General features: G+C 28.9%; 54 protein-coding genes (1 of these 54 running past the window's edge). 46 read left to right on the top strand and 8 right to left on the bottom strand.

The genetic code is table 11. From position 1 onward, the window contains the following. The 12 genes in view from XO08_RS00275 to XO08_RS00220 are tightly spaced (at most 15 nt apart) and all read left to right on the top strand, a layout consistent with a single transcriptional unit that may run on beyond the window. Positions 1 to 917 carry the 3' portion of an adenosylhomocysteinase gene (locus tag XO08_RS00275; protein ID WP_077286928.1) on the top strand. It extends 283 nt beyond the left edge of the window, so 917 of the gene's 1,200 nt are visible here — the last part of the coding sequence; its start codon lies off the left edge, out of view; it ends in the stop codon at positions 915 to 917. Positions 918 to 921: 4 nt separating this feature from the next. After that, the gene (locus XO08_RS00270; protein ID WP_077286925.1) at positions 922 to 2,319 is read left to right on the top strand and encodes an Rne/Rng family ribonuclease; all 1,398 of its coding nucleotides are present in this window, start codon (positions 922 to 924) and stop codon (positions 2,317 to 2,319) included. A gap of 12 nt (positions 2,320 to 2,331) precedes the next feature. Then, positions 2,332 to 4,008 (top strand): nucleoside kinase, encoded by a 1,677-nt coding sequence (locus tag XO08_RS00265; RefSeq protein WP_075665089.1) that lies wholly within the window; start codon positions 2,332 to 2,334, stop codon positions 4,006 to 4,008. Continuing rightward, positions 4,005 to 4,901, top strand: coding sequence for a DUF4941 domain-containing protein (locus XO08_RS00260; RefSeq protein WP_075665088.1), 897 nt, complete (start codon positions 4,005 to 4,007; stop codon positions 4,899 to 4,901). Before XO08_RS00265 ends, XO08_RS00260 begins: the two co-directional genes overlap by 4 nt. Next, the gene (locus tag XO08_RS00255; RefSeq protein WP_075665087.1) at positions 4,898 to 5,332 is read left to right on the top strand and encodes a GerMN domain-containing protein; all 435 of its coding nucleotides are present in this window, start codon (positions 4,898 to 4,900) and stop codon (positions 5,330 to 5,332) included. Before XO08_RS00260 ends, XO08_RS00255 begins: the two co-directional genes overlap by 4 nt. A gap of 2 nt (positions 5,333 to 5,334) precedes the next feature. Beyond that, positions 5,335 to 5,610, top strand: a complete 276-nt coding sequence (gene hfq / locus XO08_RS00250; protein WP_075665086.1) for an RNA chaperone Hfq — start codon at positions 5,335 to 5,337, stop codon at positions 5,608 to 5,610. Then, positions 5,582 to 6,667, top strand: coding sequence for a GTPase HflX (gene hflX / locus XO08_RS00245; RefSeq protein ID WP_233120215.1), 1,086 nt, complete (start codon positions 5,582 to 5,584; stop codon positions 6,665 to 6,667). Before hfq ends, hflX begins: the two co-directional genes overlap by 29 nt. A gap of 8 nt (positions 6,668 to 6,675) precedes the next feature. Continuing rightward, complete coding sequence (locus XO08_RS00240) at positions 6,676 to 7,641, top strand: M23 family metallopeptidase (protein ID WP_077286931.1); 966 nt, start codon at positions 6,676 to 6,678, stop codon at positions 7,639 to 7,641. Between the two features lie 2 nt (positions 7,642 to 7,643). Next, positions 7,644 to 7,958 carry a hypothetical protein gene (locus XO08_RS00235; protein ID WP_075665085.1) on the top strand — a complete coding sequence of 105 codons (315 nt, stop codon included), beginning with the start codon at positions 7,644 to 7,646 and terminating at the stop codon, positions 7,956 to 7,958. Beyond that, positions 7,955 to 9,142, top strand: coding sequence for a methionine adenosyltransferase (metK, locus tag XO08_RS00230; protein WP_075665084.1), 1,188 nt, complete (start codon positions 7,955 to 7,957; stop codon positions 9,140 to 9,142). The genes XO08_RS00235 and metK overlap by 4 nt, the downstream gene beginning before the upstream one ends. 15 nt (positions 9,143 to 9,157) lie before the next feature. After that, entirely contained in the window at positions 9,158 to 9,436 is a 279-nt protein-coding gene (gene rpsT, locus XO08_RS00225) for a 30S ribosomal protein S20 (protein WP_075665083.1), read from the top strand. 12 nt (positions 9,437 to 9,448) lie between these two features. Beyond that, positions 9,449 to 9,850, top strand: coding sequence for a hypothetical protein (locus XO08_RS00220; RefSeq protein ID WP_075665082.1), 402 nt, complete (start codon positions 9,449 to 9,451; stop codon positions 9,848 to 9,850). 33 nt (positions 9,851 to 9,883) lie between these two features. Here the strand turns inward: XO08_RS00220 and XO08_RS00215 are convergent, their stop codons facing one another. Beyond that, a complete protein-coding gene (locus tag XO08_RS00215; RefSeq protein WP_075665081.1) occupies positions 9,884 to 11,740 on the bottom strand; it encodes a transketolase in 1,857 nt (618 codons plus the stop codon). A 137-nt stretch (positions 11,741 to 11,877) separates the two neighbouring features. On the opposite strand from XO08_RS00215, the gene XO08_RS00210 reads away from it, so the two are divergent. From XO08_RS00210 to XO08_RS00155, 12 genes are read left to right on the top strand one after another with little or no spacing between them, the layout of a single operon-like run. Beyond that, positions 11,878 to 12,336, top strand: a complete 459-nt coding sequence (locus tag XO08_RS00210; RefSeq protein WP_075665080.1) for a flavin reductase family protein — start codon at positions 11,878 to 11,880, stop codon at positions 12,334 to 12,336. Beyond that, complete coding sequence (locus tag XO08_RS00205) at positions 12,336 to 12,944, top strand: class I SAM-dependent methyltransferase (protein ID WP_075665079.1); 609 nt, start codon at positions 12,336 to 12,338, stop codon at positions 12,942 to 12,944. The genes XO08_RS00210 and XO08_RS00205 overlap by 1 nt, the downstream gene beginning before the upstream one ends. After that, on the top strand, positions 12,874 to 13,602 hold the full coding sequence (locus XO08_RS00200) for an ATP-binding cassette domain-containing protein (RefSeq protein ID WP_232218234.1): 729 nt from the start codon (positions 12,874 to 12,876) through the stop codon (positions 13,600 to 13,602). Before XO08_RS00205 ends, XO08_RS00200 begins: the two co-directional genes overlap by 71 nt. Further along, on the top strand, positions 13,599 to 14,792 hold the full coding sequence (locus tag XO08_RS00195; RefSeq protein ID WP_088368808.1) for a type II secretion system F family protein: 1,194 nt from the start codon (positions 13,599 to 13,601) through the stop codon (positions 14,790 to 14,792). The genes XO08_RS00200 and XO08_RS00195 overlap by 4 nt, the downstream gene beginning before the upstream one ends. A gap of 1 nt (position 14,793) precedes the next feature. Then, the gene (locus XO08_RS00190) at positions 14,794 to 15,150 is read left to right on the top strand and encodes a hypothetical protein (protein ID WP_075665077.1); all 357 of its coding nucleotides are present in this window, start codon (positions 14,794 to 14,796) and stop codon (positions 15,148 to 15,150) included. 10 nt (positions 15,151 to 15,160) lie between these two features. Beyond that, entirely contained in the window at positions 15,161 to 16,105 is a 945-nt protein-coding gene (locus XO08_RS00185; protein WP_143609902.1) for a hypothetical protein, read from the top strand. Next, a complete protein-coding gene (locus tag XO08_RS00180) occupies positions 16,083 to 16,640 on the top strand; it encodes a hypothetical protein (RefSeq protein ID WP_075665075.1) in 558 nt (185 codons plus the stop codon). The genes XO08_RS00185 and XO08_RS00180 overlap by 23 nt, the downstream gene beginning before the upstream one ends. Then, positions 16,637 to 17,059, top strand: a complete 423-nt coding sequence (locus XO08_RS00175; protein WP_075665074.1) for a hypothetical protein — start codon at positions 16,637 to 16,639, stop codon at positions 17,057 to 17,059. The genes XO08_RS00180 and XO08_RS00175 overlap by 4 nt, the downstream gene beginning before the upstream one ends. Next, the gene (locus tag XO08_RS00170) at positions 17,052 to 17,495 is read left to right on the top strand and encodes a hypothetical protein (RefSeq protein WP_077286920.1); all 444 of its coding nucleotides are present in this window, start codon (positions 17,052 to 17,054) and stop codon (positions 17,493 to 17,495) included. The genes XO08_RS00175 and XO08_RS00170 overlap by 8 nt, the downstream gene beginning before the upstream one ends. Then, positions 17,495 to 21,412: a type II secretion system protein GspD gene (locus XO08_RS00165; RefSeq protein ID WP_075665073.1), complete on the top strand. Its 3,918-nt coding sequence runs from the start codon at positions 17,495 to 17,497 to the stop codon at positions 21,410 to 21,412. The genes XO08_RS00170 and XO08_RS00165 overlap by 1 nt, the downstream gene beginning before the upstream one ends. Further along, positions 21,409 to 22,200 (top strand): AmmeMemoRadiSam system protein B, encoded by a 792-nt coding sequence (gene amrB / locus XO08_RS00160; protein ID WP_232218194.1) that lies wholly within the window; start codon positions 21,409 to 21,411, stop codon positions 22,198 to 22,200. Before XO08_RS00165 ends, amrB begins: the two co-directional genes overlap by 4 nt. Beyond that, a complete protein-coding gene (locus XO08_RS00155) occupies positions 22,194 to 22,733 on the top strand; it encodes a ComEA family DNA-binding protein (RefSeq protein WP_077286917.1) in 540 nt (179 codons plus the stop codon). Before amrB ends, XO08_RS00155 begins: the two co-directional genes overlap by 7 nt. Here XO08_RS00155 and XO08_RS09290 read toward each other — a convergent pair. Further along, the gene (locus XO08_RS09290; RefSeq protein ID WP_075665071.1) at positions 22,730 to 23,098 is read right to left on the bottom strand and encodes a hypothetical protein; all 369 of its coding nucleotides are present in this window, start codon (positions 23,096 to 23,098) and stop codon (positions 22,730 to 22,732) included. The genes XO08_RS00155 and XO08_RS09290 overlap by 4 nt on opposite strands. Before the next feature lie 691 nt (positions 23,099 to 23,789). On the opposite strand from XO08_RS09290, the gene XO08_RS00140 reads away from it, so the two are divergent. The 16 genes from XO08_RS00140 to XO08_RS00065 all read left to right on the top strand — a co-directional run bounded on the left by XO08_RS00140 (position 23,790) and on the right by XO08_RS00065 (position 43,114). Then, positions 23,790 to 24,218, top strand: coding sequence for a FeoA family protein (locus XO08_RS00140; RefSeq protein ID WP_075665069.1), 429 nt, complete (start codon positions 23,790 to 23,792; stop codon positions 24,216 to 24,218). Between the two features lies 1 nt (position 24,219). Further along, a complete protein-coding gene (gene feoB / locus XO08_RS00135) occupies positions 24,220 to 26,163 on the top strand; it encodes a ferrous iron transport protein B (protein ID WP_075665068.1) in 1,944 nt (647 codons plus the stop codon). A gap of 113 nt (positions 26,164 to 26,276) precedes the next feature. Then, positions 26,277 to 26,645 carry a glycine cleavage system protein GcvH gene (gene gcvH / locus XO08_RS00130; protein ID WP_075665067.1) on the top strand — a complete coding sequence of 123 codons (369 nt, stop codon included), beginning with the start codon at positions 26,277 to 26,279 and terminating at the stop codon, positions 26,643 to 26,645. Beyond that, positions 26,645 to 27,085, top strand: coding sequence for a hypothetical protein (locus tag XO08_RS00125; RefSeq protein ID WP_075665066.1), 441 nt, complete (start codon positions 26,645 to 26,647; stop codon positions 27,083 to 27,085). The genes gcvH and XO08_RS00125 overlap by 1 nt, the downstream gene beginning before the upstream one ends. A 62-nt stretch (positions 27,086 to 27,147) precedes the next feature. Beyond that, positions 27,148 to 28,800, top strand: a complete 1,653-nt coding sequence (uvrC, locus tag XO08_RS00120) for an excinuclease ABC subunit UvrC (RefSeq protein WP_075665065.1) — start codon at positions 27,148 to 27,150, stop codon at positions 28,798 to 28,800. A gap of 121 nt (positions 28,801 to 28,921) precedes the next feature. Then, a complete protein-coding gene (locus XO08_RS00115; RefSeq protein ID WP_075665064.1) occupies positions 28,922 to 29,959 on the top strand; it encodes an ABC transporter permease in 1,038 nt (345 codons plus the stop codon). A gap of 14 nt (positions 29,960 to 29,973) precedes the next feature. Beyond that, positions 29,974 to 30,888 carry an ABC transporter permease gene (locus XO08_RS00110; protein ID WP_075665063.1) on the top strand — a complete coding sequence of 305 codons (915 nt, stop codon included), beginning with the start codon at positions 29,974 to 29,976 and terminating at the stop codon, positions 30,886 to 30,888. A gap of 13 nt (positions 30,889 to 30,901) precedes the next feature. Then, on the top strand, positions 30,902 to 31,918 hold the full coding sequence (locus tag XO08_RS00105) for an ABC transporter ATP-binding protein (RefSeq protein WP_077286914.1): 1,017 nt from the start codon (positions 30,902 to 30,904) through the stop codon (positions 31,916 to 31,918). Then, positions 31,915 to 33,054, top strand: coding sequence for an ABC transporter ATP-binding protein (locus tag XO08_RS00100; RefSeq protein WP_075665061.1), 1,140 nt, complete (start codon positions 31,915 to 31,917; stop codon positions 33,052 to 33,054). The genes XO08_RS00105 and XO08_RS00100 overlap by 4 nt, the downstream gene beginning before the upstream one ends. A gap of 231 nt (positions 33,055 to 33,285) precedes the next feature. Continuing rightward, positions 33,286 to 35,010, top strand: a complete 1,725-nt coding sequence (gene ade / locus XO08_RS00095) for an adenine deaminase (protein WP_075665060.1) — start codon at positions 33,286 to 33,288, stop codon at positions 35,008 to 35,010. 3 nt (positions 35,011 to 35,013) lie between these two features. Further along, positions 35,014 to 37,272, top strand: a complete 2,259-nt coding sequence (locus tag XO08_RS00090; RefSeq protein WP_075665059.1) for a xanthine dehydrogenase family protein molybdopterin-binding subunit — start codon at positions 35,014 to 35,016, stop codon at positions 37,270 to 37,272. A 5-nt stretch (positions 37,273 to 37,277) separates the two neighbouring features. Next, positions 37,278 to 38,693, top strand: coding sequence for a PLP-dependent cysteine synthase family protein (locus XO08_RS00085; RefSeq protein ID WP_075665058.1), 1,416 nt, complete (start codon positions 37,278 to 37,280; stop codon positions 38,691 to 38,693). A gap of 10 nt (positions 38,694 to 38,703) precedes the next feature. Next, the gene (locus tag XO08_RS00080; protein ID WP_075665057.1) at positions 38,704 to 40,062 is read left to right on the top strand and encodes an 8-oxoguanine deaminase; all 1,359 of its coding nucleotides are present in this window, start codon (positions 38,704 to 38,706) and stop codon (positions 40,060 to 40,062) included. Positions 40,063 to 40,235: 173 nt separating this feature from the next. Next, positions 40,236 to 41,111: a 16S rRNA (cytosine(1402)-N(4))-methyltransferase RsmH gene (gene rsmH, locus XO08_RS00075; RefSeq protein ID WP_075665056.1), complete on the top strand. Its 876-nt coding sequence runs from the start codon at positions 40,236 to 40,238 to the stop codon at positions 41,109 to 41,111. A 12-nt stretch (positions 41,112 to 41,123) separates the two neighbouring features. Next, the gene (locus tag XO08_RS00070; RefSeq protein WP_075665055.1) at positions 41,124 to 41,387 is read left to right on the top strand and encodes a hypothetical protein; all 264 of its coding nucleotides are present in this window, start codon (positions 41,124 to 41,126) and stop codon (positions 41,385 to 41,387) included. After that, positions 41,384 to 43,114, top strand: a complete 1,731-nt coding sequence (locus XO08_RS00065) for a penicillin-binding transpeptidase domain-containing protein (protein WP_232218193.1) — start codon at positions 41,384 to 41,386, stop codon at positions 43,112 to 43,114. Before XO08_RS00070 ends, XO08_RS00065 begins: the two co-directional genes overlap by 4 nt. Positions 43,115 to 43,125: 11 nt before the next feature. Here XO08_RS00065 and XO08_RS00060 read toward each other — a convergent pair whose 3' ends face one another. Next, entirely contained in the window at positions 43,126 to 43,974 is an 849-nt protein-coding gene (locus tag XO08_RS00060) for a DMT family transporter (RefSeq protein WP_255362938.1), read from the bottom strand. A 112-nt stretch (positions 43,975 to 44,086) separates the two neighbouring features. On the opposite strand from XO08_RS00060, the gene rmuC reads away from it, so the two are divergent. After that, entirely contained in the window at positions 44,087 to 45,214 is a 1,128-nt protein-coding gene (gene rmuC, locus XO08_RS00055) for a DNA recombination protein RmuC (RefSeq protein ID WP_075665053.1), read from the top strand. 90 nt (positions 45,215 to 45,304) lie between these two features. Here the strand turns inward: rmuC and XO08_RS00050 are convergent, their stop codons facing one another. Continuing rightward, a complete protein-coding gene (locus XO08_RS00050) occupies positions 45,305 to 45,922 on the bottom strand; it encodes a hypothetical protein (RefSeq protein ID WP_075665052.1) in 618 nt (205 codons plus the stop codon). Between the two features lie 194 nt (positions 45,923 to 46,116). Between XO08_RS00050 and XO08_RS00045 the strand changes: the two genes are divergently transcribed. Then, complete coding sequence (locus XO08_RS00045; RefSeq protein ID WP_075665051.1) at positions 46,117 to 47,187, top strand: SpoIIE family protein phosphatase; 1,071 nt, start codon at positions 46,117 to 46,119, stop codon at positions 47,185 to 47,187. A gap of 97 nt (positions 47,188 to 47,284) precedes the next feature. Here XO08_RS00045 and XO08_RS00040 read toward each other — a convergent pair whose 3' ends face one another. The 4 genes from XO08_RS00040 to XO08_RS00025 all read right to left on the bottom strand — a co-directional run bounded on the left by XO08_RS00040 (position 47,285) and on the right by XO08_RS00025 (position 49,996). Further along, complete coding sequence (locus XO08_RS00040) at positions 47,285 to 47,743, bottom strand: hypothetical protein (protein ID WP_077286911.1); 459 nt, start codon at positions 47,741 to 47,743, stop codon at positions 47,285 to 47,287. Further along, entirely contained in the window at positions 47,676 to 47,981 is a 306-nt protein-coding gene (locus XO08_RS00035; protein ID WP_077286908.1) for a hypothetical protein, read from the bottom strand. Before XO08_RS00035 ends, XO08_RS00040 begins: the two co-directional genes overlap by 68 nt. Then, entirely contained in the window at positions 47,978 to 48,799 is an 822-nt protein-coding gene (locus XO08_RS00030) for a patatin-like phospholipase family protein (RefSeq protein WP_075665049.1), read from the bottom strand. Before XO08_RS00030 ends, XO08_RS00035 begins: the two co-directional genes overlap by 4 nt. 147 nt (positions 48,800 to 48,946) lie before the next feature. Then, positions 48,947 to 49,996: a DNA-processing protein DprA gene (locus XO08_RS00025; protein ID WP_075665048.1), complete on the bottom strand. Its 1,050-nt coding sequence runs from the start codon at positions 49,994 to 49,996 to the stop codon at positions 48,947 to 48,949. 100 nt (positions 49,997 to 50,096) lie between these two features. Between XO08_RS00025 and XO08_RS00020 the strand changes: the two genes are divergently transcribed. From XO08_RS00020 to XO08_RS00005, 4 genes are all read left to right on the top strand, one after another. Further along, complete coding sequence (locus XO08_RS00020; RefSeq protein ID WP_075665047.1) at positions 50,097 to 54,056, top strand: RecQ family ATP-dependent DNA helicase; 3,960 nt, start codon at positions 50,097 to 50,099, stop codon at positions 54,054 to 54,056. Beyond that, positions 54,049 to 54,660 (top strand): hypothetical protein, encoded by a 612-nt coding sequence (locus XO08_RS00015; RefSeq protein ID WP_075665046.1) that lies wholly within the window; start codon positions 54,049 to 54,051, stop codon positions 54,658 to 54,660. The genes XO08_RS00020 and XO08_RS00015 overlap by 8 nt, the downstream gene beginning before the upstream one ends. Before the next feature lie 49 nt (positions 54,661 to 54,709). After that, positions 54,710 to 55,588: a DMT family transporter gene (locus XO08_RS00010; RefSeq protein WP_075665045.1), complete on the top strand. Its 879-nt coding sequence runs from the start codon at positions 54,710 to 54,712 to the stop codon at positions 55,586 to 55,588. A 127-nt stretch (positions 55,589 to 55,715) separates the two neighbouring features. After that, the gene (locus tag XO08_RS00005) at positions 55,716 to 57,581 is read left to right on the top strand and encodes an NAD(P)/FAD-dependent oxidoreductase (protein ID WP_075665044.1); all 1,866 of its coding nucleotides are present in this window, start codon (positions 55,716 to 55,718) and stop codon (positions 57,579 to 57,581) included. The last annotated feature ends 90 nt before the right edge of the window (positions 57,582 to 57,671 follow it).

Raw genomic sequence — 57,671 nt, 5'->3', positions numbered from 1 at the left:
AAAATCTTAATAAAGTACTTGATTACAATCCTGATCTAATTCTTGATGATGGGGCGGATTTGAGTGTTATTGTACATACTGAAAGAAAAGAATTATTAAAAAATCTTAAGGGAATTTCCGAAGAAACAACTACAGGTGTACGAAGAATTAAAAACTTGGAAAAGAGTGGTATACTATCGGTTCCGGTAATTGCAGTTAACAATGCTCGTATGAAGTATTTATTTGATAATAGATATGGGACAGGTCAGTCGACATGGGATTCAATTATGAGAAACACAAATACACTAATTGCAGGTAAAAATGTTGTTGTTGCTGGGTATGGATGGTGTGGCCGTGGAATAGCAATGAGGGCCAAAGCATTAGGTGCAAATGTTATTATAACAGAAGTTGATCCAGTTAAAGCTTTAGAAGCACTAATGGATGGTTATAGAGTCATGAAAATGTCAGAAACTTCAAAAATTGCAGATATAGTTGTTACTTCAACTGGAATGAAAGATGTGGTAAAATACGAAGATATTGTTAATATGAAAGATGGTGTTATACTAGCAAATGCAGGGCATTTTAATGTTGAAATTCCGGTTGATGAACTTGAAAAAAACGCAGAATTTGTATTTGAAGCAAGACCAAATGTTAAAGGATATAAAATTAACGGGAAAAAGATTTTTCTAATTGGTGAAGGAAGATTGGTAAATTTGGCAGCGGCTGATGGTCATCCAATAGAAATAATGGACATATCTTTTGCCCTTCAAACTTTGTCGTTAATTTATTTAAAAAAGAATCATGGTAAGTTAGAGAACAAAGTATACGGTTATCCTGAGGAATTGGATATAGAAGTTGCTGATTTAAAGTTAAAATCTTTGGGAATAGAGATTGACGTTTTAAATGAAAACCAAAGGGAGTATATGAAAGGATTTTGAAAGCATGGAAAAAGTGTTAGTTTTAAATTCGGTTGAAGATAACTTACATTATGCAGTTATTGAAAATAATAGATTAGTTGAAATTGTGTCTGATGAAGAAGAAAAGCTTACTGGTAACATTTATCTTGGACGTGTAGAAAAGGTAGTAAATGCATTAGACGCAATATTCGTAAATATCGGAAATAAAAAAAATGGTTTTTTAAGATTGAAAGATATCCCAGAAGAATATTACAATTATTTCTCATTGAAAAAGATAGATAAAGGAACTAAACTATTAGTACAAGTAAAAAAGGATCCAGTTGGAGATAAAGGGCCACAGTTAACTGCAAATATTAGTATTGCGGGAAGGTATATGGTTTTATTTCCTTTTTCTAAAGTTATAGGGGTGTCAAAAAAAATTGAAGATGAAAATGAGAGGGCAAGATTGCATGATATTGCAAAATATATTTCTGAAAATTCTAATTTAGGTGTTATAATTAGAACTGCTGCAGAAGGATTGGATGAATCATATATTCAATCTGAAATGGATTTGCTGGCAAATAGAGCTTTTGAAGTTTTAGAGATATTTAAACGTAAAAGGAAAGCTCAAATTTTGTATAAAGAAGAGAATCTGCTCGATTATGTTTTAAGAGAAAAGTTAACAAAAGATGTAAGGTTGATTATTACTAACAACTTAAAACATTTAGAAACAATAAAGAAATATTTAAAAATTTTCATTAAAAGGCCAAAAATTGAAATAATAGATGGTGATACTTTTGATTACATGAATATTTACAAATACTTTAGGGAATTGTTTAGTAGAAAGGTTTCATTGCCTTCGGGTGGAGAAATAATAATTGATAAAACTGAAGCATTAACTATAATAGATGTCAATTCAAAGCATTTTGTAAAAGGAAAAAGTCAACAAGAAACTGCATTTCAAACAAACAAAGAGGCAGTTTCGGAAATTTTCAGGCAATTACGTTTAAGGAATATTGGTGGAATTGTTTTGGTTGATTTTATTGATATGGATTCAAATGATATGAAAAACATGTTATTAGAACAGATAAACGAAGAAATAAAAAAAGATAAAAGTAAAATTGAAATATTTGGCTTTACAAAACTAGGGCTTTTGGAAATGTCAAGAAAAAGAACTGTAAGGTCTTTTTTTGAGAATTATATTTCACCATGTCCTGTATGTGGTGGGGCTGGTTTTATTGTTTCTCCAAAGATAACAATTAAAAATTTATATCAAAAAATAGAAGAGGCGCCAAAGGAAGCAAAAGAAGTAATTATTAAGTTACATCCTCATTTTAAGAATCTTATTGAGAAGTCAAAGTTAAAAAAGGTAAAAGATTTAGTGTATCATATACATTTTACTTACCATGATCCAAAATCATTCGAAATAACGTGGAAAATTTAAAGGAGGGGAAATATGGAAAAGATAAAACTGGAATTTTTGGATGATGGTAAAGTTGTAGAAGTTGAAAAAGGTGAAACTCTAAAAAAGTTTGTAGATAATTATTCAAAATATTATGATTCACCTATAATAGCGGCGAAGATAGATAATACAATTATTGAATTGTTTAGGCCTTTACATTATTCTGGTAAGGTTTTGTTTTTAGATGTTAATTCTGTTGACGGATTTAGAATATATCAAAGAGGTTTGCTTTTTATATTAAAATCTGTTTTGAAAAAAATGTATCCGCAATACTTTTTAAAAGTTTCTCACAGTGTAGGTAAGTCTATTTATTGCGAATTAAAGGATGCGAATAACAGAGTAAAAGTTTTAGCTGACGATGAAATTTTGGTTGTGAAAGAAAAAATGCTTGAAATAATTGAAAAAGATGAAAGATTTTTGAAATTTGAGTTTATGAAAAGTGAAGCGTTAAAATTGTTTGAGAAGTTTGGATATTACGATAAAATAAATTTGTTGAGATATCGTAAGAAAAAAACTGTGAAAGTTTATAAACTTGGAGATAGTTTTGATTATTTTTATGGGTATATGCCCTATTCTACAGGAGTTTTAAAATATTTTGATTTGTTAAAGTATGAGAATGGTTTTGTGTTAGTCTTGCCTGTTTTTAAGAATGGAAAACCCGTACTGGAATTTAAGCCCCTTCCTAAATTGAGCCAAGTTTTCATTGAATACAAAAAATGGTTAGAGATAATGAATATTGATAGCGTGGGGGATTTAAATAATTTAATTGCAAAGGGTGAGAGAAGCGTTACTGATTTGATAATAATGTCAGAAGCACTTCATGAAAAAAAAATTGCGTTTATAGCAGAAGAAATAAAGAAAAAGAAGAATGTAAGGCTTATTTTGATTGCTGGGCCTTCATCTAGCGGAAAAACAACTTTTTCAAAAAGATTGATGGTGCAATTAAGGGCAAGTGGGCTAAGACCTGTTGCTATTTCCTTGGATGATTATTTTGTAGATAGGGAAAGAACTCCAGTTGATGAAAATGGAAAACCAGATTTTGAAGCTCTTGAGGCAATTGATATTGATTTGTTTAATAAAAATTTATTGGATTTGTTTGAGGGTAAAGAGGTTGAAATACCAAAATTTGATTTTACTTTGGGAAAAAGAAAAAAAGGTAAAATATTGAAAATTGAAAAAGATCAACCTATTATAGTAGAAGGTATACATGGGTTGAACACAAGATTAACAGAACAAATACCCGAGGAGTTAAAGTATAAAATTTATGCTAGTGCATTGACACAGTTGAATTTGGATAATACAAATAGATTGCATACAACAGATACAAGACTTTTAAGAAGAGTAGTTAGAGATAGTAAATTCAGAAATCATGATGCTTTAGCAACGTTGAAGATGTGGCCAAGTGTGAGAAGAGGGGAAGATAAAAATATCTTTCCCTACCAAGAAAATGCCGATATAATGTTTAACAGTGCGCTTGTATACGAGATTTCAGTATTAAAGATTTTTGCTGAGCAGCTTTTAATAGTTGTTCCAGACAATGTTCCAGAGTATTCTGAAGTAACAAGGTTATTGAAAATTTTGGAATATTTCCTCCCAATTACAAATATTGAAGATATTCCTAGAACATCTTTAATAAGAGAATTTATCGGAAGGAGTGTTTTTAAATATTGAGAAGACTTTCTGTATTGCTTGTTTTTGTTGCTATAATCTCCTTTGCGTTTAATATAAGCTATGGTGGAAGATCTATAAAAATAGAAGAAATTGATTTTGATTCTACTTATGCCTTGTTAAACGATTATTCAAATTTTTTAAGGGTGGAATCTCCATCTACAGGGGCCATTTCTTCGTTTAAATATATTGAATGGAAAGGAAAATTCGTTTCTTTTTCAAGAAATGTATTAGTTTTGGATGAAAAACCAGTAGAAGAGGTTTCAATTGAAGATATATTTAAGTTTTTTGATATACCTTTTAGAAAATATGAAAAAAGTTATCGTTTACCGGATATGATAATATCTAAAGTTGTTGATTTTAGAAGCTATATACAGTTTGATTATAATGGAGAATATAAGTTAGAGATCTCGAAGAATGGAGATTTATTGAAGGTTTACTCACAAGGGTTAATTTACTATGATGATGTATTATTTGAAAAAGGGGCTATAATTTTCTCAAAAAAGATAGATTTAAACTTTGAAATGGAGATTAACAAGCTCCCTGGAAGAGTAATTATTCAGTTTTTTAGAGAATACAATATTGACAATTTAATAGTTAAAGTTTTTGGAGAAAAGATAGATTCATATGATTCAAAGAGTTTTGCGTTGGTGTTTAAAAATTCTAATTTAAATATAATTTTTGTTCCAAACTATTCTCCAGATTTTGATGGTAAAGATTGGAAGATATTTTCTATATCAGAAAAAATAGGAAAAGTGACTTCAAAAAGATTTAAACTTAAGATATACTATTTACCTTTTGTACAATTACCAAAGGATTTGCCTGGAATAATAATATTTGCACCCAAAGAAACGTGGAATGATATAAAAAAGTTCGTTGAGGAGGAAATTATGTGAAAAAATTGATTTTATTGTTTTTGTTTTTTTCATTGTTTTTATTTTCTTCTGAGATTGCTTTTGTGAAAAATGATGATATAATTTTCCTAGATGTTGGGAAAATTAATTCTGTACAAGAAATTTTTGAGAAACTTTCTACATACAAACTTAGTGATGGTATCGAAACATTTGTACCAAAAGGTATTTTGAATGCATATTATTTTGTAGATACGGCATTGATTATAGATTTGTCCTCTAAAAGTATACAAAACTATTCAATTGATAGAGAAGTAATGTTAGTTTTACAGATTTTATATTCGTTATTTGAGAACATAAATGGTATAGATAGAATTTATATTTTAGTTGATGGAGAACAAACGGATATTTTTATTAAGAGTGTTAATGTTTATTTTTCTTTTCCAAAGGAACTATACGTTAAAAAGGGGGAATAGGTATGGCGGAGAAATTTAATTTACAGGATAGGTTTTTGAACATTTTAAGAACTAGCAAAATTCCTGTAAAAGTTTATTTAGTAAACGGTTTTCAAACTAAGGGTATTATACGATCATTTGATAATTTTACCATGCTTTTGGAAAATGGTAGTCAGCAAAATTTAATTTACAAACATGCTGTAAGTACTATTATGCCTGAGGCGTTTGTTAGATTAACGAGTAAACAGTCGCAAGATGAAAGTGAAAATAATGAAAAGGAAAGTAATGGAGAAGAATAATGTTATTATAGCTGGTATTTATAGTGAATTTATTGACGAATCGTTTTATGAATTAGAATCGTTGTGTAAAACTTTAAGTTGGAACGTAATAGATAGGGTGTTTCAAAAAAGAAAAAAACCTGATGCAAGGTTTTATTTTGGTAGGGGTTTTTTGGAAAAATTTAATTTGTTATTTGAAAGTGGGAATATAGATTATTTAATTATAAATGATGATTTAACTATTATTCAAAGAAGAAACATCGAAAGGACAATTGAAAACAAGGTTTATGACAGAACGGAACTGATATTGGAAATATTTGCAAAACACGCTAAAACAAAGGAAGGAAAATTACAAGTTGAAATTGCCAGGTTGAAATATCTTATGTCGTATCTAGTTGGAAAAGGAAAGGAACTTTCAAGACTTGGTGGCGGTATTGGAACACGAGGACCTGGTGAGACAAAGTTGGAGTATACAAAAAGGTATTTAAAGAAGAGAGTTTCTTTTTTAGAGAAAGAATTGTATGAAATAAGAAAAAATAGGGATGTTCAAAGAAAAAAAAGGATAAAGTCAAACTTAATTAAGATTTCAATTGTTGGGTATACTAATGCTGGAAAAACTACTTTGCTTTCTGCTTTATCAAAGGAATTACTTTACTCTAAAAATGAGATGTTTTCAACGGTGTCTCCTATCACAAGAAGGGTAAGGCTACCATCTGGAGCTTATGTGTTATTTTCAGATACCGTGGGATTTATAAAGAAATTGCATCCATTAATTGTTGAAGCATTCCATTCAACTTTAGAGGAGATTGTTTATTCGGATTTAATTTTAATTCTTGTTGATGCATCAGATATTAACTTTAAAGATAAAATAAAGGTGATTTTTGAAACATTAGAAGAGCTCGGAATAAAAGATAAGAAAATGATTCTTGTATTTAATAAAATTGATCTTTGTAATTTGGATTATTTGAAAAAATTAAAGGGTGAATATAAAAAAGCTATATTTATATCAGCTAGAAAAAAGATAAATTTGGATTTGTTATTGTATGAGATTGATAGAATAACTTTTAAGGAGGTTTGACAATAGATATGAAAAAAATTTTATTTTTACTAATAGTTTTTATTTCTGTACTGTCTTTTTCGGGATTTATTCCACCAGTTGATGATAGTTATTTAACTTCTTCATTTGCAGAGTTTAGAAGCACTGGGAATTCTCCTCATTTTCACGGAGGAATTGATTTTAGTACATTTTCTAAAGAAGGAATTCCCATTAGAGCAATTTATGAGGGGTACGTAGTTCGGTTAGAGTTAAACGATCCAATTTATGGTAACATTATTGTTTTGCAACATCCCAATGGTTATCGCTCATTGTATGCACATTTGAGAAGCTTTAATTATGTATTACAACCAATTGTAGATGACGTGGTTAAGGAGTTTCAAAATGAAAAAGTGGTTATAGAATTTTCCGATAATGAAATTAGTTTTTCTAAAGGAGATGTTATTGCTTATTCAGGAAAAACGGGGGAAGCAGTCAAACCACATTGTCATATTGAAATAAGGAACCATGATGAATCTATTTTAGTGGATCCTTTGGAATTTTTTGAAATTGCTCCACCTGAAGGTGATATTATCTTGAAAGAATTGATTATAGATGGTAAGAAAGTAGAATATAATAGAGGTTCTGTTTATACTTTTACGGGAGATTATCCAAAAATTGAAATGAATGCTTTTCTAAAAATTAACAATAATATGCTTGGTCTTAAAGAAATAAAGCTTTACTTTGCAAACAAATTAATGTATGATATATTACTTGATGAGATACCTATGGAAGAATTTTATAAACCATATTCAGTGTACTCGAAAGATTCAATTGCAGCAGGTTATATATATAAGACGTATTATAGGTTATATCCTGAAGTTTTGGGGATACCTATAAAAATCAATAATTTTCCAACTTTGAATACAAATTTAGACTTTTTTCAGGTGAGAATTGAGGTTTTTGATTTTTGGAATAGAAAGAAAGAATTTAGTTTTAATCTGAAACGGGAGAGATAGGCATGTTTTTTAAAAGAAAGAAGAATTTATCAAAAAACCCATTTTACAAAGATAAAGATTCATTGGTTATATATATAAAATGTGATAAATGTGGAGAGATGTTTAGAAGTCATTTGAGAAAAGGATACGATTTTTTGATAGAGTATGATAATAAAAATATAGCGTATAAAATAGAGAAGGTATATGTTGGTTCAAAATGCCCTAATAAGATTGAAGTGAAAGCACAATTTACTGGTGCATATAAACCAGTAAGTTTTGATATATTTGGAGGAAAGTTTATCTCCAAAGAAGATTATGAAAAGGAGGTTGAGCGATGAGAAAACTTTTTACGAGTGAAAGCGTTACAGAAGGTCATCCAGATAAGGTAGCAGATCAAATCAGTGATGCTATCTTGGACGCGATGTTAGAACAAGACCCAAAGTCAAGAGTTGCAGTGGAAACGTTAGTTACAACAGGTATTGCTATTGTTTCGGGTGAGGTAACTACCAGAGCATACGTGGATATTCAAGATATAGTAAGAAAGACTATTTTGGATATTGGTTATACAAGGGCTAAGTACGGATTTGATGGTGAGACTTGTGCTGTACTTTCGTCTATTCATAGTCAATCACCGGATATAGCTCTTGGGGTTGATAAAGCACTTGAGGTCAAAGAAGGAGAACTAAATGCAGCTGATGAACTTGAATTAGTTGGTGCTGGTGACCAAGGTATGATGTTTGGTTATGCAACTAATGAAACGAAAGAATTAATGCCATTACCAATAATGTTAGCTCATAAACTTGCAATTAGACTTTCAGAAGTCAGAAAAAATGGTATAGTTCCGTTTTTAAGGCCTGATGGTAAGACACAGGTAACTGTTGAATATGATGAGAATGATAGACCTGTTAGAGTTGATACAATTTTAATTTCAACGCAACATGAACCAGATGTTACTATTGAAGAAATCAAAGATGTTCTTATTAAGCATGTTATTGAGCCAATTATTCCCGAAAATTTAATGGATGATAAAGTGAAGATTCTTGTAAACCCAACTGGAAGATTTGTATTAGGAGGACCATCTGCAGATACCGGTTTAACTGGCAGAAAAATTATAGTTGATACATATGGTGGTTCTATTCCTCATGGTGGAGGAGCATTTAGTGGAAAGGATCCTACAAAAGTAGATAGATCTGCGCATTATTTCGCAAGGTATGTTGCAAAGAATGTTGTTGCAGCTGGTTTGGCAGACAAATTTATGGTTCAAGTTGCATATGCAATAGGAAAAGCAAAACCCGTTTCAGTAATGATAAACACATTTGGTACAGCTAAAATTGAGGAAGATAAAATTTTAAAGGCAGTTCTTGAATTATTTGACTTTAGGCCAGGTGCAATTATTAAAAAACTAGATCTTTTAAGACCGATTTACAAGAAAACTGCTGCATACGGTCATTTTGGAAGAGAGCTTGAAGAATTTACTTGGGAAAAATTAGATATGGTTGATGAATTAAAAAAAATATTATAATAGGAGGTAGAGATAATGCCTAACATAAAGTCTGCAAAGAGAAGAGTTAAAGTTTCAGAAAGAAATAGATTGATAAACAAAGCATATAAAACAAGAATGAAAAACTCTATTAAAAAAGTTTTGGAAGCATTAAATGAAGGTAAAGATAGAGATGAAGTAGAAAAATTATACAAAGTTGCCCAAGGTTTTATAGATAAAGCTGCAAAAATTGGTGCAATACATAAGAATGAAGCGTCGAGAAGAAAATCAAGATTGATGAAAAAGATTAATAAGCATTTTGCTAGTAAAGAATAATGGAGGTGTGTTATGCCATTTCATTATACTATAGAGATGTTCTTAAGTGATATAAAAGCAAATACGATAATGAAAAACAAAGAAATAGAAGAACTTGCCCGGAAAAATCAGACAGAAATAAGGTACAAAGATGGTAAATTAATATTAACTTGTGCAGAAAATCATGATATTGATGAAGAATTAGTAAAAAAAATATTAGGTTCTGTTAGCGGAACAGTTAATGCAAAAGCTTATTTAATTGATGGAAAAAGTAAAGTGGAGATTTTCAACGGTAAGCTAGATCCAAAGAACCCATTTGGAATGTCAGATGAGGAGTTTGAAGAAAGAACGATAGATAGTTTAGAAGAAGAAGACGATGGAATACCAATAGATGAAGATTTGGAAGATTTTTTGAATTATGATGAAGAAGAATAAAAAAATTCCCCATCCAACATGGATGGGGAATTTTTAAATTAGGTTCTTAATTGTTTCTTTAATTTTTTGGCTGTCAAGTCCATAAATATCAAACAGGTATTTGCTATTACCAGAAACTGGGAATCTATCGATTCCAACTTTTACAAATTTTTCGGGGATAATCTTTAGATTAAATAATTTTGACTCCAATAAAGTACCAAGACCGTTATATATATTATGATCTTCAAAAACAACAACTTTTTTTCTTGCATATCTTGAAAGTATTTCTTCATCAAGATCATATGGGCATGAAACGTTTAGAAGTCCAACTTTTATTCCTTCTTTTTCTAATTCATCTACAGCTTTTAGAGCATGTGGTAATACTGATCCATATGTTATAACAACAATTTCTTCGCCATCTCTTATCACATCGATTTTTCCGTATTCAAATTCATAGTTTTCATCATAGAAGATAGAGCCGTCTGATTTTGTAATAGGTTCAATTTTACTTCTTCCCATTGCTACAACATAGTTACCATATTGGGTAGCAATATACCTAATCACCTTGTCTGTTTGATTTGGGTCTGCAGGAACGATCACTTTAAAGCCAAACCATGATAGTGGAGCAGAAATGTAATTTAGTGCGTGGTGGGTTTTTCCATCTTCTCCAACATCAATGCCACAGTGAGTTACCACAACTTTTAAATTTGTATTATTTATCGCGTTTAATCTGTGTTGATTAAAGGTTTCATCAATACCAAACACTCCAAAATCGGCAAAGAATGTTACGAATCCTTCTGCACTTAATGCCCCAGCAATTGCAGCAGCGTTATGTTCTTGAACGCCAATTTCGATTAGACTTTCCGGTTTGACTTGATCAAGTTTATCAAGTTTTACGGATGATTTTAGATCACAATCAATTGCAATTACATTATCGTTTAAAGTGGCAAGATCGGCAATTGCATTACCTAGGGCTGTTCTGTTATCGATTTTTTCTTTGTATATTATTGGTTTTCCAGTATTTATTGAAATTGGGTATTTTAAATAAATTTTTTTGTGTTCAGAAATATCTATTTTTTTTCTCATTTCAATGTATTTGTTGATATCAATAGATATTCCTAATTCTTTTAATGCTTTTTTATATTCATCGAGTGAAAGTGGTTTTCCATGATATTTTGGAGTATCTTCCATAAAGCTGACACCTTTACCGATAATAGTGTGTGCAATGATAACAGTTGGATTTTTATCATTTTTGGCTATTTTTAGTGCAGATAAAATCTGCTCAAAATCATGACCATCGATTTCTATAACATTCCATCCAGCAGCTTCATATTCTTCTTTAATATTTACGTACATAATATCTCTTGCTCTACCACTAATTTGTATATCGTTGTAATCAATAATAACTGTTAAATTATCAAGATTGTATTTTTTTGCGGTTCTTCTTGCTTCAGTAACTTGTCCTTTTGCACTTTCACCATCACTCATTAATACATAAACGTGATGTTGTTGCTTTTTTAATTTTGCTGCAAGTGCCATTCCAACTCCAGCGGATAAACCTTGGCCGAGATTTCCAGTAGTCCATTCAATACCAGGAATTCCGCGTGTAATGTGACCTTCAAATATACTTCCAGGATGTCTAAATCCTGATAACACATCATCTCTGTTTATAAAACCATATGCCGACAAAGTACTATAAACTGCTGGTGAAATATGTCCGTGACTGACTAATATCCTGTCACGATTTTCATTCCAAGGATCATTTGGAAAGATATTTGCAAAAGAATATAAAGTTACTAAAAGGTCAATTGATGACATCGAACCACCTGGATGTCCAGAACCTGCAACAGTTGTCATGGTTAGAATATCTGCTCTACATTGTTTTGAGATGTTTTTTAATTTTTTAATCAAAATAGGCCACCTCCTCGAATTTTGAACTTTTTCATATTAATTATATCATATAGCATAAGTTTATTGATTAGACAAATTTTGAGTAAAAAAATTTTATAAAAATTTACATATGATATAATACTTAAAGAGGTGAGATTATGGATATGGTAAAAAAGATCTATAATTCAACTGTTGTTGTTACAATGAGGTTGAATGACAAGATTAATGGTATTAGTGTTGCGTGGATAACTAGAGTTTCAATTAATCCAAAGTTAATTGCAATTTCTATTGGTAAAGAAAGGTTTAGTTATCTTTTGCTAAAAAGTTCCAGTTTTTTTGGTGTAAATATATTGAGTAAATTTCAAAAAGATTTAGCAATTCATTTTGGAAGTGTAAGTGGGAGAGATTATGACAAGTTTGAAGGAATTGATTATGAATTAAGTAAAAATGGTATTCCAATCTTAAGGGGAATCGTGGGTTATATTGAATGTGAAATAGTTCGTATTTATGATGCAGGGGATCATTCTATTTTTGTAGGAAAGGTAATTGATGAGAAATTATATAATAATGTGGAACCGTTATTGTATGGTGAACATAAAATATTGGAGGGATTTTAGTGTTTGAACATTATTATACAGAAAAGCCAACAAGTAAATTGAAAGTCAGAGAAATAGTTTTAACATTAAAGAATGGACATATCTATAAATTTAAATCTCCTAGTGGAGTTTATTCTTTTGGTAAAATTGATAAGGCTACAAAAATCTTGATTGAGAATGTTAATATAGATAGTGGAAAGGTTTTAGATTTAGGTTGTGGTTATGGAGTTATAGGTATTACTCTAAAAAAGGAAAATCCAAATATTGATTTGTATATGAGTGATATAAATGAACGAGCCGTTGAATTTGCAAAAATTAACGCTAAAAATAACAATGTGAATGCGGTTGTGAAGCAAGGTTATTTGTTTGAGGTGTGGCAGGGCGAAAAATTTGATCATATAATATCGAACCCGCCTATTGTTGCGGGAAAGAAAGTTTGGATGGAGCTAATTGAAAAGTCCAAAGAACATTTAAATTTAAATGGTACTTTACAATTAGTTGCGTACCATAATAAAGGTGGAAAAAGAATAAGAGAATATATGAGGAATATTTTTGGTAATGTTAAAGAATTATGTAAAGAGGGAGGTATTAGAGTTTATTATTCAGAAAAATATGAGAATGATTTTTGAAAAAGTCGAATATATTTACAATCAAAATACACCATTTGAGAAACATGTGTTAAAAGATATAAATTTTAGAATTAATGATGGAGAAACTGTTTTTATTCTTGGGAATACTGGAAGTGGTAAAACCACGCTTCTATATTTATTAGATTTTTTAATTAAACCTACTAGTGGTAAAATTTGGGTAGATGATTTTAGAGATCCTTATGAAAATCCATATGAATATAGAAAGAAGATAGGTTTTTCATTTCAATTTCCAGAAAGACAATTTTTTTCCGAAAAAGTTAGAGATGAGATATATTTTTCAATCAAAAATTTTGAGGTGGAGAATCCAAAAATGCGATTTAGAGAAGTTGTAAATTTTTTTGATTTGAATGAGTATTTGGATAGATCTCCATTCCAGTTATCAGGAGGAGAACAAAGAAGAATAGCCATAGCCTCTGCCGTTGCTCATAATCCAGATATTCTAATTTTAGATGAGCCGACAGTTGGACTAGATAGGAAAAATGAAAAAAAAATAATTCAGTATTTAAAAAAATGGAATGATGATGCTAGAAAGACTTTGGTTATTGTTACCCATGATTTTGAAAAATTTGTTGATTTTAAAGGAATAGTATATGAGTTAGATGATGGAATATTAAGAAAGAGAGGGGTTAAGCATTGAAATTTGTATATCTTGCGTATAACAAAGATATGAAGAAGATTAAAGGTGAGATTGAAGCTTCTAGTTTGCAGGAAGCGTTGGGAAGGCTAAAATCAAATGGGTTGATGATAGTAGATATCAAGGAGTCGAAAAAGAGAAAAGTATTAAAGAATATATTTGGGATTCCACTAAAAGATATAGTTTTTTTTACAAGGCAATTAGAAACTATGATAAAAGCGGGATTAAGATTGAGAGAAGCAATTTATATACTATCAAATCAAGAAATTTTTTCTAAAAGATTTAGAAATGTTCTTGTTAACGTAGTAAATGAATTAGACGTTGGTACATCATTAACAGAGGCGTTTAAAAAACAAGGGGTTTTTGATGAAGTGTTTATTAATATGTTAAAGGCTGGAGAAGAAGGAGGAGTACTTGAAGAAACTTTAGAGAAATTATCAAATTATTATGAAAATTTAAACAGGACTCAACAACAAGTAAAAACGGCAATGGTTTATCCAATTTTTATATTAAGTTTTGCTATAGTAGTGGTTTTGGTAATTAGTTTATTTATTTTACCAAAATTGTTTTCTGTTTTTGGTAACATTCCAACTTCTGGTTTAATTTCAACGCTTGTTAAGTTGAATAAATTATTAACTGAAAACGGATTTTTGGTTGGTTTCTTCTCAGTGTTGATATTTATTGGCATTTACGTGTTTTTCAAGACTGAATATGGAAAAATATTTAAGGAGTTTTTAGGAAATTTGTTTCCACCGATTAGAAAACTTAGGGAAAAGATTACGTATGAAAGATTTTCCAGAACCTTTGGGGTATTAGTTGGGAGCGGTGTTTCAATAATTGATTCGTTAGAAATGGCGGCAAAAGCATCTAATAACAGAAAATTTATTTCTAAAATAAAAAGTGTAGAAGAAAAGGTAAAAAGTGGTAGTTCATTAAAGCAGGCTCTAAAATCTGAAAAAGTGTTCCCACAAATAATTTATGAAATGATAGGTACAGGTGAGGAAACAGGTAAACTTGAGATTGTTATGGAAAAAGTTGCAGATTTTTTTGATGATCAAATACAACAAGATACTAAGAAACTTTTGTCTATGTTAGAACCTTTGATGATAGCCTTTGTGGGATTATTCATTGCTTTTTTAGCGTATACAATGTATTCGACTATTTTTCAAATGCAATCAACTTTTGGAGGATAATATGACTTATATTGAAGTTATAACTGTTCTGATTATAACTGTCATTATATTTTCCATTAGTGTTATATCTGTATTCAATTTAATGGATAAAGTTGTTTTAAATGAAGAATTGTTTAAAACAATTGTATATTGTGGTCTTTGGTCTTCAAATGCCGATTATATAAGGTATTCTAAAAATAAAGTATATATTCATTACACGTTTTTTGAGAAAGAAAATGTAGTTATAAAAAAAGAGGTGGATTTAGGAGATTATTTTAATAAACTTGATTTAACAATTATTCCACTGTATAGAGTTAGTGGAGGTACATTTGGAAATTTTAAAATTGAACCTATTGTTTTTGATATTTCAGGGGAATAGGAGGGAAAGTTTGTTAAGGGAAATTTTAGGCAAAAGGATTATTTCATTTGATTTTAGAAATGATAATGAAATTTTTTATGGAAGTCTTGAATATTTTTTTGGTAAAACTAGATTATCTTCTTTCAAAGAATGGGATTTAGATTTTCAACCCACTGTGGATGATATAATTGTTGTTAACATTCCATGGGATTATATTTTAAATTTGAAGATTCCTCTTCCCGCAGTAAAAAACAAAAAGGAAATTGACAAGTTATTACTATTAGAAATTACACAAAATTTGGGTATACAACCAGAGCAAATATATTACGATTATTTAATAACATCTAATAATATTGCAAATGTGTTTGTTGTAAAAAAAGAGGAACTTCAGAATTATTTTCAAAATCTTTATGCTAAAAAAATTCCAGAACCAGATATTCTATATCCAGATTTTTTCAAAGAATCTATTCTTTTGAGTAGATTTCCTGGATATAGTATGCAGTTGTTTATAAACAAAAAGTATTCAGGAATGTTAGTTTTTAATGATTCAGATTTAATTGAGGTAAGATACTCTGATTTAAGTTTAAAAAATTTTGACGAGGTTTTATTGGATGAGTTTGGTTATTCTATATACGAATTGGAATATATTGACGATGAAACATTAATCAAAGATGTTAAAGCCTTTTTGATGAATTTCTTTAGTGATTTTTTATCGTTGATTGAACGTGAAGTCTTTATTACTATAAATTCGATGGAAGAAAAAATAGGACTTGAAAATATACAAACTATTCAAATTGTAACTGATTCAAATATAATTAATGAGCTTTTAAAAGAACATTATGATGATTCTACTCTTTTATTAAATAGATTCTTTTTTCAAGATTTTATTCCATTAGTTAAACATTATAGATTTTTAGGGGTTTTAGGTCTTTTAAAAAGAGGGGGGATAAGTGTTGGAAAGATTAAACTTATATAAGACGAAGGAAAGAAGAATTTCAATAAAGAAATTTTTGATTTTTGTAATAATAGTCCTAATTCCGTTTTTTTCGGCGTTTTTTCTTTCGCAATTTTGGGTATATCAAAGTATTTCTAAAACTGTAGAAAGTTACCCTCTTGTTTTTAATAACATTACTTTTTTAGAACCACTTGAAATTCCTAAAATTGTTGAAAACGAAATTTTAAAATATGATTCAAAATTAAATATTATTGTGAACAAGATAACTTATTATAAAAATTACTTAAATAAGGTTTATTATTCCAAATATTTTTTACAAGAATTGTTGGATTTTTTCAAGAAAAAAAACGAGAGATTTTTTATAAAAAGTATAAATTTTTCTGATGGAAAATTTAAGATCTTATTTTACGAATTTTCAAATCAAAAAGATGATTTTAGTGAGGTTGTAAATAAACTTAATAATGTTTACAAAAATGTGGGGATATCTTTAAAAGATACAAAAACTTTATATAGTGATTTTAAAATGTTTGAATTTTATTTGGAGGGGGAACTATGAATATAAAACAAAAATATGCTAACTTGTTTTTTGGTATTTTAATAACCTTTTTAACATTTTTACTATTATTTAATGTGTTTGTTGTGAAATTAAATTTTTTAAAGAATTTTAAATATAACACAGAGATTTTAAACGAAAAAATTAAGCTTTACAATAAATTCAATATTAATTTCAAAAAGCTGGAGAGTATAGTAAAAAATGACGATAGAGAATTTTTGAACTTATTGGAAAATGGTTATATATCAAAGGAATTGGATGTCAAAGAATTTGAAAAAATTTTTTGTGAAATTGTGAATTCAAAAAGTGTACCAATTGAAATTTTAAAGGTAGATGTCAAAACTAATTTTCCTATTATTTTTGATAAAGATAAAAAAATAATGGTCAGTTTTCAAATGAAAGTAGGTGATATAATTGAATAAAAAATACATACTAATCTTAATTGGATTATTAATAGTGTTATTTATCTTTATGTTGATTTTTTCAAACAAAAAATTACCAAATTTATCTGATACGAAAAAATATATAGTTAGAGCAAAAAATGATTATGTTAATTTTAAAAATATAGAAAAGATTAATTATTTTGAGCCGTTTTATTTGGAAATTACTTTGGATAGCGAGCATTTAAAAAGTTATACAATTGTTGGTAATATAAGTTATTTGGGATATTATTTAGAAGATAATAAGTTTTATGCATACATTAAAAATTCGGATAAAGTCTTGAAAATTAAGCCGAAATCAATATTTTTAAATAAATATTATATTTTAAATGTAAGTAATAAAAATCTTGTAGTGCTTGATATTGACGATGGTAGTATTAAATTAATTGTTCCAAAGAAGATAGGGGGGAATGACTAATGAGGAAAAAATTTTTATCTTTGTTATTCATAATGATATTATTTAGTTTCTTGTTTTCGAAAATATTGAATATTGATTACTATTTTGTTGAAGATAAACTTCAGGTGGTTTTAGAACTTGACAATGAAGTTTTGCCTTCAAAAGTTAGATTCGGTTGGAATGATTCAAAAACGGTGTATTATTTATCAATTAATGGGGAATTTGTTCAAAGTTCCTTTTTACCTGTTTCGAAAGGTCCTTTAGAGGGAATACAATTATCACCATCTGAGAATTCTGCAGACATCTTTTTCTTTACGATTGTTCCAGTAAATTCTGATTGGTATGTTGTTGGAAATAAAATTATTGTTGATTTTCCAAGTAGTGTGAAAGATAGAAAATTTAGTTTTTCATTTTTAAATGCACCTTTAGATGTAGTTATAAGGGAGTTTTCAAAAGCTTTAGGAATAAATATTTCGTTGTATGAAGGAGTTAGAAATATAGAGGTTAACCTTGATGTAAAAGATGTTACAATTGAAAAGGCTTTGAGATTGTTATTTTTAAATAACCCAAAGGTTTGTTATGCATATGGACCAGATGGTACTTTATACTTAGGGTTGGAAGAAGAAATTAACAAGAATTTTGCAATGTATTGGCAGATCTACGATGGAGAAGTTAGTGCGGAAAAGATAAAATCGTTACTTGGATCAGGTACTTTTATGAGCTTCTTAAAGGATAAAAGTAAAGTATTTGTATATGGTGGTATTAGAGAACATAGGATAATTTCGGATGCAATTTCAGTAAGACCAAGCAAATCTTGGTACTATTATTCATACACAGTTAGTAAAAACACAGTTGAGGAATTTTTAAAAAATATTTCGTCTATATATGAATTTAAATATGTTGTTTTGGAGCCATTAAAGCAAGTAGCTATTTATGCAGATACAGAAATTTCAAACACAATTGGTTATTTAATTTCAACTTTAAGGGATAATGGGATTGTTGATTTTTATGATTATATTGATGTTAAGGTAAGGTATCCTCAAAGAATTGCATCGGTTCTTGATTCAATAAATATTCCATATAAAATGTTTGGTGAAGTAATAAAAGTTCCAAAAATTTTTAAAGGTTTAGTTGAAAAGATAAACAATGATAGGAGTATTGGAAATCCTTATAGGATGGTGATTGAAAGTATTAAGTTAGATACTGTTAAATCTGCAATTTCATATTTAGGTATTGGTGAAAATAATGCAAAGGTAACAGAGGTAAATGGCAAAATTTTTGTTACGTTATTTGTTACTGAAGAATTATATAAAAGATTTAATCAATTCATTGAAATTGCAGGTACAAAAACTGCAAGGTTGAAGCTTGATAGAAGTTTATTGAGTAAAGTAAAAGTTCTGAAAGAATTTGATGATGGTACTTACTTAATAGAAGGTAAGGAGAAGATAATTGAAAAATTAATGAGGATGACTCAAAATAAGAAAAGATACGTTCTTGAATTGACACCTTTTGATCCACCAAAAGAGTTATTTTTGTCTCTTATAGATGCAACGCCGGTGTATTATTCTGATAAGACTTTAATATACGATAACATAGATGATTCATTAATTGCTGAGATAGAAAAAATAAGGAAACAATTTGGAAATGAAATTGTCGAAATTGGTGTTATTGATGATAATTTTAAAAAGATATTGGAAGAGTTATTTGGTGTAACAGTTTATAGATTGAAAAATAAGGTATATATAAAGGGTGAGAAAGCAAAACAAGCTAAGGAGTTTTTTGATAAAAATAGTGTTTCATATAAAACAGAAAAAGTTAATGTAAAGATTGAAAATTTTGGAGAAGTACAATCCATAATAAAAGATTTGTACAATATTGAGACTAAATATTATCCGGAAAGTAAATTGTTGATTCTTAGAGGAACTGACGAAAATATAAAACAAGCAAAAAAATTCTTGGATAACTATAACAAAGGTAAAGTAATAAAATTTGTTGATTTACCTTATACAGATGGTATTAAATCTGTTGTTGAAAGTACATCATCAGTAAAAGTATTTGATTTGAACGGAAAAATATTGTTGGTTGGTGAAGAAAGAGAACTTCTTGAAGTTGAAGATTTATTAAATAGTATTGATGCCAAACAATCTATAATTGAAATTAATTCAAATGTTCAAAATATTGAAGAATTTGTTAAATTTAATTTTGAAGATAGGATAAAAATTCTGAATTTAAATGGGAAGATTTTGGCAAAAGGTACTCCAGAAGATTTGAAAAAACTTCAAGAAAGGCTCAGGGACTTTGACGAAAAAATTGTTAATGTGGAAGATGAAAAATTAAAAATAGATGTTAAAGACTATAATTTGAAAGATTTGATTGAAAGAGTTTTCAGAGCATATGGCAAAGATGTTGTATTTGAATCGGATATCGTTGGTAGTGTAACGTTGAAAGTTGAAGGTATAACTTTGAACAATTTTGAAGACTATTTGAAAAAATATGGAATTGATATTCGCAAAAATGGGAAAATAGTATATATTGAAAAAACTTCTAAAATATTAAATGTTAAAGATGGGAAGATTTCTATAAATGCAACTGATGTTTCGATTGCAGATATGGTTAGGGAAGTTTATCCTAAATTTGGTTATGCTGTAATCGTAGATTCAGTTGATGAAAAATTAAATTTAGTTTTGAACAAGTCGACTTTAGAAGATTTTGAAAAAATTTTAACGAAAAAAGTAGATATTACAAAAGAAGGAAGTATAGTGTATATTGAACCTAAAGATCAAGTGAAAGAAACTGAGATGAAAGATTTTATAACTTTTGGAAAAAACAAAAGATTTAGTATAAGTGCTGAGAATGTGCAACTTAGAGAAATTATCAAGCAAGTTGTTAAAGGATATGGTTTTTCTGCGGTTATTTCTAAAGATATCAATTCTACTGCTAATCTTTACGTCAATGAACTAGATTTTAAAGAGTTTGAAAAAATATTAAATCATTATAATATAGAGGTGAAACAAGAAGATGGTATTTATGTATTTGATTCGTTAACGACAGATTCAACAAAGACTGTAAATACTTTTGTATTTTCTGTTCCAAGAAATGTAGAAAAGATACAGGAACTTATAGGTTTTTATGGAGGAAATTCTTTTGTGGATTCTGCTGCAGGTGTGGTAATTGCAACGGGAATTGATGCTAAAATATCCGGAGAGATAAAAGGTTATATTGAAAAATATTTAAATTCTAAGCTAGCATTGATTGAAGTTAGAGTAGTAGATGAGGAATTAACAAATTCTCTAGACATAAATCTTGGAGAGATTACTTCCAATATTGGAACTTTATCAAAAAATGGATTTGATATAACACTTTCTTTGGGAGAAATGCCTTTAGAGAAAATTATAGATAAACTACTTTCAATTGGTTCGGCAAATGAACTTACTGTAAGATTGAATGGAAAAATGAATTTAACTGATAAAGATGCAAAGCTACTCGCTAGTCCCAATATTGTTGCCAAAAGCGGCGAAAAAGCAAGTATTTTAATTGGTGACAAAATTCCGATTGTTTTAAACGCTGGTGAGAATTCTCAAGAAATTAGGTATATAGAATCAGGTGTTACTTTGGAAATAATACCGTTTGTAAATGCGGATAATACAATTGATCTTGAATTAAATATAAAAGTAAGTAGTTTTGATTGGGATATAAAAAATCAATACGGACTTGCGTTACCGTTGGAAAGGACCAGGGAGTTTAATTCTAAAATTTCTTTGAAAGAGAATGAGACACTAATTATTGGTGGACTAACAAGGGAAGAAAATTCAAAAACGGAAAGTAAGATTCCAATTTTGGGGGATTTACCTATTATAGGAAAGTTTTTTAAAACAGAAAAAGATGACAAAGTAAAAAGAAACATAGTAATTTTAATATCGGCAAAGGTTGTGGAATGATGAAAAGGAAAATGGCTTTTGCTGATAAGTTTTATCCCAAAGATGTATATAAGTTAAAGAGTTTCTTTGACACTTATATTGATAAAGTATTCTTAGAAAAATCTAAAAAAAATTTTGGAATGATTCTACCACATGCTGGATATGTATATAGTGGTAAAACTGTTTTGTTAACATTGAAAGAAGCTTTAAGTTTTGGAAAACCAGAAAGGGTTATAATTTTTGGAACAAATCATACAGGTTTTGGTAAGGAGACTTTTTCCGTTTGGGAAAGAGGAAAGTGGGAAACACCGTTTGGTGATTTACAAATTGATGAGCTTTTTACAAAAAAATTATTAGAATATGAAAGAGTTAGTTCTGATTATTCTGTACATTTATATGAGCATTCAATTGAAGTTATTTTGCCTTTCTTGAAGTATTGTTATAATGATTTTAAGATAGTACCTATTGTGTATAATTATCAAAATTATAATTCTACACTCGAAATGGTTGAATTTTTAAGGAGTCTTAATTTAGAAAAGACATTGATTATTGCATCGTCTGATTTTAATCATTATGATTCGCACAAAAAAACGTTGGAAAAAGATGAACTATTAATTAATGAGATATTAAAACGTAATACAACTGAATTTTTCAAATTAGGTCAAGAAGTATCTGCGTGTGGAATAGGTCCTATTTCGGTTGTGGTGGAATATTTTCAAAATGTGAAGTTAGTTTATCATACAACAAGTGCTGAATTTTCAGGAGATTACAATTTTACTGTGGGGTATGCAGGTTTTGTATTATGGTAAAAGGAAAGTATTTCAAGGAATTTGTTATATTATTTTTAATTTTTTTGGTGTTAACGACTGCGGTTTTTCAAAAGAAAGAAATAGTTCATGAAAAACAAAAAAGAATTTACTCTGAACAGATAATTGATATTAATACTGCTACATATGATCAGCTTTTGGCTTTACCAGGAATAGGGCCAACAAAAGCAAAGAATATAATCGATTATAGAGAAAAAAACGGAATGTTTTATGCCATTGATGATTTGCTAAATGTTTCAGGAATAGGTCCATCAACTTTGAAAAAAATGAAGCCTTTTTTAAGATTGTCCAAAGTTAAAAATGTAGCCAAAGAAAAAGTTGAAGATAAGATAAATATTAACACTGCTTCAATAGATGAGTTAATGAAACTTCCTGGAATTGGTAAGGTAAAAGCAAGAGAAATAATAAATTACAGAAACAAAAACGGACTATTTAGCTCGAAAGATGAACTATTAAATGTTAAAGGTATAGGACCAAAAACACTGGAGAAAATTGAATCAATGATTTCATTTTAATATTTAGAAAAGAAGATAATAGGAATGAGTAAAAGTAGAGATAGAAGTTGAAAGAAATTATAAGTAGTTATTAAAGAAGCTCCAATCAAGATTAGAGATAGTATATAAATTGATATAAAAAATCGAAAGTTTATATCTCTAAAGATTAGAGAAATTAAGAATATAACAGAAATTAAATCCAATATAAAACTTGTAAAAAATCTTGTATATAGCTTTTCAAATGAAGGTATAATTTGCCCACCTGGTATTCTTTCAGGAATGCGTAATATCCAAGTATATTTTACTATACCCTTTCCGTACAAGGTAAGGATTGACATGCTAAGTATCAAACAAAGAATACTTAAAATAATAAAAATTTTTTTCATAGTATCCCTCCCATTTATTTAGATTATGTTTAATTTAATTTCGTTTTCGTTTGAAATGTTAATTTAATGAACCTGTTCAAAAAATAAGGAGATATAAAACAAAGCAGATAATATCTATCTGCTGCAAAATATTTACACTTTTCACAAAATTATTCAAGCATTGGTTTTAAGAGTTTACCTTCATCTGTATATGCTAAAGAAGCATTTATGTTTGATACTATTGTTTTATCTTTGATTATTCCAGCAAGTATTTCTATTTTTACGTGATTTTTTGCTTTCCTTAATTGTTGTCTTTTTTTATATGTTTTATATGAAAGCTAAAACGTGTTTGAGTATTTAATACTTTGAAGCTATACCAAAGAGACGTGTGAGAGGGTATTTTATTCTTTATATTTTGTAATAATGCTTTCAAAAGAACTTGTAAAAAAAGAGAAAACAAATCATGGGTTCTGGGTATTTTCGTGGTTTATCTTTCTTTTTAGAATATTGCAAAATAAATTTGTAAAATCCTTTGTTGAATTTATAACTTCGTCTAATTCCTGTTTTCTTCTTTGCTTTGTCTTTTGTTTTCCATTTTTTATTTTATCTCTTTTTGCTTTTTTGATGAATAGTCTCTCAATTTAATTGACAATAAACATAACATTTGATACAATCTTATTGAGAATTATTTTCAATAATTGGAGGTGTGTTTATGACTTTGGATCAAGTACCAGAATGCACTAAAGTGAAAATTTTATCAATTATGGATTCAAATATCAGAAACAGAATTTTAGGGTTGGGGATTGTACCGGGGAGTGTAGTTGAAGTTGTACGTACTTCACCGATGGGAGATCCAAGGATGTATAGGGTTTTTAATAAGACAATTTCTTTAAGAAATAGCGAAGCAAACTTAGTTGAAGTGGAATTATTGAATGATTCTATACCATTAATATTTGCTTCTGATGGAGAATATATAGTCGAAAAATTATGTGGTGGAAGAATGTTTAGGGTAAAAGTAGAAAAATTAGGGGTAAGTGTTGGAGTAAAATTGAAAATTTCAAATGGTGAATTATATATTCATGAAAAAAAAGTTGTTATTGGGAGTGGAATGAAAAGAAAAATAATTTTGAGGAGGGGCTAAGATGGTAATTTCCGCAGCATTGGTTGGAAATCCAAATGTTGGAAAAACTAGTATATTTAATAGGCTTGTTGGAGCAAGGCAATATGTGGCTAATTGGCCTGGGGTTACTGTAACTAAAATTGAAGGTGCAACGGAATGGAAAGGAAATACCCTTCATTTTATTGATTTACCTGGGACCTATTCTTTGACGTCAAAGACGATTGATGAAAAAGTAACAAGAGATTATTTATTTTTTACCCCACCTAACGTATCTCTTTTAATTGCAGATTCACTAAATCCTGAACAAAGTTTTTATCTTTTAATCGAATTGTTGGAAATAACAAATAGTGTTATTTTGGTAATGAATTCAATTGATGAGATAAGAAATAGAGGAGTTAAAATAGATAAATTTGAACTTGAAAAACACTTTGGGGTGCCTGTGGTTTTTACTTCTGCAAAAACTGGCGAAGGAATTGATGAATTAAAAGATAAGATAATCGAGGTGGCAAATGGCAAACACTCAAAAAAAGTGTTATTTGATTATGGAAGTAGAATTGAAAATTATATAAACAAAGTAATAAAACAGATTCCGGACAACGTATTTACAAATAAACGATATGCAGCGTTAAAATTTTTGGAAAAAGATGAATTTTTTTATGAAAAATTAAAATCCCATGTAAATATTGAATGTGATGAAGATTTTTCATCTGAAATTTCAAAAACAAGATATGAACATGTGGTGTATATCATAAAAGAGGCATATTCAGGGAATAATTTAAGTTATGTGAAAAATATTAATGACAGAATTGACCATATTTTGACTCACAAGATTTTTGGAATACCAATATTAATATTTGTTTTCTATCTTGTGTTTAAATTTACGTTTGAAGTTATGCAACCTCTATCTGATTTATTAGATGTAGCTTTTTCAAATTTATCCGAATATGTAAAATCATTTGGTAACAACGCATTTATTTCGTTAATTGCAGATGGAGTAATTGGTGGGGTTGGTGGAATTTTAGTTTTTGTTCCAAATATTTTTGGTTTATTTTTAGCTTTAGGGATTTTGGAAGAATCTGGATATTTACCTAGAGCTGCTTTTGTTTTAGATAGGCTAATGTACAAGTTAAAATTATCTGGTAGAGCATTTATGTCCTTAATATTGGGATTTGGATGTAATGTTCCTTCAATAATGACAGCAAGAGGTTTACCAGATGAAAAAGAAAGAATTGGTACCATATTATCATCCCCTTTTATAAGTTGTAGTGCAAGGCTTCCAGTGTATATAATGATAATTGGAATTTTTTTCAAAGGGTATAAATCTGAAGTTCTTTTTAGCATTTATCTTATTAGTATACTTTTAACCGCTTTTTCAGCTTACTTTATCAACAAAATCTTCTTCAAAGGAGAAAATGTACCATTAGTTATGGAATTACCAAGATATAGAGTACCTACTTTTAGAAATATTTTCATTTATACTTGGAATAAAGGAAGCCATTTTTTGAAAAAAGCTGGGACTATAATACTAGTTACAAGTATCGCAGTATGGGGGTTAACGTATTTTCCAAATCATGGAAATATAGATACAAGTTTTGCATCTTATATTGGTAAAGGTTTAGAAATAATATTGAAACCCTTGGGATTTGATTGGAAAATAAGTACAGCTTTGTTTTTTGGTGGGGTTGCAAAAGAAGTTATTGTTTCTACAATTTCAATGTTATATGGATTTGCCCAAGGAGATATCTCAAGTGCAAAAATGTTACTTTCTCAATCTTTATCGCCTTTAAGTGCATATGCATTTCTTGTATTTGTTTTGTTGTATATTCCATGTTTTGCAACACTTGCTACTATTAAATCAGAAACTGGTAGTTGGAAATGGGTTGTTTTTTCAGTAGTTTATAGTTTTAGCTTAGCATATTTATTTTCATATATTGTTATATTTGTTGGAAAAGCCTTTATTTTTTAGCTTGATTTTATTTTTTACGTTTTTTTGTCCAAATATTACTTTTTTGAACCTTGAATAACTTATTTTATGTGTTAGAATAGTATTGGTTAAATATATAATAGGGAGGGGATTATATGAAAAGATATACAAAAACTCATGAATGGGTTGATGAAAATGGATATGTTGGAATCACTGAGCATGCTCAAGAAAAGCTTGGTGATATAGTCTATGTTGATCTTCCAGAAGTTGGAGTCGAACTAAAAAAAGGGGATATTTTACTTTCAATTGAAAGTGTTAAAGCAGCATCAGATATTTATGTACCGGTAAGTGGGAAAATTGTCGAAGTTAATGAAGAGTTGGATTCTCAACCAGAGTTAATAAATGAAGATGCTGAAGGAAAAGGATGGATTATTAAAATTGAATTTTCGAACAAAGAAGAATTTGATGAATTGATGAGTGAAGAAGAATATAAAGAATTTTTGGAAAATGAGGGTGAAAGTTAATGTTGGGAGTTACTGCTTACTCTGTTTTAATGTGTATTGTTAATATCTTGCTTGGAATATTATTAACTCTTGGAATTATTCAGCAAGGTAAATCAGTTTTTGGTATTTCTACAGTTATGGCGTGGTTATTTTTTGTAATTTCATTGTTGTTTTTTCTAACAGGTGGGTTTGTGGAATTCTTTACAAAGTTGGGTTTGTCTATATCACCTATTGCATATTTAGTAATAGCTATTTATTCAATGTTTGAAATGAAAGATTTGGCAAGTTTGAATATTCGTTCTGCTATGAGAAAAGGAATTTTATTTTCAATAATACTAATAGCATTTTTGGTTATTGATGCGTTGTGGGTTAAGAATGCTGTTTATATTTCTTCATTTTCAATTGGATGGTCATATGTTGTAACTTTAATTTTTGGTATTAAAAACAGAAATTTAGAATAGAAAATGATTTTTCAGATAAATAGTGGGGGAATCCCCACTATTTTTGTATTGGGAGTGGTTTTATGTTAGAAAAAAGTGTTATTGAAGATATTCCTGAAAAACCTGGAGTCTATATTTTCAAAAAATCCAATGAATATGTCTACATTGGAAAATCAAAAAATTTAAAAAAAAGGTTAAGTTCGCATTTTTTATTTAAAGAAGAAAAAAGTAAATTGATTATTGAAGAATCCGACAAATTAGAAACTATAATTGTAAAAAATGAAAAGGAATCATTATTATTAGAAGCTACTTTGATTTACAAATATAAGCCCAAATATAATGTAATGTTGAAAGAAAGTGAATCATATGTATATATAAGAATTTCTGATGATGAATTTCCGTATGTTGAAATTACTAGGAATAGAAAAAAAGGTGGAAAGTATTTTGGACCATACACCAACATAGGCTTTGTGAGACTTTTTTTGGAAGTTTTACAAAAAGTGTTAAATTTTAGAAATTGTAAGAAAAGCTTAGAAAAAATAAAAAAACCATGTTTAAATTATTATCTAAAAACTTGTATTGCTCCATGTTTAAAAGAAAAAGAAAACAAAAATCTTTATATTAAGATTATAGAAAAGTTGGAGAATGTGTTAAATGGTAATTATGATTATGTTAGAAATTTTGTTGAAAATAAGATGTTATATCATTCTAAAATGCTTGATTTTGAAAATGCGGCAAAATATAGAGATTTATTATTTTCATTTGACAGTCTTATGAAATCACAAGGAGTAATTTTAAATGATAATAGAAATGTAGATTATATAGCATTCAGGGATAATATGTTTACAATTTTAAAGGTAAGAAGTGGAATTTTGGTATCAAAACTATTCTATGAGTCAGCATTAACCTTTGAGGAATTTCTTTTTCAATTTTATTATGGATTAAAAAGTGACCTTCCTGAAAAAATAGTTTTTAACCAAAAGATAAAACTAGATTTTACAGTTCCTATAACTTTACCAAAAGATGAAAAGGATATATATATTTACGAAATTGCCTTAGAAAATTTAAATGAACATGTTAAAACAATTAAATTTAATAAAAGAGTGCTCTTAAAAATGAAAGAGATTCTAAATTTGAAGAAAATTCCTTTAAGAATTGAGGGTACTGATATTTCCCATAGAAATGGAAAATATACTGTGGCATCATTAGTGGTATTTGAAAACGGCTATCCAAAAAAAGAAGAGTATAGAAGGTATAAACTTGGAAATATATTAGATGATTATGAGAGTATTAGAATGTTTATTAGAAAAAGATATTCAAAGCATAAATTACCAGATTTACTTTTTATTGATGGAGGAAAAGGGCAAGTTAATGCTGCAATTCAAGAACTAGAAAAGATGAGTTTAGATGTGGATGTTGTGGGTATTGCAAAGGAAGAAGAACTAATTGTGGTAAGAGGTGGAGTTATAAAGCTTGAGCATACAGATGATGTGTTAAGGACATTAATTTTTATAAGGGATGAAACCCACAGAGTTGCTAATACATTTAGTGGACATTTAAAATTAAAAAGTTATAAAGTAAGTAAATTAGATGATATATCTGGCATAGGTTCAAAAAGAAAAAAGCAATTGCTCATGAAGTTTAAAACGTTGGAAAATATTAAAAATGCACCATTATATGAATTAGAAAAAATTGTTGGTAAAAAATTAGCAATGCGGATTAAGGAAGAATTGTGATTATATAAACAAAATTAAAAGTTTTGCATTAATATTAAGATTTATTCAGACTTGAAACATTTTTTACTACTGATATAATTAAAGTGAGAATAACATTAAATGCATATAGGAGGTGTTACAGTTGACGGCGTATATTATTCGGAGGCTTTTGTTGTTACCATTGATTATTTTTGGTGTAACATTGGTTATTTTTAGTTTTACCGAAATTTTAGGTCCAGAGAAAATGTTGTCAGCATATGTAAATCCTAATATGTTCGATAAGTTGTCAAATGAAGAACTGGACAAATTGATTGAACAGTATGGATTGAATGATCCAATGTGGACGAGGTATTTTAAATGGATCAGTGGTGTTTTAAAAGGAGATCTTGGTTGGTCGGTTACAGCAAAGGAACCAGTTGCAAAAGCCATTAAAGACAGAATACCTTATACTATTGAACTTGCTATTTACGCATTTATACCAGTAGTAGTTGTAGGTATTTGGTTAGGAGTTACTGCTGCTGTTAACAGAGATAAATTTATAGATCATTTTATTAGGATTTTCGCAATAATAGGGTGGTCATTACCAGATTTTGTGTTTGGATTAATTGTGTTAATGATATTTTATTCAGTATTAGGATGGTTTCCACCTGGTACTTTAAGTGGATGGGCAGAACAAGTGGTTAAATCAGGAGAATTTCATAGATTTACTAAAATATTGACAATTGATGCTCTTTTAAATGGTAGATTAGACATTTTTTGGGATGCGCTTAGACATTTAATAGGTCCCATTTTGACAATTTCATGGTTGTGGTGGGCATATCTTTTAAGAATAACAAGGTCAAGCATGTTGGAAGTATTGGGGAAAGAGTATGTTAGGACTGCAAGAGCCAAAGGTGTTCCAGAAAAGGATGTTATTCATAAACATGCCAAGAAAAATGCAATGATTCCTGTGGTAACAGTTGCAGGTGCTATGGTTATTGGTTTGTTAGCCGGTACAGTTATTGTTGAGGTTATATTCAATAGAATTGGTATGGGGAGATTTACTGCACAGGCTGCAACACAACTTGATTATGCAGCAATATTGGGGAGTACACTCTTTTATTCTACGTTGCTTGTTATTGGTAATCTTATAATTGATATACTATATGCTATTCTTGATCCAAGGATTAGACTCGGTTAAGGAGGTGTTTTTGAGTGAATACAGAATTTAAAAGAACTTTAAGAAAATTATTTAGAAATCCATCTGCAGTATTAGGCTTCTCATTATTACTTTTTTTTACATTTGTGGCAATCTTTGCACCATTTCTTGCACCACCTGTGAATCCAATGTTTCCAGATGAAAATGGAAATCCTTCTAAATTAGAGGACCCATATATTATGCCAATTCTTTCATGGAGCTCTGATCCAGTACAACCAAGTAAGGATCATCCATTTGGAATGATTGCGGGAAGAGATATTTATTACGGTGTTGTTTGGGGAACTAGAACAGCATTTAAAATTGGTTTAACCGTAGTTATTTTGTCTACAATAATAGGTTTAATAATAGGTTCAATTGCAGGGTATTTTGGTGGATGGATTGATGAAGTTTTAATGAGAATTACTGATGTTTTTCTTTCAATTCCGTTTCTACTTGCTGCCATGGTATTAACCACTATTTTGGGGAGTGGACTTGATAAGGTGATGATAGCTATGACTGTTTTTGGTTGGATGGCTGTTGCAAGGCTTATTAGAGCTAACATTTTACAGGTTAAAGAGGAACAATTTGTACTTGCTGCTAAAGCACTTGGTATAAAAGATTATGTTATTATTTTAAGACATGTACTACCGAATACAATTTTTCCTGTGTTAGTTCAGGCAACAATGAGACTTGGGTCACTTGTTATTACTGCTGCTGCCTTGTCATTTTTAGGATTAGGTGCACCTATTGGTTATGCTGATTGGGGTTCGATGTTAAATTATACAAGAAATTATATTTTAGGTTCTAGTGGACAGGCTTTTGCGTATTGGTATACTATTTTTTATCCAGGTATGGCAATGGTATTGTTTGTGCTTGCGTGGAATTTGGTGGGTGATGCCCTTAGAGATGTATTTGATCCGAAATTGAAATAAAGGAGTGGTAAAGTTGGAAAAGAAACCATTATTGCAAGTAAAAAATCTTAAAACATATTTTCATACAGAAGATGGGATTGTAAAGGCTGTTGATGGTGTGGATTTTGAAGTGTATCCTGGTGAAACGCTTGGAATTGTTGGTGAATCGGGTAGTGGAAAAAGTGTTACATCTCTTTCAATATTAAGATTACTTGATCCAAACGGAGAGATTTTAGAAGGTAGTGAAATTATTTTTGAAGGTAAAAATCTTTTGGAACTTTCTGATGATGAAATGAGAAAAATAAGAGGAAATGATATTGCGATGATTTTTCAGGAACCAATGGTGGCTTTAAATCCGGTTTTCACAATTGGCGAACAAATTATGGAAGCAATTTTACTTCATCAAGATGTTAATAAAAAAGAAGCAAGAGAAATGGCAATTGACATGCTTAGGAAAGTTGGAATTCCTGAACCAGAAAAAAGGATTGATGAATATCCACATGAACTTTCGGGTGGTATGAGGCAACGTGCAATGATTGCAATGGCTCTGTCGTGTAGACCGAAATTGTTAATCGCAGATGAGCCTACTACTGCTTTAGATGTAACTATACAGGCTCAAATTCTAGATTTAATGAAACAACTACAAAAAGAATATGGTATGGCAATTATATTTATTACACATGATGTAGGGGTAATAGCAGAAAATGCGGATAGAGTTGTGGTTATGTATGGTGGTATGGTTATGGAAACAGCTGATGTAAAGGAAGTTTTTAAGAAAATGAGACATCCGTACACGTGGGGATTGTTAAATTCTATACCAAGATTGGATATTGATCAGGATAGATTGTACAATATTCCAGGTATTGTACCTGATCCGTTACATTTTTCACCGGGATGTAGGTTTAATACAAGATGTGAATTTTCAGATGAAAGATGTAGAAAAGAAATTCCTCCATTACAAAAGGTTGGGGAAGATCATTATTCAAGATGTTTTTATTATCATAAAATTGAAGAAGCACAGAAACTAAAAAAGGCTGGTGAAAGTGCATGAGCGAAAAAAAGGTATTACTTAGAATAGAAAATCTTGTAAAATACTTTCCAATTAGAGCAGGAGTTTTCAAAAGAGTTGTTGCATGGGTTAAAGCAGTCGATGATATAACTTTTGATGTCTATGAAGGTGAGACAGTAGGATTAGTTGGTGAGTCTGGATGTGGAAAGACTACTGCAGGGATGACGTTATTGCGATTATACGAGCCAACTTCTGGAAGAATAATTGTTGATGGTGAAGATACAACGTATTATTTTATGCCAAGATTTCGCGCAAAAAAGTATCTAAAAACAACTTATGTGGATAAATTTAAAAATATTGACTCACGAGAATTGAACGGTATAGATAAAAAGTATTATGAACTTTATAAAGAATTAGGAGAGAATGGATTTTATAATAAACTTCTTTCAAATCTTTCCGAGAAAAGGTCAGAATTTAGAAGAACTATGCAAATAGTATTTCAAGATCCGTATAGTTCTTTAAATCCAAGAATTAGAGTGAAGACAATTGTATCAGAAGGCCCTGTATTACATGGAGTAATTAAAAAGTCAGAAGTCATAGAAAAAGTTAGAAATGCACTAGAAGAAGTGGGAATTCATGGTGAGCATATGTACAGGTTTCCACACCAATTTTCGGGTGGGCAAAGGCAAAGGATTGGAATAGCAAGGGCCTTATTAATGAATCCAAAGTTAATAGTAGCCGACGAAGCAGTAGCCGCTTTAGATGTTTCAATTAGGTCACAGGTAATTAATTTAATGATAGATTTGCAGAAAAAACATAACCTTACATATATTTTTATTTCACATGACCTTTCTGTTGTGAAGTATATTTCTGATAGAGTAGTTGTTATGTATCTTGGTAAAATAGTTGAGAACGCTTCTAAAAAAGAATTATTTGACAGTCCAATGCACCCTTACACAAAAGCCCTTATGAGTGCAATACCTGTGCCTGATCCTGAATATAAAAAGAATAGAATTATACTGAAAGGAGATGTTCCAAGTCCAGTAAACCCACCAAAGGGGTGCAGATTTCATCCAAGATGTCCCGTTGCAAAAGATATATGCTCCAAAGAAGAACCTGAATTAAGAGAGATTAGTCCGGGGCATTTTGTGGCATGTCATTTCCCGGGTTCATTATAATAAAGATTTATCTATAACGAAAGCTGGCCATTTTGGCCAGCTTTTTTTGTTATGTGAGTATACATTTGTTAGATATGATATGTTTGTTCAACAATATTTCATATCATCCAAAAAAAAGAAAAAAAAACAATTAAATAAAGTTTAAAACGATTATGATAAAAAAAACTTTAAATATCATAATTTTCTTTTTATTTAACTTTTCGTATATAATGCAAAAAAAGGGGGGATAAAATGAAAATTTGTGAAATGGTTCCAGTAGCACTTGGAAAAAAAGTTCCTGACTTATTAATAAAAAACGTAAATTTAGTTAATGTGTATACTGGAAAAATTGAAAATACAAATATTGCATTATACAAAAAGAGAATAGCAGGTATTGGATTTGAATATACAGATGCAAAAAAAATATTTGATGCAAATGGATTATATGCAATTCCAGGCTTGATTGATGCTCATGTACATATTGAAAGTTCTATGCTTTCACCAATTGAATTTGCAAAAATGGTTTTACTAAATGGAACAACAACTGTAATTGCTGATCCACATGAAATTGCAAATGTTTTAGGAGTTGAGGGGATTAATTATATGATTAAGGCTACTGAAGGAATTCCATTAAATGTATATTTTGCAATTCCTTCAGCTGTCCCTGCAACTTCTTTGGAAACTTCAGGAGCAATACTTGGGCCAGAAGATATGGTTAGTTTAATTGAAAAGTATCCATTTCGAATTATTGCATTAGGTGAAGTTATGAACTATCCAGGGGTAATTAATTGTAATAGAGAATTAATTACTAAAATTGAAATTTTGCGTCATAAATACAAAAGAATTGATGGTCATGCTCCTGGATTATCTGGAAAAAATCTTAACGCTTATATTGATGCATTTGTTAGATCCGATCACGAATGCGAAACTGTCAATGAAGCGTTAGAAAAACTCTCAAAAGGAATGCATATTTTTATTAGAGAAGGTACCGCAGCAAGAAATTTAAAATCTCTTTTACCCGCCGTTGATTTGATGAACCACTTCTTTTTTTCATTTTGTACAGATGATAGGGATCCAGAGGATATTAATAAAAGAGGACATATTAATCAGATTGTCAAAGAATCGATTGATAACGGTATTCCACCAGTTATAGCAATAAGAATGGCGACAATTAATACCGCAAAATATTTTAATCTAAGAAGTATGGGTGCTATTTCACCTGGGTACAAAGCTGATATTGTTTTGATTGATGATTTAGAAAGTTTTAACATTAAATTTGTAATAAAAGATTCAAGATTTGTGGTGAAGAACAATAAACTAAATTTAACAATTGAAAGTATTTTTAAGGATGTACCAGAAACTTTAGGAGTTATAAACATAAGAAAAGACTATAATTTAAAAATCAAAAATCAAAATAAAAAGATTAGGGTAATTTCTATTAAAGACTATTCTCTTTTTACTGAGGAAATAATTATTTCGCCTAAGGTATCTAAAAATGAGATAATTTCAGATGTTGAAAATGATATTGTAAAAATGGTTGTCTTTGATAGGCACAAAGCCTCGGGATATACAATAGGTTTTGTTAAAGGTACGGGAATAAAGAAAGGAGCTATTGCAACTACAATTGGTCATGATTCACATAATTTAGCAGTTGTTGGCGAAAATGATAATGATATGAATAAAGCAATAAGACGAATTCAAGAAATTAATGGGGGAATAGTTGTTGTAAAAGGCGGTAAAGTAATTTCCGAATTATCATTACCTATCGCCGGTCTTATGTCGGATAGAGATTATACATATGTAATTAACAATTTAAAACAAATAAAAACTGCAATCGAATCTCTGGGGCCAAGAAAAGATGTTTTAATGAATATTCATTTCTTACAATTAGCTGTAATTCCAAAATTAAAGATAACTGACAAAGGATTAATTGATGTTGAAAAGCAAAAAATTGTGGATTTATTTGTGGAGGTGTAATATATGAATATAATTGGAAAAAAAGTAATAAGAATTGATGCAAAAGAAAAAGCTTACGGTATTTCTAAATATGCTTCTGATTATTACTTTCCGAACATGCTCTATACAGAGGTTGTTTATGCAGATGTTCCACATGGAATACTTGAACATATAGATATAAGTGAAGCAGAAAAATTACCTGGTGTTATTAAGATTGCCACTTATAAAGATGTACCTGGCACAAATAAATTTGGTCATGTAATTGATGATATGTTTTTTTTAGTTCCTGAAGGTGAAAAAGTAAGATTTGAAGGAGATGTTCTTGCTATAATTGCGGCAGAAACTCCAGAAATTGCAAAAAAAGCAAAAGAATTGGTAAAGTTTAAAATAAAAGAGCTACCAGGCGTTTTTACTATAGACGATGCAATAAAAAATGAAGTTTTGGTGCATGAGAATAATGTGGCATTTACAAGAAAAATTAGAAGAGGGAATGTTGAAAATGCGTTTAAAAATGCAGATTTAATAATCAAAGAAACCTTTGAAACGGGATATCAAGAACATGCTTATCTTGAAACACAAGGTGTTGTTGCAAATTATTCTGATAAATTAGAACTCTATGTATCTGCACAATGCCCATTTTATGTACAAAAAGATGTATCAAAAATATTAGGAATAGATTTAAAGGATATTAATGTTATCCAAACTGAAACGGGTGGAGGATTTGGCGGAAAAGAAGATGTGCCATCTTATATTGCCTCAAAGGCTGCTTTGTTATCTTTTTTAACTAAAAGGCCTGTTAAGTTAATTTACACACGTGAGATGGATATTAAAGAAACTAGTAAAAGGCATCCTAGCAAATCATTTTATGAGGTGTCATTTAATAAAGAAGGAAAAATTCTTGGTGTTAAAGCAAAAATTTATCTTGATATGGGGGCATATTCCACATTATCTCCAATAGTTATGTACAGAACAATGGTTCATGCATGTGGAGCATACAGTGTTGATAACGTAAAAGTCGATGTCTATGGAGTTTACACAAATAAAGTTCCATGCGGTGCTTTCCGAGGATTTGGTTCTCCACAAGTTTTGATGGCAATGGAATCAATGATGGACATAGCTGCTAAAAAACTTAATATTGATCCATTCGATATCAGAATGAAAAATGCACTTGAAAAGAATAAACAAACTGCCACAGGACATTTACTTACTGAATCTGTGGGGGCCAAAGAAACTTTAAAAAAGGTATATGAAGCTTCAAACTACGAACAATTAAAGGAAAGTGTTAAAAAATTTAACGAAAGCAATTTGTTAAAAAAACAAGGTCTAGGCTGGGCTCACATATTCTATGGGGTGAGCTTAGGAGCTGGTGGACAATTTTTAGATGGAGCTACAGCAATGGTTAATGTTCAATCTGATGGAACAATTGCCATTATGATAGGCAATACTGAAATGGGACAAGGTGCCAAAACAACAATTTCAATAATTGTTTCAGAAATTTTAGGTCAAGATTTATCAAAAATTAGGGTATTACAGCCTCAAACATTATTTATCCAGGATAGTGGGCCAACAGTTGCATCAAGAACTACTTTTTTCAGTGGTAATGCTGTAAAAATTGCTACCGAAAAAATTAAGAACAACATGTTAAACTTCTTGGGAGAATACTTCAACGTAAAAAAAGATGAAATAAAATTCAAAGATGGCTTTGTTTACGTGAATGATAAAAAATTTTCTTTTAATGAGATTGCTATGCTCTGTAATAATAATAACGTAAAGTTATCTGAAACGGGATGGTACAAAACTCCAAAACTTGATTTTAATCACGAAAATGGTGTTGGTGAAGCATATGTTACTTATTCGTATGCTACGCAATTATCATTAGTAGAAGTCGATATTTTAACTGGCAAAATAGAATTAAAAAAGGTTTGGGTATGCCATGATATAGGAAAAGTTATAAATTTGGATGGAGCAATTGGACAGGTACATGGTGGAGTTATTCAAGGAATGGGGTATGTTCTTTTTGAAGATTTAAAGTACAAAGATGGAAAAATCACAACTAAAAATTTCAACAACTATTTAATTCCCACAATTAAAGATATTCCTATTGAATTTTATGTTGACTTTGTAGAGGATAGTTTTTCAGAAGGTCCATTTGGTGCCAAAGGATTGGGTGAACCATCACTAATGAGTGCCCCACCTTCTATTTTAAACGCTATATCAGCTGCTATAGGGAAGCAGTTAAATAAAATTCCTGTATCTATTGAAGAAATTATAAAAAAGGAGTGATAGTTATGAAAAAAGTTCCTGTGATTGGACCTACATTTTCTGAAATGCTTAACCCAGAAAAACTTGATTCAAAGATTAGAAAAAGAGCACTTGAAATGAAAAAGAAAGATCCATTGCATCCTATTAATTTATTTAATATCACATGGAAGAACGAAAATAACGAGTACTACTATTTTATTCTTCCAAGTGAATTAACAGGTGTAAAACCAAATATTATAGTGCTTTATGCAAAGGAATTTCCATCTGGAAGTCATAAAGTTGGTGCAACATATTCAATTTTAGCAGAGAAAACTGTAAGTGGAGAAGTAGATCCATTTAAACATACTTTAGTATGGCCTTCTACTGGAAATTACGGTATAGGCGGTGCTTGGGTATCATCACGAATGAATTATAAATCAATTGTATTATTACCAGAACTTATGAGTAAGGAAAGATTTGAAATTATCAGAGCATATGGTGCTGAGGTTATTGCAACTCCTGGATGTGAATCAAATGTCAAAGAAATTTATGATAAAGCAAAGGAGTTATATAACAAAGATCCTGAAAAAATAAGGATTTTAAATCAATTTGAGGAATTTGGAAACTATAGATTTCACTACTATGTAACAGGAAATTCAATGATTGATCTTGTAAAAAAGAGAAATATAGGTAATGGAAAAATTTCTGCTGTTGTTCTTGGCGTCGGTTCTGCAGGAACAATTGCTTCTGGAGATAGAGTAAAACAAGAATTTCCAAATGCAAAAGTTGTAGCAGTAGAACCTTTACAATGTCCTACGATTTCACTTAATGGATACGGAGGACATGACATTCAAGGTATTGGCGATAAGCACGTAACTTGGATACATAACGTTTTAAATAATGATGCCGTAGTACTAGTTGATGACATGGACTCGAAAAAAATGCTACATGTTTTTAGTGATCCAGTTGGAAAAGAATTTTTGAAAAGTTTTGTAAATAAAGATTTAATTGAATTTATTTCGGATAAATTTGGAATTTCTGGTGTTGCAAATCTGATTGGAGCAATAAAAGTTGCAAAACACTATAAATTCGGTGCTGATGATAATATCTTTATAGTTGCTACCGATTCAATTGAAAGATATAGGTCCGTTATGAAAGATTTAGAAGAAAAATTTGGAAAGTTAACTTTAAATGAAGCAAAAAATAGATACGAAAGAATAATTTCATATCAGGAACCTTCTTGGATTTTTGAGGGCACTATGTATAACAAAGAAAGATGGCATAATTTAAAATATTATACTTGGGTAGAACAACAGGGGAAAACTGTTGAAGAATTAAACGCACAAAGAGATTATAACTATTGGAAAAAGGAACAAGAAAAAGTTGAAGAAATCGATGAATTAATTGTTGAGTATAGAGGAAAACACAAAAATGAGTTAGAAAAGATTTATTTTGAAGATTGAGGTGAATTACATGAAAAAATTGTTTAAGAACATTTCCTATATATACACATTTGATGAAAAAATAGGAAACTTAAAGAATGGATACATTTTGGTAGAAAATAACAGGATCATAGATATTGGTAAAAATCACGAGGGAATTGAAGCTGACGAAGTCTATGATTTAAATGGATATATGGTTATTCCAGGATTTATAAATACACATCATCACATGTTTCAAACCTTAACAAGGGGACTTGCTGAAAATAGTAAACTGTTTGATTGGCTTGTTTATTTATATGAGATTTGGAAGTTTATAGACGAAGAAGCAATATATATAAGTACAATGATCGCAACTTATGAAATGATTAAAACGGGTGTTACAACGACTACCGATCATCTTTATTTGTATCCATTCGGGAACAATAAATTGTTTGATGCTGAAATTGAAGCTGCCAAAAATATTGGAATTAGATTTTATCCAACTAGAGGTAGTATGTCTTTGAGCAAAAAAGATGGAGGGTTACCACCTGATACTGTGGTACAAAAAGATGACGAAATATTAATCGAATCTGAAAGAGTTATCAAACAATACCACGACGCATCAAAGTACTCAATGTTAAGAATAGCCTTGGCTCCATGTTCACCATTTTCAGTTACTAAAACTCTTATGATTGAAACTTTAAAGTTATCAGAAAAATATAACGTGCTTCTCCACACACATCTTGCCGAAACTTACGATGAAGAAATGTATTGTATTGAAAAATTTGGTAAGCGACCAGTAGATTATATGGAAGAATTAGGATGGTTGAACGATAAAGTGTGGTTTGCACATTTAGTTTATTTAAACGAAAAAGATGTAGAAAAATTGTCCAGTAATAATGTGGGAATGGCCCATTGTCCATCATCAAATATGCGGTTGGGGTCTGGAATATCCCCAGTTACAGAAATGAAGAAAAAATTAAAAATAGGTATAGCAGTTGACGGAAGTGCTAGCAATGACACAAATAACATGTTGCTAGAATTGAGAAATGCACTTTTATTACAAAGAGTAAAGTATGGGGCTAAAGCTGTAACGATCGAAGAAATTTTGAAGATGGGTACTTTGGGTGGTGCAAAAGTTTTACACGTAGATGATTATCTTGGTACATTAGCAAAAGACAAAGCAGCAGATTTTATTGGTTTTAAACTTGATAAAGTTGAATTTGCGGGAGCACTTCACAATCCTATTAATGCAATATTACTCTGCGATGCAAAACAAGTCGATTTATCCGTTATTAACGGGGAGATTAAGATATTTAATAGCGAGTTTGTAAATTTTGAAATAAGTAAATATATTGAAAAACATAACATTATTTCTAAAAAGATCCTTGAAAAATCATTAAAAGGTTAAATGAAATATTATCGTAATAATTATGTATACTATTGTTTTTATATTTTAAAATTATCCAAATTACCATGACTAAGTGCTTAAATGCACTTAGTCTTTTTTTCTTTTAATTTTGAATTTAAAAATACATATGTTATTCTTTACAATGTGTAAGTATAGCGGAGCGGAGAGATAGTATGAGAAAATACAATGATAAGCATATTCCGGTTTTGCCACAAGAAGTTATAAGTTACCTTATATGGAACGATAATGGAATATACGTGGATTGTACAGTTGGAGAAGGTGGACATACTGCTTTAATTGCCAATAAGTGTCCAAATTCTCGTGTTATTGGTTTTGATGTTGATTTCGAAGTTTTGGAACTTGCAAGGCAAAGACTTGAAGGGTTTGGTAATGTCACCCTCATAAAAGCCTCCTATGTTGACCTTCCATTGATATTGAAAACTATGGGAATTGAAAGAGTTTCAGGTATTCTTGCAGATTTAGGTATCTCAACATATCAGTTAAAGGCTAAAGATAGGGGATTCACTTTTAATAGAGATGAACCTTTAGATATGCGAATGGATTTGGAACAAACCACAAGTGCCCACGATATTGTTAATTCATACTCAGAGAAAAAACTTGCAGATATTATTTTTAGATATGGCGAAGAAAGATTCTCGAGGCGTATTGCAAAATCAATTGTAAATAACAGACCGATAAACACAACTAGAGAATTAGTTGAAGTAATCCGAAAGGCTTTACCACCAGCTGAACTTAGAAAAAGAAGGAGACATTTTGCAACAAAAACTTTTCAAGCAATAAGAATAGAAGTAAATAAAGAATTAAAAAATATAGAACAATTGTTAAAGAATGCTGAAGAGCTTTTAGAGATAGGAGGGAGATTGGCTATAATATCATTTCATTCACTGGAAGATAGGATAGTTAAGCACTTTATTAAAAACTCGAAATTTCTTAAACAAATAGCAGGACCAATCAAGCCTAGTGAAGATGAAATAAAAAGTAATCCTAGAGCAAGGAGTGCAAAATTGAGAGTAGCGGAGCGTATTTAAGGGGGGAACATTATGGCTGTTAGTGTACAAGCGAAGCGAAGTAAAGAAGTTAGTATTAGATTATCTAAATTTTTTAAATTTGTTTTTTTTGTTACAATTCCTGTTATTTTGGTAATTCTATCTTTTGCCATTTCTCTCCATTATTCAAGATTGAATTTGGAAATTCAAATTCAGAAAGAGGCGTTTAAAAGGGAAACTTTAGAATTAAATAGGAAAATAATCAATATAAACAAAAACATAGAAGCATTAATGGTTGGATCTGAAACCTTGAAATGAAAAACTCTAGAGTAATTTTTATATACATAGTTCTAACTGTAATAATTTTCATAGAGATGCTCAGCTTATTTAAAATTAACAATACTAATAGTGAAGAAGTTTTAGAATTAAGTATTCCTTCATTAAGAGGGAAGATTTTTGATTGTAATGAAAACCTCCTTTCAACGAGCATTCCATATTATGTAGCATACTTTGACACCCGTTTTTTTAAAAGATTTTATAATCCTTCATTGGATTTTGATTTAAAACTTTTAGAAAGTCGATTTGGTGTAAAAATAGATTTTAACAAAGAATTTAATAAAATTGGTGAAGCATATGACATCGATGATATTAAAAGAAAAATTCCAAGCAACTTGAGAAAGTTTGTTAATATATCAATTAGTTCTAAGAGAATTTCGCTTTTAAACTATGGTATGGACATGATAATTGGAAAGGTAAGTTCTTCTAATGGAATTAGCGGAATTGAAAAAGTATATAATTCTTATCTAAAAGGAAAGAAAAATGGAAAAATTATATTCAAATTTTCTGGTCAGTTTAATAAAAATGGAACTATAACCCAATATATACCTCCTAAAAATGGAAATAATTTAAAATTAACAATAGATTCTCTTTTACAAAAAAATATTTACAAGCTAGCAACTAAAGCTAAAAAAAAATATAATGCTGAAAGCGTAGGAATAATTTTAATGGAAACAAAAACTGGTAGAATAAAATCACTAGTAACTACAAATTCCTGGCCAGATTACACAATGGGATATATTGAACCAGGATCAGCAATTAAGCCAATATTTTATGCAGCAGCTTTAGATTTAGGAGTTATATCAAAAGATTCAACATTCCTATGCAATGGTTATATTTATCCTGAAAAAAATTTAAGTATAAAAATTACAGACATACACCCACATGGACTAATAAATTTGAAAAAAGCAATATCTGAATCGTGCAATATCGCTGCGGTAAAAACTTCTGATAAATTAGTAAGTGAATTTGGAAAAGAAACTTTATATAAAATTTTTAAAACATTTAATTTTGGAGATTTAACAAATATAGAACTTCCAGGAGAAATTAAAGGAATCCTAAAAAATCCTAAAAACTGGTCGAAAGTAGATTGGGCTTATTTACCTATTGGTTATTCTATAGGTGTAACTCCAATTCAGTTAATTACGGCTTTTAACAGTATTTTGAATGATGGTATATACATATCGCCAACTATCGTACTTGATTCATATCAGAAAAGATATAGAGTAATAACTTCAAAAACTGCAAAATTAGTTAAAGAATTTCTAAGAGATGTTATAGAAAATGGTACGGGAAAATTAGCAAAAGTACCTGGAATTGATATACTAGGAAAAACTGGTACCAGTCAAATAAAGCCGGGAAATAAGGAATATATGATGACTTTTTTAGGAGGATTTTCGATTAAAGATAATTTATATACGGGAATGGTTTGGGTTAGAAATCCCAAAGGTTATGGGTTATCAAGTCAAGTTGCTGCTCCACTTTTTTCCGAACTTATAAAAGTTGTAAAAGATTATTACACCAAAAATGAGAATTATATCTTTGTAACTCCTGGCATTGTACCAAATGTAAAAGGATGGAATTTAAGGCAAATATTGGTATTAGAAAAATTCTTTAAAATAAAATTTGTTGGAAAAGGAATCTATGTTTATAAACAAATTCCTGAAGCTGGAAGCTTATCCAACGAGATAACAGTTTATCTAAAATAAATTAATTGGTCCTAAGAATTATTATACTTATAATAATTTACTCCCCAAACACCTAATATAATAAGCGTCATTCCTATTATGTGTTTCAAAGTTATTTGTTCGTTTCTAAATAAAGCACCTGCCAAAACGGATGTAACAGTAGTTAAATTAGCAAAAATTGATGACTGCGTAGGTGATATCTTAGAAAGCATATAATTGACAAGGAAAAATGCTACAGAAGAAGATAGAATACCTAGATATAAAGCCGGGATCAATACATGAATATTTGTTAGTACTGTATAATCAAGTTCTTCTCTTATAATTGCTAATGCATTAAAAAAGATAGCACCGATAATCATCATAAAAAAAGTTATTTCAACCGGTTGAAATTCTTTTGAAAATTTTCTTGAAGTGAAGTTATAAAAAGTTGCCGAAAAAACAGCACAAAGTATCAACAAATCCCCTTTAATGTTTCCTTTAAAATTGTTAAAACCAATTATTAGTAGAACTCCAAAAAAACTTAAGAAAACAAATAAAAAGTTCATATTATGTACTTTTTCTTTTAAAACAATAGGAGTTAAAAATGTTATAAAAATAGGTATTGAAGCGATTAAAATCCCCGCTTCAGAGGATGGAATGTATAATAACCCGGAGGTTTCGAATATAAAATATAAAATCGGTTGAAATAAAGATACAATTAATAATTTAAAATAATTTTTTCTTTGCAAGGAAATTATTTTAAAAATAGAAAGAAAGAACAAAAACAAACTAGCAATCGTAAATCGAATTGCTATGAAGTTCATCGGGGAAGTATAATCAAGGGCATTTTTTGTAAAAAGAAACGACAATCCGAATATAAAAGCCATAAATAAGCCAGAAATAGTTACTTTGAAAATGAAAGCCCCTCCTTGTTTTCAATTTATTCCTTTCTAAATTATATCAAACATTTATGGTAAAATTAAGTCAAAACATATTAAAAAAGGAGAGTGTTTTATGAATTACGTTTTTGTTGCTATGATAAGTTTGCTAATCGGTATTTTTATTGGATATAAATTTGGTTATATTTTGGGAAAAAGAGATAAAAAATCTGAAGATTTTTCTAATCAGCTTTCCACTATAAATAATCTTTCAATTCAAATTGCTGAATTAAAAGCAAAATATGAAGAAATTGAAAAATCAAGACTTGAGGCTGTGAAACAAAAAGAAAAATTAGATGAAGAAAGAGAAAAAAGGTTAAATGAATTTATTCAAAATACTCATAAGTTATTTTCAGAATTAACCCAGAAAACGATAATGATTGATGAGCAAAAAGATAAAAGAATTTCTGAACTTGTTGAACAAATGAAAAATTTTCTTGAAGAACAAAGAAAAAATACTGAACAATTTTTAATTGAACAAGGAAAGTCAAGAGAGGAAATTGAAAAAAGAAGAGATGCTCAGATAGAGGATATGAAAAGAATGATTTCTATTTTCACAAAAGCAGTTTCAGGAACAAAGACTCGTGGTATAACAGGAGAAATATTATTAAAAGATGCAATTAAGGAATCAATAAAAGTGGGATTAATAAAAGCAAATCTAAAAACAGAAAACGGAGAAGTTGAATTTGCTTGGGATTTGGGAGATGGTAAATATATTCCAATTGATTCAAAATTACCCGACATATTTGAGATTTTAGAAAAGTATAATGAAGAAGAAGATATAAATTTAAGAGAAAAACTAAAAAAAGAGATAATAAATAAAGTAAAGAAAGAAATACAAAGAATACAAAAATATCAAAATCTTGTAAATACAATTGATAGTTGTATCTTAGTAGTTCCAGAATCAATCCTTGATCTCGCTCCAGAACTTATTGAAACGGGAAAGGAAAATAAAGTATATATTTGTAGCTATAAAGATGTATTTGTTGTAGCCCATACTTTACAAGATAGATATGTAAAATTAAAAGAAGAAGGAGATATAGGTAAATACAAACAAATTATAGAAACTTTAATTCAATTGCTTGAACAGATAAGCAAAAAAACTGATACAATAGAGAGGGCTTTAACTACTATCAGGAATGCAAATGAGGATATTCGAAAAGGTGTGGCAAAAGGAAAAAACACCGTAAGTGAAGCAAAATAAGTGATTTACAAAAATATGTATCATAATCATGAACAAATCAAACTTCAAAATTGTTTGAGATTAACAAACAAATTAAAGTTCAATGTATAACTACATTATAAAATAAAGCAACCCCATATTTTTCTTTGTTTTTGAAATAAAAATAACCTCCAAAATTGCCTTACCTTTTTCAGAAATATCTAAATATAAAGTTAGTAAAATATTATCAATGTTATAATTTATAGGTGGATCATTTTCAAACATTTTTTTAACAATTTCAATCAAAGAATTGTAAATACTCAATGCATCAGAAGATATGGTACCATTTTCATCGAATGCATATGTATTAAATGATTTTGTAATAACTTTTAAATCTTTATTGAACAGCAATATACAGTACAAGTAAATATCACCTTGAATCTTAAATTCTTCAATAAAATTTAGTGGTAAAACATATTCAGAATTAACTTCTTTGAACAAAAAATAATCTAGAATAGTTAACACATGTTTTTGAAATTTTTCATGATATGGAGAATATAAATACTCATAACTTTTTTTAGTGATTCCGTAATCAGTAAGCGAAATTTTAGGGTCATTTTCCAAAATAAAGTTATATAATTCTTGAACAGTGTCTTCAGTTTTATTTGGCACAATTAATTCATAGTAAACATCAATTGGAAATACAATTATGGAATAAATTGTCAATAACCATACAAACTTTTTTATCATTATATCACTCCTTTATGTATTTATATTAACAGTACTTGTTTTTATTATAACACTTTATATTACCAAATCTTAAATTAAATTCCATGTTTTAGAAGTTTTCAGAAGTTGTTTTTAAATAGGAAAAAATATGATATTCTTAATTTGAGGATAAATATTTTTTTTAAAATTATTCTTATGAAAAAGGAGCGGATAGTATGATAAATTTTAAAAAACTCTTAGAAGAATACAAGATAATGGATTGGCTTAAAAGCTTAGACATTCCAGCATATGTAGTTGATAGAAACAGAAATATACAATTTTGGAATAAAGCAGCTGAAAAACTTATTGGCTATGGCATGGAAGAAGTTGTTGGAAGATCTTGCTCAAACAATATACTCAAACATATAGACAGAAACGGTATAGTTGTATGTCGTACAGATTTATGCCCACTTGTTATGTCAATAAAAAATAAAAAATATTTTAGAGTACCATTTGCTGTATATTCCCTGACCAAACAAGGAAATAGAATACCTGTAAGTGTATATGCTATGCCTTTAAAAGATGATAATGGAAATGTTGTCGGAGCAATAGAGATGTTTGAAGATGCTTCAATAGCTGATAGGGAACTTTCAAAAGCCTTTGAAATTCAACAAGCTCTATTACCAAAAGAAGATGATACAGTAGAATTTGTATATTATCCTTCTAATGTTCTTGGTGGGGATCTAATATATTACAAAAAACCATGGATTATGTTAATAGATATAAGTGGTCATGGGCTTGCAGCAGCACTACTTTCTACTTCCATAAAACTTTTAATAGATTCAATACTTGAAGATGACAAATTATCAATCAGTGAACTTCCTATTATACTAGAAAAACACGCTGAACAAATTTGTGAACAAAATTATTTTTCAGCTATAATAGGGAAGCTTGAAGGAACCAAAATAAAAATAATAAGTTGTGGACATCCTGATCCAATTATATTTGATAACAATAAAACAAAGATTATAGAAGTTTCTCGAACATTTCCCGTGGGGATGGGGCTTATTAACTCCAAAATCGCCCCAACAATTATAGATCTCAAAAATAAAAAGATTCTATTTTACTCAGATGGAATAACAGAATTGAAAATTTCTAAAAAAGATATGCTAACATCAAAAGGATTAGAAAAATTATTTAGCAATACCCAAGATTTGAAGAAAATATACGAAGAAGCTATGAAAAAAAATATAGATATTTACCAAAAAGATGATATAAGTATGGTATTAATAAAAGGCCACAAATAAATTAGAGTAATACCCTATTGTTTTTTTATTTAAACGATGGATAAATGATATAGCCTAAAGTAAAGGAGGGAAAAAGTAAAGAAAAAAAGAAATATAGTCATAATTTTGTAATTTGTTGGTTAATATCAATTTTCTCCACATTTTTTGATTCTAGCACTCTTTTTGCAAATTCAATCATCCTACATTCCATTGCCTGAAGAAGAATTTCGCTGGCACTTTCAAATTTAATTTGAGATAAATCACGAAAGTTCAATACTACTATATCGCCATTTTCTATAAATGAAACAGGTATTTGTGAAAGATATGTTGTATTAATATATTTTCTTTTAAAAGGCGGAAAAACTCCCGGAAAAGCAAGACAGGCTTTTGCGACATTATAAGAAGAGCCCTCATAAAGTTCTACTGTTTGCTTTTCAAGGTTTATTACCTCAGCTTTAACACACGTGTCTTCATTTAAACCACCTAAAAACTCCTCAATTTCTTTCCATTTATGAATCGCTATAGAAGTACTCCAAAGAACACAGTATTTTATTTTTTCTTGATTTTCTTTTGTCAATCTTTTCTTTTTTTTGTACTCTATCTATGATCCAAAAAGTACTTTCAAATTTTTTTACAAAACTATTTATTTTCTCTCTTGCTTTTTCACTTCCAAAATTTTCAAACAAAATTGCATAAAAACCAGCAAGACCATTTGCTATTATCTCTAAATTTTTATCTTTGGGAGATAAAAATCTTTCAATAGCTGGAATTGCAGCTAAACCTTGTAAGCCATATCCTCCCACATGAATTCTCACATCAACATCTCCTTTGGAAGATCAATCTTTTTAGTATATTTATATGCTTTTTCCATTACTTCCAAACTACGTTTAAACTCAAATGTTCCAATATTATTAACAGGTGGTCTAACAATAAAATCGGCTTCTTTTATTAAAAATGAAAGAATCTTATTTCCACACATATGATTAATCACATTAAGTATATCATTTGAAGTTTTAGGTATTTTTATTTTCTTATTATTTTCAGACAAATCAACTGCAATTATATAATCAGCTCCAAGTTTTCTTGCAATATCTGTTGGTAAATTGTTAATTGTCCCGCCATCTACCAAAATTTTATCTTCAAATTCTACTGGAGGAAAAATACCTGGAATTGCCATGGAAGCTTTAAGTGGCTCAATAATCTTTCCAGAAGAATGAATAATTACTTTTCCACTTTTCAAATCATTTGATACAGCATAAAATTTTATCTTTAAATCTTCAAAAGAAAGTTTCCCAAAAGCCTTTTCAAAAATTTTAAAATATAATTTTGAAGGTAAAACAGAAACCTTATTTGTCATATGATAACAACTTATCTTTGCAAAATGGCGATTAAATTTTCTATTTGATGAAAAGATAATAGGGAAAAATTTAAATGATTTCTTGTAAATTTTTTCAGAATAATCCCAAAGTTTTTTTGAATCTTTTAAGACAGCATATCCTGCACCAACAACTGCTCCGATACTTACTCCAATTATTGCATCTGGAACAAATCCTTTTTCTTCAAGCGCACGTATAACTCCAACATGAGCAGCCCCCCTTGCAGCGCCACCACTTAATACAAGAAATTTTTTCATATTAATTTCCTCCATCTTCATCTTTTTTCAGTGTTCTTGAATTTTCCTTAAAAAATTTTTCCAACATAAATTCATTTGAGTACAATTTCTTTTAATAAGTATTTAACATACTAAAAATTCTACATCTTATTTTAGGTTATTCTAAATTTAAATCTCTTTTTCATTAAAAAGTGTGTTCTCTACTAACGTTTTTGAATTAATCAAAAGAAATAATTCATCTTCATTAGAAAACGACAGGAATTTTCGATTTTTCAATAATTTAATGTTTCCTTTGATAACTTCCGGATTGTTTTTCTGTATAATTTTCAGTTGTTCTTGTTTGGGATTAAAGATCAATATCTTCTTCTTTAATTTCTCTCCATAGAAAATAGTTTTAATCGTTCCACCTTTTTCGGCAGTTTCAATTATTATAATGTAATCCGATAAAGCGGCTTGAATTCTATTTCTGTACAAAAGATAGTATTTATTAACTCTTTTTGATGGAGGAACTTCTGACAAAATCATTCCGGAATTTTTCAATATTTCTAATCCTAATTTTATATTTTCCTTAGGATATAAATTTTGTTCAATTTTGTTTAGACCTTGTCCCAATACAGCAACAGTTGGGATTTTTGATTTGAGTGCACCAATATGTGCAAATGTGTCTATACCAATTGCAAGTCCACTAATTATTATGAAAGTTTTATCAAGTTTTTTTGCAATATTTTTTGCCAATTTTTTTCCAATCTCTTCTGCTTTTCTAGAACCAACGATAGCCAGAGATCTTAGCTTATCAAAATCAAGAAGTGGTCCTTTAAAATACACTGTATAAACTGGTTGGGAAATGTCATCTAGAATTTTTAGTTTTTTAGGAAATAGATCATCCTCATATGTTAAAATATTAATGTTGTTTTTTTTGCAAAGAATATATTCCTCTTCAGCCTGCATCAGTAATTTTTCGTTATTTGCGAAAATATCTATGAATTCCTTTATCTTACCTACAATATTTTTTTGCCTAGAATTAAATATATTAATACTAAATTTTTCGAAAAATGATTTTACCTCTTTTTCTGGTGCCTCAAATAAGTTAATATCATTTTCTTTGGAATGTAAAAATATTTTTGCTAAGTTTTTGTAATTATATTTTGGAAAATTCCCGTTTATTTTTGAATATAGAATGCTAAATGCTATATATTGAATCTTGCTATATATTTTCACAAGATCATCTCCTTTTTTTCTTTATTAAATTATACCAAATCATGTGTTATAATTTTATTCGTATTTATTTAGAGGAAGTTTTTTAATAGGGGGAATATAGTTGAAAAATAGAAAAAACAAACAAAATATACTAGATATCGAAATTGAAAATTTTTTCAAAACAGATCAGTATCATTATATATATTTTACAGATTTTGAATATAAATTTAAAATTGACGACTATTCTATTTTCTCTCTTTCAACTTATTATCCTAAAAATAGCTTTTCTGATGATATTTTAGATGACCAAGAAAGAATATATAGAAGATACATTTATGAATTCAAAGATGGTAACGAGAAAATATCGGAACTTTTCTGTGACATAATATCGAGGCTTATCATAAAAAATAATATAATTAATGATAAAAATAATACGGCAATATCTATTATTCCGGCATCAAATAAAGAAAAAACAGAAATTCGCTATAAGAATTTTGTTAAAAATCTTTCGGTAAAATTAGATGTTATTAATGGATACGATTTTATCAAGAATTTAATCGACAGACCTTCAAAACATAGAGAACATTTTAAAGGTAATATACTTGAATATTTAAAGTTTGATTCGGAAAAGATTAAAGGTAAGGAGATAATACTCTTTGACGACATAATAACCTCTGGAAATTCATTTTTAAATATAGCAAATGAACTTAAAAATTTGGGTGCAAAAAATGTAATTGGAATTTTTCTTGGAAAAACTTTTAATGAAAAATTTAGATTAGAAGATTATATTATTGAATATGAAGAAGATCTAGAAATAAACAAAAAATTTTACCATGGTGAAGCTTCATATATTTCACATGCCCTGAGAAATACTCTAAAGGAATATTATGATAAAATGAACAATTTTAATTTCAAGATTTTAAAAAACTATGAAAGAAAATTCAATGAAGATAATCCACTAATATTAACAGCAAAAATATTCAACAATATTATTTCAAGAGGAATCCCAACATTTGCTTCTATTTTTTACGATAAATCTATTATGGATTCAATGAGTGATTTGTTATCATACAGAAAATTATCTGACACTGGAACCATTGATTATATTATTGAATTAAAAGATGAAAAGTATTTTTTAAAAGTTATAAAGAAATATTTTAGTGAATTGAAAATGTATAATGTAACAAAAAATAATTTTTTTGCTAAATACATTTTATCTTCATGGTTACACAAAGTTTTGACAAATGCTATAACAGATGGCATATTAGATGATAAAGAAGTTTGGAATATAGCTATTATTGAAAGGGATGTGAAATTTTCTGAAATTTCTATTGTTGATGCATACAATTATATGAATAAAATTTCGAAGTTATTTGATTATAACTTACCAAAGATAAAACTTGATATTTATAGAAATGAAGACACAACCTTGGAAATCCTGGAAAAAAACGTTGAAGTAAATTACTATACATTTGATTTGTATAAAGATGAATATGATTTAACAATAGATATTGGATATAAGTTAAATGTTGAAGAGCTTGAAACTAATTCTCCATACGTTATTGTTAGAAGTGCCCTAAAAACTCCAGAATTATTACCAGAATTTTCAAAGACAAATTCCTTCAGTCATAAAAAATATGATGAATATTACGAAACCCAAAACGATGTAATCTCAGTTGTAAATTATAAGATTGTTGTTCTTCATAATAGCACATATAATTTATTAACAGAAAATGAAAATATGCATTTCTTTGAAACTAATAATCCCCATCTATTTCTTCCAAAGTTTTTCTCATTTAAACCATATAAATTTAAAATAAATAAAGCAAAAGAAGATGTTTTAAGATTTTTGTTGCAAAACATATTTAGAAAAGTTGATTTTAGAGATGGACAAATCCCCATTATAAAAAGGATTCTTTCTTTAAAATCAACAATAGGTCTTTTACCAACAGGTGCAGGTAAATCCTTGTGCTACCAACTAAGTGGATTGTTGCAACCTGGGCCTGTAATAGTTATTGACCCTATAAAATCTCTAATGTTTGATCAAGTGTATAACTTAAAAGCGCTGGGAATAAATTCATCTGCATATATTAATAGTGATCTTTCAATCGAAGAAAAAGATTTTGTGCTTGAAAATTTAAAAAATGGAATGTATAAATTTATTTTTATTGCTCCAGAAAGATTACAAATAAAAAGTTTTAGAAAAAACTTGAAAAAATTAACTGAATTTCTCCCTGTGCCTTTCGTTGTTATCGACGAAGCACATTGTGTTTCAGAATGGGGACATGATTTTAGAACAGCATATTTAAATGTAGCAAGAATTATTAAAAATATTGCAAAACATGATGATTATGAACCTTCTATTGTTGCGTTAACGGGCACGGCTTCGTATGCAGTATTAAATGACGTTCAAAAAGAATTACAAATTGAAAATAGTGCAAAAATTTATCCAAAAAGTTTTGAAAGAGATGAATTAACATTTTTTATTATTTCAACTCCATCTAATAATAAGAATGAAGTTCTAAAAGATATCTTGTTTAATAAATTGCCTTCGTTATTAGAAACAAATGATGTATTCAAATTAAATGATTGTAAAACAAAATCTGGAATAATATTCACTTCAACAGTCAATGGTCTAAAAGGGGTATTTGAAATTTCAAAATTTTTGAAGAATTTGGGGATAAATTCAAAAATCTTTTCCGGTAAAAAACCAAAAGATTCAAATATGAATGATGAAGAATATGATAAATACAAAATTAATGTCCAAAAAGAATTCAAAAATAATGAATTTCCATTACTTGTTGCGACAAAAGCTTTTGGAATGGGAGTTGACAAGCCTAATATTAGATATACAATTCATTATACATTACCTTCATCACTTGAATCTTTTTACCAAGAAGCGGGTAGAGCTGGGAGAGATAGAAAACTAGCATATTGCTTTTTGATCTATTCTGAAGATTATAATAAATTTACCGATGCTATCCTAAATGTATCTATTTCTAATGAACAAGCAAACAAAATCTATTCAAAGTATAAAGTATATGATGATATAAGTACACAAGCATTTTTTCATTTTAGGTCATTTGAAGGAGAAGAGATTGAAAGAAAAAATTTAATTAAACTTTTTCAAAAATTAAAACCATATATTAAAAAGCTAGATAATGGTAAAGTTGGATACTTAACTATTAAAAGCTTGGATAAAAATTGTGAAAAAGCTATTTATAGGTTAACGATATTAGGTGTTGTAGAAGATTACACAATTCAATATGAAAATTCATCAAGGTCTTATGAATTAAAATTAAGGAAATTGAATGTCGAAGAAATAAAACAAAACCTTATTAATTATCTAAAAAGATATAAAACAAAGACATATATTGATAATTTTGTAAAAAAATATTTTAAAAATAAAATGTCATTTGAAGATTTTATGATAAAAATAATCGAAGCATTGATAGAATTTGTTTATGACGAAATAGAAAAACAAAGGCGAAGAGCACTATATACAATGGTTGAAGTTGCACGAAATGCAAAAACAAATGAGGAAATTAAAAAATATATTTTGAATTACTTTAATGAATCCGTTTATACTAAAGATTTAATACATTTTATTAAAGAACTTAATATTAAAGAACTTATTAACTTTATGGATGAGATTTATTATGAAGATATTGAAAAAATTGAAAATCTGTATGGTAATGTTCAAAGACTTTTAGAAAGTTATCCTGATAATCCTCCATTGTATATCATTTCAACTTTATCAAAAATTAAGTTAAATTATACCAACGATGAAGTAATAAGGGATTGGGAAAATTTTTTAAAGTATTTAAGTGATAATATTGAAGAAGATGAATTGGATAACTTTGTATATACAATATTTAATAAAATCGTTAACTTTGATATTAACGAGAACTTAAAAAAATTGTTTTATAAAACCTTACTTGATAATTTCTACTTAAAAGACATTATATTAAAATTCAATTATCTAGCTCCAACACTATCTAAGAAAGTTGTTTTAAAAAGAATTTTAAGCAAGGTGAAAAAGATAAATATGTATATCAAAGGAGGAAGAAAAAATGGATGAATTAGTGGATTTAGATGAAATATTAGAAGAAATTTCAAATGAAATTGAAAATTTAAAAAATTTAAATGCTTCAATAGAGTTAATTGAAAGATCTTCAAAAAAAATTTTAGAAATGTTGAAAGAAACATTAAATGAGAATGCAAAAAAAGTTAGGGAGGCATTTAATAAACTAAACGAAAATACAGAAAAATTAAAAGATGAATATGGACATTTCTATTCTAAAACTAAAGAGTTGATAAAGCAAATAAACAATCTTATAGATAAAAATAACGAACTGCTAGAAAACATAAAAAAAGATATATTAAGTTCTCAAGAAAAATTAGAAAATTTAATAATTTCAAATTTTTCAAAATTAGAAGGTATGATGAAGATAATTAGTGAAAATCAAAATAATAAAATAATTGATTTAAGTAAAGAGGTAGGAAGACAAGAAAGAATTATTGAAAAACTTGTTTATGAAACAAACGAACAAAAAAATAAAATCGAACAGCTTGAAAATTCGATTAATAACTTTTCAAAAATATTCTTAGGAAACAAAAAAACTTATACCTTTATTTTTGCATTAAATGTTATAATGTTTTTTTTGATACTTATCATTAAGTAACATTATAACAACATAAGTTGTATATAGTTCTTATTGGAGGTGATATTCAATGCATTTACTTTCAGCCATAATCTCAGCATTTTCTTCTTCAATAACCTCGATTTTTGGAAAATTATCATTTGAAATTGGTGCTACACCTTTACAAATATTGTTTATTAGATTTTTGTTTTCATTTCTTTTGTCATTAATTTTATTTTCTTTATATAAAAAAAATTTTAATCTTAAACATTTCTCAGTTTTCGGAAGTTTAGGTATTCTAAATTATGGTATAGCAGCCTTGTTGTTTTTTTATGGACTAAGATTTCTAAATCCAGCTTATGCTACTGTAGTTTTTTTCACTAATCCCATATTTGTTCTAATTTTTCAAAAATTAATTTATAAACATAAAATTGATTTTATAAGTGTTATTTCAATTTTTCTATCTTTTACAGGGGTAACCCTAGCAAATTTTGGTGAAAAAGGTATTGAAAATAACAACTTATTTTTAGGTACAACTATTGTTTTAACCTCAGCATTATTAAATGCTTTATTTGTTACCGTTTCTAGTCAAAGAATTAAAAAAATTAATTCTGATATTATCGAAAATATTTTTTATACTTTTTTGGGTACAATTTTATTTTATACAATTATACTGGTATTTAGTGGGCAATATATTTCTTTAAAGGTTGAATATTTAAATTACGGATTACTACTTGCAATTTTTTCAACTTTTATACCATTAACTTTAAATTATTTTTCACTAAAAAAATTATCATCACATTCGTTAGCAATTATAATGCCACTTGAACTCGTTTTTGCAAGTTTATTATCCATATTAATATTTCATGAAAAATTTAACTATGTAAAAATTTTTGGATTTATTCTTGTTGGTCTTGCTCCAATAGTTGAAAATATTACCATTTACAAGAAGAAATACAAAAATACTTAACAACATTTTTATCCTATACTTACTAAAACGTGCACTCCTTGACAATATATTCGGAAAATTATATAATATTCACGTATATGCCAAATACATATACTGATCTTAATTTCTTTAAAGGGGAGATTATTATATGTTATTCAAAGAATTTGAAGCAAAAAATAATATTTTTATGGCACCAATTAAAACTGCTTTAGCAACACCGAAAAATGGATTAATAACTGAGCAATTGATTAACTATTATGAAAGAAAAGCCTTAGGTGGAGTAGGAACTGTTATTCTTGAACCAATTTCTGTTTCTTTATCTGGAAAAGAACACCCTAAACAACTAATGTTAAATTCTGAAAAACACGAAATAAAATTAAAAGAATTGATAACAAAACTTCACAAATACGGCACAAAAATAGTTGTCCATCTAAATCATGCAGGAAGAGCTGCTAATCCGAAAATAGTCGAGGATGTAGTCGCTCCATCGCCAATTAAATGTCCAACAACAAACCAACTTCCGAGAGAATTGCCAAAATCTGAAATAAGAGATATAATCAATGATTTTAAAAATGCTGCTTTGAGAGCTCAGAGCGCTGGAGCAGACGCTATTGAAATACAATTTGGTCATGGATATCTGGTTCAACAATTTTATAGCAATAGATTAAACAAAAGGACAGATGAATACGGTGAAAATAAATTTCTTTTTGCCGAACAACTACTCTCTAGTATCAAAAATTCAGTTACCATCCCAATTTTTCTGAGAATTTCTGGAAGTGAGTTTATTGATGATGGGATTAGTCTTAAAGATATAAGTTCAATTATAGATTTGGCTAAAAAATATGATGTTTCAATAATACATGTAGGTTGGGGAAATGTTTGTGATTCAGTTCCATGGTATTATAATCATATGTCATTACCAATTGAACCTATGGATGAGATTCTTAAACTTATTAAAAACATGACAAATATACCAATAATATCTGCAGGTAGAATGCAAAAAAATGAAAGATACAAATATTTATTAGAAAAACACGTAATTGATGGAGTAGTTTTTGGAAGACAGTTAATAATAGATCCTGATTTTCCAAATAAAATCTTAAACCATTCAAATGATTACATCAGATGTGGGAGTTGTTTGCAAGGATGTTTATCAAGTGTAAAAAGTGGAAAACCTATTAATTGTATAGCGAATCCTGAAGTTCATAAAACGTTTATTCCTAAAACAAATGATAAGAAGAAAATCGCAATTGTTGGTGGTGGTCCAGCAGGTATTTTTGCTGGTTTATACTTAAAGAAAAAAGGATATGATATAACATTGTTTGAAAAAAATAATTATTTAGGGGGACAATGGGTAATGGCTTATAACGCACCTGGAAAATTATCGATGAAAGATATTTTAGACGACTTGATAAGAAAAGCAGAAAAAGAATTAAAAATCATAAAAAATACGACAGTTGACGATAAGTTCTTTGATGATAAAGACTTTGACGCTATTGTAATTGCCACAGGTGCAAATCCTTTTGTTCCATCAATTAAAGGACTTAAAAAATATATTACTGGTTTTGATTTCTTTTCGGGTAAAAAAGTTAATGGAAATAAAATTTTAGTTATAGGTGGAGGATTAATTGGCGTTGAAGTTACTGAAGCATTAGTTAATAATGGTAAAAATATAACAATAGTTGAATTATTTGATGAAATTGGCAGAGGAATGGAGCTTATTTCAAAAAAACTTTTCTCTCTAAAATACTTATCAAAGATAAAAGTCTATACCAACTCATCTGTAGAAGAAATAAAAGAAAATAATGAAGTATTTATTAATCGCAATGGAAAAATTGAATCTATTGGAAATTTCGATGAAATAATTGTGACAGCAGGAACAAAAAGCGAAAATTCTTTATACAACACTCTTTCAAAAAAGATTAAAAACGTATATCTAGTAGGTGATGCTTTAAAAGTTGGACAAATTTTCGATGCAGTTAACGGTGCGTTGGAATTAGCAGAAAAAATATAGAAGTTGGATCAAAAATCAATCTCTCAAATAGCATGACTTTAGTATTATGCTGGAGTTATATTATTTAATTTTTTTGGTATTTTTGTATTC

It is taken from the genome of Thermosipho sp. 1074 (assembly GCF_001999655.1).
GTDB classification, from domain to species: domain Bacteria; phylum Thermotogota; class Thermotogae; order Thermotogales; family Fervidobacteriaceae; genus Thermosipho; species Thermosipho affectus.
This window is presented reverse-complemented; position numbering and strand designations above follow the sequence as displayed.

Excerpts from the sequence above, each read along its gene's own strand:
- XO08_RS00190 (WP_075665077.1), top strand. The coding sequence starts at position 14,794 with ATGACTTATATTGAAGTTATAACTGTTCTGATTATAACTGTCATTATA.
- XO08_RS00050 (WP_075665052.1), bottom strand. The coding sequence starts at position 45,922 with ATGATAAAAAAGTTTGTATGGTTATTGACAATTTATTCCATAATTGTA.
- XO08_RS00015 (WP_075665046.1), top strand. The coding sequence starts at position 54,049 with ATGGATGAATTAGTGGATTTAGATGAAATATTAGAAGAAATTTCAAAT.
- gcvH (WP_075665067.1), top strand. The coding sequence starts at position 26,277 with ATGAAAAGATATACAAAAACTCATGAATGGGTTGATGAAAATGGATAT.
- XO08_RS00155 (WP_077286917.1), top strand. The coding sequence starts at position 22,194 with ATGGTAAAAGGAAAGTATTTCAAGGAATTTGTTATATTATTTTTAATT.
- XO08_RS09290 (WP_075665071.1), bottom strand. The coding sequence starts at position 23,098 with ATGAAAAAAATTTTTATTATTTTAAGTATTCTTTGTTTGATACTTAGC.
- XO08_RS00210 (WP_075665080.1), top strand. The coding sequence starts at position 11,878 with ATGGATATGGTAAAAAAGATCTATAATTCAACTGTTGTTGTTACAATG.
- rsmH (WP_075665056.1), top strand. The coding sequence starts at position 40,236 with ATGAGAAAATACAATGATAAGCATATTCCGGTTTTGCCACAAGAAGTT.
- XO08_RS00220 (WP_075665082.1), top strand. The coding sequence starts at position 9,449 with ATGCCATTTCATTATACTATAGAGATGTTCTTAAGTGATATAAAAGCA.
- XO08_RS00175 (WP_075665074.1), top strand. The coding sequence starts at position 16,637 with ATGAATATAAAACAAAAATATGCTAACTTGTTTTTTGGTATTTTAATA.
- XO08_RS00125 (WP_075665066.1), top strand. The coding sequence starts at position 26,645 with ATGTTGGGAGTTACTGCTTACTCTGTTTTAATGTGTATTGTTAATATC.
- XO08_RS00140 (WP_075665069.1), top strand. The coding sequence starts at position 23,790 with ATGACTTTGGATCAAGTACCAGAATGCACTAAAGTGAAAATTTTATCA.
- rmuC (WP_075665053.1), top strand. The coding sequence starts at position 44,087 with ATGAATTACGTTTTTGTTGCTATGATAAGTTTGCTAATCGGTATTTTT.
- XO08_RS00005 (WP_075665044.1), top strand. The coding sequence starts at position 55,716 with ATGTTATTCAAAGAATTTGAAGCAAAAAATAATATTTTTATGGCACCA.
- XO08_RS00100 (WP_075665061.1), top strand. The coding sequence starts at position 31,915 with ATGAGCGAAAAAAAGGTATTACTTAGAATAGAAAATCTTGTAAAATAC.
- XO08_RS00235 (WP_075665085.1), top strand. The coding sequence starts at position 7,644 with ATGTTTTTTAAAAGAAAGAAGAATTTATCAAAAAACCCATTTTACAAA.
- amrB (WP_232218194.1), top strand. The coding sequence starts at position 21,409 with ATGATGAAAAGGAAAATGGCTTTTGCTGATAAGTTTTATCCCAAAGAT.
- XO08_RS00010 (WP_075665045.1), top strand. The coding sequence starts at position 54,710 with ATGCATTTACTTTCAGCCATAATCTCAGCATTTTCTTCTTCAATAACC.
- rpsT (WP_075665083.1), top strand. The coding sequence starts at position 9,158 with ATGCCTAACATAAAGTCTGCAAAGAGAAGAGTTAAAGTTTCAGAAAGA.
- metK (WP_075665084.1), top strand. The coding sequence starts at position 7,955 with ATGAGAAAACTTTTTACGAGTGAAAGCGTTACAGAAGGTCATCCAGAT.
- hflX (WP_233120215.1), top strand. The coding sequence starts at position 5,582 with ATGAAAAGGAAAGTAATGGAGAAGAATAATGTTATTATAGCTGGTATT.
- XO08_RS00270 (WP_077286925.1), top strand. The coding sequence starts at position 922 with ATGGAAAAAGTGTTAGTTTTAAATTCGGTTGAAGATAACTTACATTAT.
- uvrC (WP_075665065.1), top strand. The coding sequence starts at position 27,148 with ATGTTAGAAAAAAGTGTTATTGAAGATATTCCTGAAAAACCTGGAGTC.
- XO08_RS00065 (WP_232218193.1), top strand. The coding sequence starts at position 41,384 with ATGAAAAACTCTAGAGTAATTTTTATATACATAGTTCTAACTGTAATA.
- feoB (WP_075665068.1), top strand. The coding sequence starts at position 24,220 with ATGGTAATTTCCGCAGCATTGGTTGGAAATCCAAATGTTGGAAAAACT.
- XO08_RS00070 (WP_075665055.1), top strand. The coding sequence starts at position 41,124 with ATGGCTGTTAGTGTACAAGCGAAGCGAAGTAAAGAAGTTAGTATTAGA.
- XO08_RS00200 (WP_232218234.1), top strand. The coding sequence starts at position 12,874 with ATGTTAAAGAATTATGTAAAGAGGGAGGTATTAGAGTTTATTATTCAG.
- XO08_RS00265 (WP_075665089.1), top strand. The coding sequence starts at position 2,332 with ATGGAAAAGATAAAACTGGAATTTTTGGATGATGGTAAAGTTGTAGAA.
- XO08_RS00045 (WP_075665051.1), top strand. The coding sequence starts at position 46,117 with ATGATAAATTTTAAAAAACTCTTAGAAGAATACAAGATAATGGATTGG.
- XO08_RS00240 (WP_077286931.1), top strand. The coding sequence starts at position 6,676 with ATGAAAAAAATTTTATTTTTACTAATAGTTTTTATTTCTGTACTGTCT.
- XO08_RS00090 (WP_075665059.1), top strand. The coding sequence starts at position 35,014 with ATGAATATAATTGGAAAAAAAGTAATAAGAATTGATGCAAAAGAAAAA.
- XO08_RS00165 (WP_075665073.1), top strand. The coding sequence starts at position 17,495 with ATGAGGAAAAAATTTTTATCTTTGTTATTCATAATGATATTATTTAGT.
- ade (WP_075665060.1), top strand. The coding sequence starts at position 33,286 with ATGAAAATTTGTGAAATGGTTCCAGTAGCACTTGGAAAAAAAGTTCCT.
- XO08_RS00080 (WP_075665057.1), top strand. The coding sequence starts at position 38,704 with ATGAAAAAATTGTTTAAGAACATTTCCTATATATACACATTTGATGAA.
- XO08_RS00030 (WP_075665049.1), bottom strand. The coding sequence starts at position 48,799 with ATGAAAAAATTTCTTGTATTAAGTGGTGGCGCTGCAAGGGGGGCTGCT.
- hfq (WP_075665086.1), top strand. The coding sequence starts at position 5,335 with ATGGCGGAGAAATTTAATTTACAGGATAGGTTTTTGAACATTTTAAGA.
- XO08_RS00085 (WP_075665058.1), top strand. The coding sequence starts at position 37,278 with ATGAAAAAAGTTCCTGTGATTGGACCTACATTTTCTGAAATGCTTAAC.